Below are 48,959 nucleotides of genomic sequence, written 5' to 3'. Positions count from 1 at the left end.
ATAGTTTCAAGTAAGAAGTAATAGCCATGATAAGGCTACATAGTTTCAAGTAAGAAGTAATAGCCATGATAAGGCTATATAGTGTCAAGTAAGAAGTAATAGCCATGATAAGGCTACATAGTTTCAAATAAGAGTTTATAGCCCCGATAAAGCTATATAGTTTCAAATAAGAGTTTATAGCCGTAATAAGGCTATGCAGTTTCAAATAAGAGCTTATAGCCATGATAAGGCTATGTAGTTTCAAATAAGAGCTTATAGCCATGATAAGGCTATGTAGTTTCAAATAAGAGCTTATAGCCGTGATAAGGCTATGTAGTTTCAAATAAGAGCTTATAGCCGTGATAAGGCTATATAGTTTCAAGTAAGAAGTAATAGCCGCGATAAGGCTACATAGTTTCAAGTAAGAAATAATAGCCGTGATAAGGCTATATAGTGTCAAGTAAGAAGTAATAGCCGCGATAAGACTATATAGTGTCAAATAAGAGTTTATAGCCCTGAGAAGGCTAAGTAGTTTTAAATAAGAAGCAGCTGGGGGATTGAAGTTTTGACTTAGAGTAACAAGTTATCTAGGCGTTAAGCAAAAAATCAGTGTGTTTAACTAATTTACTTTTAAAAATTGAAATTGTATTGTAAAGTAGTGATTTTATAAATAGAAGCAGTTTTATATAATTAAAGACAAGTAAAGAGGATTTAAATGATCAAAAATAAAAGGAGTAAAAACCAACTATTGTTCTGATTATTCAGATAACATTTCGACTTAAAGGTTATGCGGTTTTTCATCTAAATGGGAAAAATAAACGCATTTTGATTCAGTCATTCGTTTAAAGTGAACTTCCATCAGTGGGATTCTTATAGCCTGCGAATTGTGGGATGAAAAATGGACTAAGAATTTAATCTTAGTCCATTTCTTATTTTATATCCATTTTGTATGGAATGTACCTTCTTTATCTACTCGTTTATACGTATGCGCTCCGAAATAATCGCGCTGCGCTTGTAACAAGTTTGCAGGTAGTTTGGCAGTACGATAGCTGTCATAATAAGAAATTGCTGCTGAAAATGCAGGTATCGGAATGCCCTGTTGTACCGCCATTGAAATAATTTGGCGTAATCCACCTTGATATGACTCTACAATTTCTTTAAAGTATGGATCAAGTAAAAGATTCGGTAGTTCAGTGTTTGTTTCATAAGCCTCTTTAATGTTCTGTAAAAAGGCAGCACGGATAATACATCCGCCTCTCCAAAGCATAGAAATGCTGCCAAAATCAAGGTTCCAATCATATTCCTCAGAAGCTGCCTTCAATTGCGTGAATCCTTGTGCATAAGAACAAATTTTACTCATATATAAAGCTTGGCGCACTGCTTCAATTAATTCAGCTTTTTCAACTCCAATTGCTGTTTTATCTTTAGGGCCAGATAAAACTTTACTTGCGTTCACACGCTCTTCTTTTAAAGCAGAAATGCAACGTGCAAATACAGATTCCGTGATAATAGGCAGAGAGATACCTAAATCAAGTGCGCTTTGGCTTGTCCATTTCCCTGTACCCTTTTGTCCTGCAGTATCAAGAATAACATCCACTAATGGCTTACCAGTTTCTTCATCTTTCTTCTTGAAGATATCGGCTGTAATCTCAATTAGATAGCTATTCAGTTCACCTTTATTCCATTCAGCAAATATTTCATGGAACTCTTCTGCAGTCAAATCAAGTGTTTGTTTCAAGAAGAAATATGCTTCACAAATTAATTGCATATCTCCATACTCAATACCGTTGTGAACCATCTTTACATAGTGTCCTGCCCCATTAGGTCCGATATAAGAACAGCAAGGCTCGTTATTCACTTTTGCAGAGATGTTTTCAAGCATATCCTTTACTTTTTCGTATGCATCCTTCTGCCCGCCTGGCATAATAGATGGTCCCTTCAATGCACCCTCTTCGCCACCTGACACACCTGCCCCGATGAAATTGATTCCTTCTTCGGCAAGACGTTTGTTTCGGCGAATTGTATCGACAAAGTATGTATTACCACCGTCAATTAAAATATCACCTTTATCTAGGTGAGGGACTAGAGAATCAATCGCCTTATCTGTAATTTCCCCTGCATTAACCATTAATAAAATCTTCCTAGGTGATTCAAGTGAGTTAACAAACTCTTCAACTATATGAGTACCGACTAAGTTTTTACCACGGTTTTCCTCAATGATTTCATCAACTTTTTCCTTTGAAATATCATATAGGGCAACAGAATACCCTTTGCTCTCAAAGTTAAGTGCGAGGCTTTTTCCCATAACGCCCACACCAACAATTCCAATTTGTAACTTTTCCATATTCCATCGTTCCTTTCCATGTATGTTACTCTGTATTATAGTATATATACCTAAAATATCACTTAAATCAAATAATCAATCTTTTTCATTTCAATAGGCTCCGCCAGTATTCGTACATAAGGTTATAGGGACACGGCACATCACTATCAAGTTAAAAAATAAAGAGAAATTGTCATCCTTATTAATCAGTCATGAAAAATAACCGGTTAATTATGAAAAATCACATTAAACAGCTTCCGTATCCCTTTTACTGTTTAGAAAGATCTATACAAATAAACTTAGTAATAAGGTAAACCCTAATCCGGCTACAGAAACGATAGTCTCAAGTAAAGTCCATGTTGCAAATGTTTCTTTCATACTTAAACCAAAGTACTCTTTAAACATCCAGAAACCAGCATCGTTCACGTGTGAAGCAATTAAACTACCAGCCCCTGTTGCAAGGACAACTAAAGCAAGGTTAACATCAGATTGACCTAACATCGGAATCACTAAACCGACAGTTGTTAATGCAGCAACCGTAGCAGACCCTAATGAAATACGTAAAATGGCAGCGATAATCCATGCGAGCAAGATCGGTGACAATGAAGTTCCTTTGAATAATTCGGCTACATAGTTACCAACGCCGCCATCAATTAATACTTGTTTGAAAGCGCCGCCTCCACCAATAATTAAGAGCATCATCCCAATATTCGAGATCGCTGTTGTACAAGATTCCATCACGTTTTTGATTGGAATATTTCTTGCCAATCCCATTGTATAGATCGCAACTAGTAAGGATATCAACATGGCAGTATCCGCATTCCCAATAAACTCAATCGTTGCTAGTAAACTATTATCTTTGAATCCCATTGTTTTTTGCAGCAAAGTAATAATTGTAGCGACTGCCATTAAAAGAACAGGCAGTAAAGCGGTAAAAACACTGATTCCAAAGCCAGGAGTTTCTTCAAGTTTAAATACTTTCTGCTCACCTAAAGATTTGATATTACCGGTTTTTGTGAACGCATCAGGTACTAGTTTTTTTGCAAGTTTAGTAAATACAGGTCCAGCTAACACAACCGTTGGAACCGCTATCATAAAACCGTAAAGTAATACTTCACCGATGTTTGCATGCAATTCACCAGCGATAGCAGTTGGTCCTGGGTGTGGCGGTAAAAATCCGTGTGTTACAGATAAAGCTGCTGCCATCGAAATACCGAGATATAAGATAGAAACTTTTAACTCTCTTGAAATCGCAAATACAATTGGAATTAATAATACTAATCCTACTTCAAAAAATAATGCAATCCCGATAATAAATGAGGCAGTCACAACAGCCCATTGAATGTTCTTTTCACCAAACTTTTTCACAAGGGTCATGGCAATGCGTTGTGCGCCCCCAGAATCTGAAAGCAACTTACCTAACATCGCACCAAGTCCAAAAACGAGTGCTAAATGACCAAGTGTTCCCCCTAATCCCGCTTCAATGGTTTTAAAAATTTTTTCTGGCGGCATTCCAAGTGCTAAAGCAACCCCGACGGATACAATGATTAATGAAATAAAGGTATTTAATTTAAAGCGCATAATCAGTAAAAGTAATGCTAAAATCCCAATTGCTACAATGACTAATGGCATCGTAGTTCCCCCCTAATCTTAGCTGTATTTGTATTTATCCCGCTATTCGTGGGCAGTAAGGCCCCCCACCTCGATATTTAAATAGAAGCGAGGCGTGGGGATTACTGATGAAAGTTTTACTTTATTAAATTTCTTTGATAATTTGCAATTCGTGTATAATCATCTTCTAGCGCCCTTGATAGGTTAATAAATATCGGCAGTAATTGTCTGTATTCTTTTGTTGCTTCTTCTTTCGGTGTATGTTTGTAGGTACTCCCAACCATTTCGGAAACGATTTCAAAAGAATCAATTTTTCCTGTGGCATAGAGACCTAATATACATGCACCTAGACAAGAGCTTTCATAGCTCTTTGGAACAACGACTTCAGATGCGAAAATATCGGACATCATCTGTCGCCAAACGTCAGACCTTGCGAAGCCGCCTGTTGCTTGAATACGGGTTACAGGACCATCCATGCATTCGGTTAATGCTAAAAATACAGTGTATAAATTATATATAACGCCTTCTAAAGCTGCACGAATCATATGTTCCTTCTTATGTGACATCGTTAAACCGAAGAAGGATCCACGTACATCTGGATTCCATAATGGTGCACGTTCCCCTGCGAGGTATGGATGGAATAATAATCCGTCTGCACCAGGTCTCACACGTTCAGCTATTTTAGTTAATACATCGTATGGATCAATTCCTAGTCTTTTCGCAGTTTCGACTTCTGATGAAGCAAGTTCATCACGAATCCAACGAAGGACCATTCCTCCATTGTTTACAGGTCCACCAATTACCCAATGCTTTTCAGTTAAGGCATAACAAAATATTCTTCCTTTTTTATCTGTTTGTGGCTTGTCAATGATGGTCCGAATAGCACCACTTGTTCCAATTGTGACAGCAATCTCACCTTTTCGAATTGCATTCACACCTAGATTAGAAAGCACCCCATCACTGGCACCAATGACAAACGGTGTTTGTGAATCGATACCAATCTTTTGGGCTAAATCTGGATTGCAGTTGCTGAATATTTGGGTGGTTGGTACGAGTTCAGATAATTGAGCTGATGTTATACCAGCAATTTTTAAAGCCTCCTCATCCCAATCTAGCGTTTTTAAGTTCATCATACCCATGCACGAGGCAATGGAATGATCAACAACATATTGATCAAAGAATTGTTTGAAGATATATTCTTTGATTCCAATATATTTTTTCGTTCTAATAGCAATTTCCGGATGGGCATTCACAATCCATGTAATTTTACTTAATGGTGACATTGGGTGAATAGGTGTTCCTGTTCGTCTATAAACTTCATGGCCATTCAGTTCATCTTTGATTTTATGTGCCCATGCCTCACTACGATTATCTGCCCAAGTGATACAAGGTGTCAGCGGCTGATCATTTTCATCCATAGCAATGACACTATGCATAGCACTGCTAAATGAAATAAACGATGGTTTTTTATCTGAATGCTGTTTCGTTATATTTGATATCGCTTGTAAAACAGCTTGGAAAATCTCTTCTGGATCTTGTTCCGCTGTGGATATATCCGGTGTGCGAAGTGGATAACCAATATTCTCGGTTTGGATGACTTCGCCTTTTTCAGTAAATAAAACTGCTTTCGTACTTGTTGTACCGATATCTATACCTAACATATAGCTACTCATGTCCTTGCTCTACTCCTTTAGATAACATTTGTTGTGACATCCAGAAATCTTCAACTTTCCCTTGAACATCATCAAAATTTTGATGTAAGGCCTTAATCATGAGGGCTCGATCTTTTGATTCGATTGCTTTTATATAAAGCTCATGATTTTTTATAATCCGTTCAAAGTCTTCGTACTTTTCCTTGAAACGAGTACGCATTGATAAAAGGATTAAGCTTTCCATAACAGGCTTTAAATTATTCCAAATCATCAGGATGTAGGAATGCTCAATGGTTCGAATAATCGTTTCATGGAATAAGAGATCTTGATAAGAAAATTCATCAGAATCATGATATTTAATGGCGATTTTCATCATTTCCATTATTTTATTTAGTTCTCTTACTAAATCATTTGTGTCCATCTTTACAAGTCGCTCAAAGATAAACGTTTCTATAAGTAAACGAACATCATATATTTCTTCGATTTCTTTCTCGGTTAAACCAATGACAACTGCACCCATTCTTTCTAAGCGAATAATATTTTCAGAAGCTAGTACTTTTAATGCTTCACGGACGGGTGACCGACTTACAGAAAAATCGGCAGCTAATTTATTTTCCGACAGGATGGTACCGCTTTCAATTTCACCTGCAATAATGCGCATTCTCAGTTCGCTCGCAACACGATCACCTGTAGAAGCTTTTGAAAGCCATTTTTCAGGATAAAGAAATTCCATTGATTTCGCCATAAATTCACCTCATGTTAATCAAGTATACTTGTATACAAGTATTATAACTCGGATTTTTAATTATGCAAGCGCTTTTATTGTTTGCTTTAGTTCTTTTAGAGGAAAGCTCCATAATTATTAAGCTAACAAATCGAGTCGCCCCAAAAACTATTATTGTTGATGAAGAAGATTTAGGGAATGGAAAGCTGAAGAATACGATATCCAAGGACTTACATCAACATATTTACCACCCGGGTTTACAACTTGTTGAATCAAAAATATAGATGTTAAAAATGTAACAGTAACTGAATTTGAGCATTAAAAACTTTCAAAAATTGAAATTGTATTGTAAAGTAATGATTTTACAAATAGAAGCAGTTTTATATAATTAAAGACAAGTAAAGAGAATTTAAATGATTCACAGTAAAACGTGTAAAAAAACAACGGTTATGTAGATTATTCAGACAACATTTCAACTTAAAGGTTATATAGCCATCATATAGCTATGACGTTTCACATTTTTAAGATTCAAATTATATTTGTAATTAACATTGTTAGGAGGTATTTAAATATGGAGAAAGTGTTAGCATTGTTTAGTGATGCCCTCCTACTTGCTGCTCCAATTTATGAAGAAAATAAGCAGTTATGGGCCAAATGGAATAAATATTATAAAGAAGTACAAGAGAATCACGATAAATTAGTAACATCAGCTAATATATCCCCTTCCTTTTCGACACTTGTTTCTTGGTTAGGTCAGAAACAAGAGCAAGGAATATCGTTATTAAACATTTATGCCAATCTGAATAAATATAAAATTGAAATTCAAAATGTACTAGATAAGATCATTGAACAAGAATTCGGAGAAAAAGTTGAAGCAGTTGAATCAAATCAAATTTCAATTTTTGAAGATAGTCAGGTAACAGAACATATAGAAGATATATCGGATGATTACTATCCTGTAACCAATGACGCAATGTACTATCAATTACGTGATGGAATAGCAAAAAATCATTTTGAGGAAGATGAAGCAGTAGCAAAACCGGTACTGCCATTAGAAACAAAAAATTCAAGCGGAGTTGCACAACTATCTTCACATAAGGATGAGGATTTGAGATTAGTGAATACAAACGAAGCAGAAAGATGGTCTATATTGGTTGATGGAGTCATTAGTAATATGGATGATCTTACAGCAGACTGTTTGGATACCATTACAATACAATGGTTAAATCAAGCTAAATCTCCAGACGAATTCATAGATTTTAGTTATGAAAACGTATTGGAATTGTGTAATATGCCAAAGGCATCTGCAAATGGTGTAGAGTATTATCGCGCAGAAGATAAGATAAAAATAGCACAACGTATAGCAGCTTTAGCTAGTATCTTTATTTATTTGAATGATGATAATGAAGTTGTAGTACTGAACGATCAAGCAGAAACTGGGCAACAATTCGAAGTAAAACGTGAAGTAATCAAAAGGCTATTCGTACTCGATTCTGTAGTGTTATGGAGAGATAAGAATACTAATGAATATATGGGAATAGAATCCTGTAAGATTAAACCAGGTAGTTTCTTATCAGGCTATTTGTATGGCTCTAATAGTACAACTGCTTTATTATCGAAAAAAGCACTAGAGTATAATAGCTATAGACATAAGTTTCACAAACGTTTAATACGTTATTTATCATGGCAGTGGAGAATCCGTCAGCAATACAGTACTTTAAAAAGACCATACTCCATTGGTGGAGAAAAAGGTCTACTATCTGTAATGGGTATTACAACTACAAAGGGTCGCCCAACTCGAATTCGTGAACAACTAGAAAATGTTTTAATTGATTTAGAAAAAGAAAATGTAATTTCACATTGGGCGTATGCAGAGGAATTGGATGAAACAAAGATAGGAGAACGCAATTGGTTTAAGAATTACTATGAAAAGTTAGGAATCATTATCTTACCACCAAAAGAATTGATGAATAATATAGATAGTATGGTGAAGAAAAAAACAATAGATATGCAAGAGAAGCAGGAAGAACCTTATACTGCAGATACAGTAAAACAAACTACTATAGGATTAGAGGAAATGATTCGGGAAAAAATTATGCATCAGCATATGCATCAAAATAAAACAATGCGTGAAATAGCAGATGAAATAGGTTTATCCCCTGCTACGCTATCAAGATTCTGTAATAACAAAATGAAGCGTATTTCAAAAAGTGTTAATGAAAAGCTAAACAAGTGGTATGAAAGACAAATGATTATAGAGTCTATGTAAAAAGAAGCAGATACCTTTAAATGGAGAGGTACCTGCTTCTTTTTAGTTTGTTCATATTCTGCTTTTGCTTTGAAATAAACTTTGTTCACAATATGTTTCACTAATTATTCTCAAGAACGTCGTGTAACCTCTCAGCAAACTCTTTATAATGCACTGTGTTGTATCCCGTATGGTGTCCGGGAAACTTAGCAAACTCTGTTCCGAGTTGTTTTGCTAAGTTGACTGCGCAATGGTAAGGAAAAAATTCTTGTGAAACACTTCCGCCGGCTGGAAGTACTTGTATCAATACAGACTTTAATGGTGTCTTTAATGCATCGATATTTAAAGTATAGCTGAGAATTCCCGGGATTTCATACTCAGTGAAATACGTCGAATTATCGAGTAACCGCTTTGTTAGTACATCTTTCGATGATCTGAAATTGGTATCATCAATATTTGACAATAACTTCATAACCTCACTTCGATGATTTTTCTTAAGGTCTTCCATGAATTTTATAGCCTGATTCAACTCATTTTCAGTTAAAAGTTGTAATAAAACTGGTTCGTGTGAGATTAGTAACTGTATCTGCTCAGGATGGCGTATGCACAGATCAAGTCCGATGACAGCGCCAGAACTACTTCCGAATACATAAGCTGGTTCATCGGTCAGATTGGCTAGCAGTCGGTGAGCGTCTTCACTATGTGTGTTCACATGAAAATCCTCAGTCTTATTCGCGAGATTGCTACGGGAATGACCACGACGATCGTAAGTAACAACTGTATACCAATTAGCAAGATGGTCGGCGATACTATGGAACTTGTCGGCATCACCACCCCCACCATGGATCAAAAGAAGGATTGGACCTGAGCCACGCACCTCATAGTAGATGCTCGCTCCATGTACTTGCAATTTTCCGGTTTTTACTATACCCATTTGTACATTCTTCCTTTCTTCTGTCATCTCCCTTAACATTACATGATTGGCGAATGACATAAAATGCAGGAAATGACTAAGAAACAAATTCGCCATATGAAAAAGTAATTAGCATCATTTCACCGGTGCTTCCTTTTTATTTAAAGTAGACAATTTTTGGTCGTTTCAATGGAGAGGTGATATTCATCAGCTATTTGATTAATAGTTCTACAGTTTTTAGATTCTACTTTAATAGAAACATTTCTTTCATCAATCAGCTTTCTTGTTCTAGAGCGTGTACCCGTCTCTGATGAAAGGTTTAGGAATACATATTGTTTATCCTTTTCGCTATAAAAACACCTATTTAGATAGAACCATATCCTATGGAATAATACGGTATAACTGTATTCAAAACGGTACGACTTTATTTTAATTCCATATCTGCCTGTATTAATTCATAAACGTGCTAGTTTGCTCGGTGGATATCATGTGTACTTTTGCACATAATAAGATTGGCAAATGTTAAAGTCAGGAGGGTTTGTATGCAACATAATAAAAAAGATATAGAAAAGTCTGGTTCTATTATGAAACCAAATTTTGCAGAAACTGATCCGCAAAAAGTGAAACAAGAAATTCAAAATGATGTAAGAAAAGGCCAAGGAGCAATGACTTCCCGAGAAGCAGGTGCAATGCGGGATTGAGAAACCACTCCTTATCTGCTTTTGTTTCTTAAAAAATCGTTTTTACTTTCATATAAAGTGTAAAATGACAATAACGTTATTTAATTTTAATATCTAAAACACGTATAACCCCTTTCTGACTTTAAGAAGGGGTTAAAATAAAGTCTTTTAATTTTTGATGTGAAATACTTTACTACACTTAAAAATACAACAATAAAGTTGTTTAAATCTAAGTGTTATTGTACAAACGTGCTCTATTCTAAAATAGTCCTTTACTATTACCTCGTGAAACCCTTTTCACTTTTCTTGTTCTTTTCGTCTCCAGAGTAGTAGCAGAATTTCGAACAGTTGGGGTAAGCATAACATAATTCGAGATAGCTGCCACTGCATAAATAATCGCTATCCTCCACAGTGCAACTTACCAAGCCTCGGTGAACTGTGAAGTTACGTCTTTCTAGTCGAACCCAGAACATCTAAATAATGCTGATTATACATAATCCCTAAAATGTTCCCAAAGGGATCGACCACGGAAGCAGTAATAAACCCCTCGCCGCGCTCTGTGGGTGCCTCGTATTCTTTCGCTCCCATAGACAGCAGATTTTTGAAAGTTGCTGTTACATTATCGACGTGCCAGTACACTACAGCACCGGCCGGTCCGGTCGCTGAACCATCTGGCGCATAGCGGCTATCAATCAGCCCCAGCTCGTGCTGGTAATCGCCAAGGCGAAACTCGGTATATCCTGGACGTTCGAAGTAAGGTTCGATGCCCAACAGCTCGGCGTACCACTTCTTTGCCGCTGCTAGATCATCCGTCCAAAAACTGACTGTGGTTAATCCTCGTAATGTCTGTGTGTCACTCATAATCGATTTCCTCCTTAATGTTGAGTAGTACGTCCCGATGCTATAATACATAACAGCTTCTGAATTAACTTCGATTTACTTATGAATATTCCTTTCTATTATTCAAGAAAATGACCCTTTAACCGAATAAAATGACTGACATTTTTAAACACCTTTATTGTAAATGTAACAATTTTATTTGTAATTAAACAATTGTATTATTACTTAACATAAAGTTTATTTCACGTAAGTATCCCCATTAGAAATAATCTATATTTTGTTTGACTTTTTTAAAAAGAAGTTTAACTTGCCATGATATAAACAATTCCAAAATTGTCTATTGTAGTCATCATCATTTATTAATATGTTAGTATCAAACTCCACTAATTTGTTCTTTAATTCATAAAAAGTGTTCATTAGATCATGACTTATATAGTGTTCTTGCTCTATTAGTTGAACCCAATGCTTTTTAAAGTAATTGAAGCAGCAATACATTTTTTCTATAGAAGAATTAACAAAATATCTTTCTACTCTTTCCGTAATTTCATGTTCTAGCTCATATATTTCTCCTGTGGGTTGGTAGATAGTAATTAGATTACCTGAATCCATATTACTCCCAATAACAAGGTATGGTTTAAACTTCTCTAAACTCGCTAAAAACGCTTCTGTATATTCTTTATCCAATATCGATAAAGAAAAATCATTTTGTTTTGTCCATTCCACTACATCTAAAAGAAAACCATTTGAATATGTGTAAAATTCTACATTGAGACATTCGAATTCATTTCCTTTAATTTGATGATTAAGTAAAAAGTGCATACTATCCATGGGCAAACGTAATTTGGTTATTTTCAATGTCATTCCTCTAACCCTTATTATGTAATCCATTTTCTGTTTCTTCACAAACTTAATTAAATTTTAGTATAAAGAAATGGTCTCCTTGGGGAAAGTTACATATGAAATAATAAAAAGGTATGAGTTTACGACCCACACCTTTTTACCAGTAGAAATATTCGTTATATGCTTAATGTATCAATCATGATCAATGTCACCTTCGATATATTGACTGAGTTTATCCTTAATTGCCGCACTTTCTGGAGTTACTTCTGCTACTTTACGATTGTGAAGACGAGAGCCACCTTCCATTTCATCTAAAGGTAATGTATTTTCATCATCTTGAGGAACAGTAGCAGCCATTTGTTGTAACCATTGTATTGTTAAGTTAGATGTTGTATTTTTACCATTGATTTCTGCATTTCGCTGAATTGCCTGTTCCTGCTGATTATGGGTTACAGTCGATGTGTAAGCAGGCTCTCTATATTGTGGTGTATGCTTCGCCCTTGGCACTTCTATTGGAGTTTCAGTAATAACTGGTGCTTTGTTGTTAAGTTCAATAGGTTCTCTATGTTTACTTGTATCTGGTACATTTTCTTTTTGAACATCGATTACTTCATTAATTTTTGCGGGTTCTGTTGTAGTAGAAGTAGCAATTGATGCTGTAGTGCTTTCCTTTTCTAGCTTAGGAGCAGAATTTCTTGAGTAATCTTGCACAGACTGATTATTTGTTAACTCACCTTCCCTGTCAGTATCATCGTCATTATTATAAAAATCGTAAGTATCAGGATTTAACGTTTGTAACCAACCATCTATTGCAGTAGGCGCTGTTTTAGGCGTACTCAAATCCTCAATTACAGTTTCTTCACTATCAACATCTGTATCTGTGACATAATCATCATATTTAATTTCCGCATTCAATGACTCTTCACGAATTTTTAGCCAATAAGCAGCTGCTTCTGCATCAACTTGAATCTTAGCTGTTTTAAACTCAGCGGCAGGAACAAAGTTTGCGTTTACTTGTATTCCTCCTTGAGGAGCATTATCTTTTACAATTTTAGCAGCACACTGGAATGCTTTTTGAATCAAGATATCATTTTCAGAAAGAATGGGTACCTCTGTTTTCGAATAAGAGTAGGATGTTCTAAGTGTACTTTGTGTTTTTGTTTCTGCTGTTACCATATCAATTTCTTGATCACCTTCACGTGCCTCATAAATTGTTTTCGTACCCATTAGCTTACTAAACAATTTAGCGTCTTCATTTGTAACATCACCATAAACAAGTTTATTACGAAATGTGCCTAACAGGATATCCATAAATCTTGGGCCATGTTCAATTGCTAATTGACTAATTGTTTGTGCAATAACAATTAAAGGTGCTTTATATTTACGTGATTGAGCAGGAAAACTTTTAAATGCTTTATAAATGTAATCCGCAAACTCATCGACTAAAACAGGATGGTAAGGAGATACGTTAGGCTTACGACGGAAAACAGCATTCTGCACGGCATATAAACATAATTTACCGAATACATCAGATAGATCAGAAAGTTCCCCTTTTGCTGTATTGATTAAAAGAATTCCTCCAAATTCCAGGTGTTTCTCAAAATCAAAATCCGATGGGCCACATAAAACACGTCGGAGCAGAGGTTGAGCAGAAATATCATTTAATGTGTTTCGTAAACCGCGAACAAAGGTTTCTTGTTTATCAATTATCTTTGGTTGACCATAGTATTTCCCTTCAGTATGATAAACAACTTCCCCTCCCCCACGACCACCAGAAATTTCAGGAACATAATTTAAATCAAACCATTCATCTACCTGTTTCATTATGCGCCAATGGTTTCGTTCATCTCTATCTGGAATAGATTCAATATCATTTGGAAGTCGTTCTTTTAATTTGAGATGCATCTCAAAAACGAGATTAGCATTATTATACATATCAATTAAATGCTCAAATCTGGCTTCAAATTTAGAATCATGGAGTTTTAACAAATAAATATGTTGTTTAAGATGGGAACGCTCAGACTGAACGAAGAACGGATTTCCTGCTCCATTATCAGAGAGACCCGTTAATACTGAACATAACATCTCAGCAACTTTATCAACTGGACCACGTACAAAATTTATTGAAGGGGTATCAGGATTTGTTGGGTCTAAATAGAAAATAACACTTGCGGGAATTTTGTGTGCTAATACCAATTTATATACTTTTTCGCAGAAGTCATTAGATGGCTCGATAACTGTAAGACCATTAACCTGCGTTCCTTTTACATCCTCTGAATGATAATCTTTTCTTGCATAAAAGGTTTTAAAGTTATTAATCATGGAAGCCATATAGTCAAGAATTTGATTGGCAATTGGCAAACCTAGTGCAGCTGATTTCCCTGTACCAATGTTACCGATGATCATTATATTAAGCGTTAAAGACTTGCCCTGTATAACTGCCATTTCCCGTGTAGCACTGTTAGGACCAAGAAAGATATCGGGTTCTGGCAATTTTGATGGATTTTTTTCAGTGAAAAATCTGTGTAATGAAGTAGCAAGTTTTCGTTGACGATCATCATTCAAAAAGGAAAGCATCCAACCAGGTATTTTAAATACGTATTCCCATTTTCCGAATTCATCTAAAAGCTCTTTTTTATGTTCATAAAAAATCTTAAAGAGCCATAAGAGTACGAGAATAATAATAATTACAGGTATTGCAAATACAAGGTGCATGATATTACTAAAATTTGAAAGTATAGTATCCTCTAATCCTTTGTCATTTAGTGAAACTTCTCCAGCTTTCGAATTTAAGAATGGAATAAATATTTTAGCTAATGGAACACTAAACGCCCATAAGTACTGGGCAACTATACCAATTAACATCATCGAGAATATAAACCATCTACGCTTTATCTCCTGATAGGTCTTAACCTTTGTTGATAGTTGCCAAGTATAAATTAAAATCCAAAAGCTAAAAAAGGTTTCAAGGTAATAATTAGTTTCAAACGGATTACCGAAGATACTTAAAGTAGGTAATGGAACGCCCATTTGTATTGACCAGAAAGAAGCGTATTTATATATTCCTCTAAAAGCAAAATACCAAGCTAGCAGAAGTAGTAATGTTATAACATAGTAAGATGAGCGGGCTGCTAAACGATATTTCCAGCTTTTTGTAATATCGATTGTAACTGTATAGGAATTTTTTTTGCTCTTTCCGGCTTTTGGATCCTCCCCATTACCTGGTGCATTATTGAGTTCAGCATTCTTTTGAACTGCATTCTCCAAATTCTTGTTTCACCCTCTCTTTTAACGAATAAAAAGCAGCGGTGAAATTAAGCAATTCAGCAGAAGTAGCCAATAATATATTCTCTGGTGCTATGGAATTGTGATACAAATCAGTAAAAATGGCTTGCTGCCCATGCTCTAATTCGTCCGCTTCATATATCCCCAATATTTTAATTGGGTTTAGTGTTCGGTGTTGATTTTGCATGGCCAACAATCTTGATAATTGTTGTAATTTAAAGTGTGTGTTAACCTCCCCTACCTTAAGTATTGTTAATATACAAACTATTTCTAAGTAATCTAAAGATTTTTTTTCTTCATCAGATGTTTTTTTTCGTAATACCAAAATGTCATCTGTTAGCTCAAGTAGTTTAGAATGCTGAACCCCTTTTGCTTGCATTTCATTTTTATTAGATATCCACTCTACCGAATAAGGGAAAGAAGAATTTATGTTTAAACGTTCAGTGATTTTTTTGATTAGGTGACTTTTGCTTAAACTATTAGTTTCGCGAATTTCTTGAAGAATATTATTTACTACAAGTGCAGAACTACCCATATTGCATACGTAAACATTTAGGTTGTTTACCACACTTAAACGTGGAATATTACCAAAAGCTTTTTTTAAATTGGTAACACGTGTGGTCCGTTTTTTGTAAGTAGAAATGGTATGGTAGGAGTCATCAATAATAGAAAATAACACGTAATATTGCTTAGATGGGTTAGCAGCAGCAATATCGAGATATTTTTTTAATTTATTTTCTAAAAACGGAATGTTTTCTGATCCTGTATCAACTTCAATATTGATAATAGAATTGTTACAAGTAATAACCCAATCAGGAATTAGTAATGGGTTTCCCTTTGAGTCAGGATAAAATTCTTTAGATGGACGAAATGAATATACAAGTTGAGGCAGATCTGGTAGGAAAGAAACGGGTTGAAGTTCGAGCTGAAACACTTCACGGTATTCTTCATCTTCATATAAATAGTAGACATCTTTTGAATCGGAATACATTAGGTTGGGCAAATGCAAGTTTTGCTTTACGATTTGACTTAGCGGAAAGAGATAATCTCCATTACCACCTACAATTGCACCAGTATGTTCATTGTTTGATTCTGCTTTAAGTAAATTTAAAACAAATTGCGTAATTGCTATATTGTGTTCATATTGCCTCTTAGTAACAAATGAGGTACTACAATCAGAAATCAATTTTAATCTATATAATATTTCAGCTCCTTTTAAAGAGATAGAAACGAAATCCAGTGTAAAGCCTCGCTTTTTTCTCACGCTTATATTTTCCTTTTTTAGTAATTTCATTTTTGCCCATTTAGTTAACTTTGATGAAAAAGTAGTGCGACTTATAGGCCCCCCACTTATCAATTCATAAAATTTACGTAATTGAATTTGAGAAACTGTTCGCTGTTCATATAAAAATAAAACTGTAAAAATATCAGAACGATTAAAATAAACTCCACGATCATTTTCTCCGACGATATATTTAACTGCATGATTAAATGATTTTTTCAATTTTAAACACTCCCCTGATATGGAAATAAAATACGGAAACTTGCATAAAATCGATTGCAACTATCGAAAATTCAACCTAGACTGATTGGGTAAATAAAACATTAGAGAACATAAAAATGTTTTAAAAATATTTTAACTGAAATTTACAAAAAAACAACTCGTTACCCATCAAGACTCTGGATTTAAAAACACGTAATACATCTTCATGTATGTGTTATAAAAATCAAATGTAATAAGGATCTACTTACTATTAGAGTTCGTCATATATCCTTCGACATAAATAAAAAGACATGTGACGAAGCTAAAAGATAAAAGTAGAGTTCGTCATATGTATTACGTCATATCTGAGTAGAGTCCTCAAAATACATAAAATACAGAGTGAATATATTTTTGAATGGATGAAATTCAATATTGAAATGAATGTTAAAAATTTTTTAGATGTAACTGTTTATCAGGAGGAAAAATCACATCATAAAAGAAATAAGTAAATAATTATAATAAAGTAAATGAAAATTTTGTATATTTCGTATTTTGCATGTTACAATCTGATTTAAGGGGTGAAAAAATGCGGAATTGGAACACAGAATATGGGTTAATAAAAAAGATTATACAAAGTGAATTTGAAACAGACTTTTTTTATAACAAGGTGATCAATACATTAAAAAATGAATATGAGATAATTCCATTACAGTTTGCTGCTTTAGATCCTTATAAAATCTACAATACTTCACAAGTTAGTAGAATATTGCGACTAAAACCTAATAAATTAAGGTATTTAATTAACAGATACGGTGAATACATCCAATTAATAAAAAAAGGAACTAAATATATTATTTCATTTAAAGCTGTATACAAGATTTATTTAGTACATCTATTTTTAACAAAGAAATTAATTAGTTTATCTGAGTTTAATCGCTTTATGGCTTTACATGTGAGTTATAGTGATTATATTGATATGAAATTGACAAGTTATACTGACAAGTTTGTAGAACTTAATTTCAGAGAAAAACAAATGAATGAAAATGAATCACAATTTTATGTGTTATTTCTGCAAATCTCAGAAATAACTGCGGAATTAATAAAAGAAATAACGAAATATAACATGACATTGACATCCCCTTTCCTTTCTGTAGACAACCAACAGAAAAATGAGTTATTGAAAAAGAAGCAGGATCATAAAAATCTGTTTAATAAACTAAGTATTTTATATAAAACTATATAGTTAAAAGAGTAATACTTAAGAAGTATTACTCTTTTTTTATAGGGTTATATACACGTTTTATTGATAAGTCTTTCATATAAGACCTTTAAATAGGGCGTATAATAATTCGTGGTAATATTATATTGACATAAAATTAATATAAAAGCATATAAACCCTTTAATAATAAGTGTTTGTCTACACGTCTTATATGTAGTTCGTATATATAAGGTGTATAAATTCAATGACCATGATAATAGTACGTTATTTTAGAAGTATTATATATTGGAATTATAATTCTAGATAAAAATATACATAAATACTGCACTCATATTTATTGTTTAATAGTTATTGTTAGTTATATGAAACCTGATATTAACATGTTTTATTTACTGCTTATATGAACGACTTTCATGTACGTCTTATATATTTGATGTTGATATATAGGGCGTTATTTCGATTTTACATTTTATAAATATTATATAAGTCTTGTATATAGCAACTTAATATAAGACTTATATATAATGACTTGATATACGTCTTACAATGATGTAATATGTTTTTAGGAATAATTAACCAACGTTTTAAGGGGGGGACAACTTGAACGAGGTATTAAGTGAAAAATATAAACAAAACAAATTCACTGAAGAAGTTGTGGAAATGTTTGCAGACATTATTGAAGAAGACGAAATACTCTACAATGTATTTCATTACATAGGATCTCAAGTAAACAAACAATACCAAGAGACAAAGTATATGAGAGGAATCTCAATAAATGAAATAGTAGAAAGTGTTGTTATTGATAGGAGAGTAAAAAAACCTAAGGGTAAATCCTATTCATTAGAACTTGAAAGGACTAACATTTCAAGAAGATCGGCAGAAGGTAGTGTTGCTACTTTAGCTTCAATGTCATTAATAACAGAAAAAATTATGCATCCGTATAAGTTTTTAATTTCAACTATTAGGGGACAACAAGTATTAGTTGAATTAGGGAAACGTAAAAAAAGTAATGAGAATAAGGGAGAGATAAAATAATGGCAAAAAACTTTCTAAAAAACGAAGTAGCAGTGAAAATGACTATGGTTGGTTTTGGTCAAGCTGGAACTAGAATGGTAGATAAGTTTGCTGAGTATAAGCATACAGACGGTACAGCAGTTTATAATTGCCTAGCATTGAATAGTAATGATGGGGATTTAGCTGAACTGAAAAATGTGCCGAAAAGTAACCAAGTTTCACTAAAATTAGGTGGTTTAGGTAAGAATCCTGAGCGTGCTGTAAAGGTTTTAGAATCTAATGAAGAAGCTAAAGATAAACTAAAAGAATTTATAACGGAACGCGTTAGACCAACTGATGAATTAGTACTATTTTTTGCAGGTTTAGGCGGTGGTACAGGTACATCTACAATTATTCAAGCAATTGAAGAATTCTCCGCTTTTCATAATAAACCTGTAATTGCTGAAGAACTTAAAAGTATGGCAATGAAAATTCCTAGAGAAGAATTAATAAAAAATCAACAAAAGTATGCAAGAATTGCTTTCAATAATGCTATTGAGCGTAAAGATTTCATTAAAATGGGTATTGTAGTTACACTTCCAGTTAGGGCGGATGGGCCTGATGTACTAAGACAGGTGAATAAATTTTCACAAGAAATTTGGAAGTTAGCTAATGATCCAGCGAAAGGCGTTGCATTTGTTGTATTTGCAGATAACCAACACTTCTATGATGAGTTTAAGGGATTAAACGAAAATGAGAAAAAAGGCATTGGAAACTCACGAGACTATGCAAACCAACGCATTGGAGATATTATTCATGAGTTAAATACAGCTGCAAATGGTTCAGGAACATCAGTAATTCTAGATTCTCAGGACTTTAAACGAATTTTACTAGAAAGAACAGGCTGTTTAGTAATTAATAAGGTTTCACGTAATATGAATCAAATTGAAAACAGTAAAGAAATTGTAGATATGTTCTCAGAATCATTGAAAGGAAGTTCATTCCATCACCCTATTGACCTGATGAAGACAAATGAAAATGGAGATTTAGAGGCATCAAAGGTACATCATTTTGGGATGTTAGCAATTTTAGATGAACAGAAGAATATTGATGATTCATTTATGGATGATGCAAAAGTAGAAGTGACAAATAAACTACCAATCAATGGAACTGTTTTTAATGGTTATTTAGTCAGTAAAAATGACTTTATGGGCAGCGTGTATACTTTCTATAAGACAGATGCACTACCATCACGATTATCTAAAGGATTAGTTGAAGAATATAATGAATTTAAAGAAAAACAAAGCCAAATCCAATATACAAAGTCTCAAATTAATACAATTGAAGCGCAAGACTTTGATGATGATTTCAATATTAATTTTGGTGATTACTTTGAATTAGAACCAGTAAAAAATGAAGAACCACAAGCGCAAAATGATGAAGAATTAGCAGCATTTATGGATCCAGATAAGATGTTTGGATCAAAATAAAAAATAAGCCTGGGATTTTCCAGGCTTATTTTTCTGTTTTCATTACACTTTTCATATATTCAATCATGTTCTCATCAATATAGTTTTCTATAAAAAGTTGTTTTCTTGCAAGATCTTCCTCTTTTTTAAACCAGCCAACTTTTTTAATACGAGTTTCTTCTGGTTGTGCACTCCACTCTCTTTCAGCTTGTTTTCTTAACTCTGTACGTGCTCTATGTTGAATTATCATATTATCTAGTCTTTCTTGTCTTTGGCGCTCTTTTAACATTTCAGGGTCTTCTGGTTCAGGTAGCACCGCACGTATAGCATCTTCAAACTTTCCTTGATACTCTAATTCAATGTTTTGTAAATGCATTTGAATCTTTTGCTCTACTATTTTCTCAATAGTCGCTGCAGCTTCCTGCATGTTTAATGGAGTTGAGACTTCACTAGTTTGATTTTCTGGAGAAACTGGTCTTAGTTCGAACTGATGTGGTAAAAGCTCAATAATTGCATCTAGCGACCACTTTTCATCCCTCTTTAGCTTAATAAATAAAGCTATATCTAAATCCAGTGTGTTATATAGCTTTTCATTTGTATTATTGGTTCTTAATGTTCCGTGTAACCCCTTTTCCTCTAGGGTATTGAACCAATTGTACACAGTGTTATGATGTCGGCCTACTAGTTTTGAAAACTCTGTTATTCGCCAAGCTTTTTCAAAAGCATCTTCATGACTAGAGTTTGTATTATTTGACTCCATATGTTCATTTGTATTTTTGTTATCTTGTTCAATCATCGTTATACCTCCTTGAAATATAATGGCCACAATAAAATGGAATTAACATATAAAGCGAGATTAACATGTTAAGTGTTTTTTCGATAATATAAACCCAAATCCCTTTATTGATTGACATTCACATGAAATGTATCATTAATATGTAAAGTATCACTTGTTAACATAAAGTTGATAAATAAAGGGTTTGGAATTAACTATTGTTAATATCTTGTTAATAATTCGTTAGTTGTTAATGATTATTGTTGCTATGAAATTAACAAATTAGTCTACAATATATTAATGATAAGAAAATATTAGTGATTTGTAAATAAATTATGAGGATATAGTATTAAACTTAAAGACTTAAAGGCTAAAAAGTATGTATAAATGTAAAGCGAAAAGCCGATACTAATAATAAATAAAGGCCTATATTTATTATAATTTAAGATACTTGGTAGTAGAAAGCTAAGAACTGTATAGTTAATTGGTTTCAGCAGGTCTTTAGAATGCACATGAAGGTTATTATAGGTTATTGAATTACTGTTAATATGGTTTAATATAAACTCGCTTTTTCTAGAGTGCACCGCCCTTTACAAGTGATCTCTATATAATCAAAATTGATTCATACAATTGGTACTTTTAAATCGAAAGTAATAAAAAGCAATTTATTGTTTTTAGCCACTATCAAAATGCTTTCAAGAATGATATCTTCTCCGGTTTATCCAGTGGATTTAGCTATAGAAAAAAGCCTTTTAATAAATGTAGAACTTAAAACTCTATTTGTATGTACATTCTCAATTTTAGAATTAATAATTGTTAATGTCATGTTAATATGTATTGGTGATAGTTGACATGACGCTATCATTAATTAATAACTAGCCCTATCAACATGTCAATCTCAGGTTATATATCAATGATAAATGAAGAGAAAACTATTAATTTTTCTGTGTTACTAATAAGAAACTATCAATTGTATGGAGTTCTTGTTGATCTCTGGCTACAATTAGAGTTCTTTTAGGGTGTTTTCTTTTTTTAATAGAAATCTGTGGTGGTAGATAAATTTTTAACTAATGCGGATCTTGAAAAAAACGAAAGTTGCTTCTATGACCATTTCAACTAACTAATTGCTAATGTCATATCGATGTTAAAGACAAATTGTTAATATGACATTAACAATAAAAAGAGCATTTTCTCTCTATGATTGACTTTTAGACTATACGTCAATGATAAACAAGGTGTGAAACCCATTGAATTGCTGTTGTCATTTATTATAGTGATTAAATTTCAACTATTTTTTGATAGTGTGAAAACATCTTATTGGATAGATTATTACTAGATTCGCTTCGAGCAAACCGCCACAGCAGAAAATTTCCATCAATATAGATTTTGAAATCTCGAAAGTTATAAACATTCCTTCTTTTTGATACCGAATTGTTAATGTTATATCAATATCAATTAGAATAATATTGATAACAAAAGAAAACAAGCGCTCAACATGTCAATCTCAGATTATATATCAATGATAAATGAAGAGAAAACTGTTGTGGTAGATAAATTTATAATAAATACAGATTTCGAAGACTCGAGACCTGTATTTATGCGTATTTCAACTACTTAATTGTCAATGTTATATCAATGTTAAATCCAAATTATTGATATGAGATTAACAATACAGACTGTATTCCTTTATATGTGCTGTTTTTTAATTATATGTAAATGATAAATAATGGGTAAAAATCATTGAATTGCTGTCAGCATTTATTACTCGATTAAATCTTTAACTATGTTTTGATAGTGTCGAAACATTTTTTTAGGATAGATCGTTACTAGATTTGCTTCAAGAAAACTACCACATAAGAAAAATTTCAGCCAATATAGATTTTGAAATCTCGAAAGTTATAAACATTCCTTCTTTTTGAAGCCAAATTGTTAATGTTATGTCAATATTAATCAGAATGATATTGATAACAAGAGAAAACAATCACTCAACATGTTAATCTCAGTTAACATGTTAATAACAAATGAGAGATTAAAAATCAGTTATCTTTCCATTGGTATCAACATGAGATTGATAGTTTCGTGTTGTTTCTTTTGTATATCTTACTAGCATTGAAACATTTTCAATGCTAGTTTATTAATTAACTTACTTCCGTGCAATCTGTTGCAATGAACCAATATTCAACTAATATAGACCTTGAAGTTTAGATAGGTGCAAATATTTTTGAAAAGTGTCCGTTTGTTAATGTTATGTTAATGTTAATTGATGAATACTAGCGATAAAGTTGGTGCGCTTTATTTGACATGTTAATCTCGGTTGATATGTCAATGTCAAATGTGGGTGAGATGTATTGAATTTCTGTTGGTATCAACATGAGATTGATAACTATATGACTGTTTTATAGTTCATGTTCTAAAGTGTTTTTAAGTAGAACTAATTAATTTTGAACAAAATATAATGTTATGATGTTTGTTTACATGGAATTGATTATGGTTAACAATAATGCGCTTAATAGCGAATTTAATTGGTTAGTAGAGAGTATATTTTACCAAAAAAGGTAAGTAGAAAAATATTAGTGAACGCCTCATAAGGGGAACGCTTATAGCTTGGTAAATATAGATTACTAAAATAGTATCTAATTCCGAAGAATTTCGCGCTTCAAAATGTCCCAAAGGGGTTAAGTAGTGAGATGCCCATGTGTAATTATAGTGTGGAGTTAAATAATTTTAGAAGATCATTTGATTAAATAAAGAATTTTTAGTATATTCTTATTATATCTTGTTAAACTTTTTATTTTCAAGTGATTACATAAAGCCCTTCGGGTTACGGATTAAATTACACGTTTGTGTGGTATTTAACCTCCGTATTCCAAAGGGCTTTTTTATTTGATTAAGGGAAAAGGGGATATGTGATGTCAATTGAAAAGTTAGCAGCAAGTAGAATATTAAGACCAGTGAGAAGCATGAATAAGGGGAGTAATGAGAGATGGTTTGAATATTATAGAACAACATGCCCTATATGTGGTAAGCAAGGATGGTGCATGGTTAATGATTCTGAAACCAAAATAATATGTGGACGAATTTCATCAGAAACAGTATTCGGGGAAGCAGGCTATTTACATATAGTAGCTGAAGATCAAAAAAGGGGATATGGTTTTTCTCAAGATCAGATGATTAAGGAACATAGGAAGAAAAATGATTATACCCTTGATATTATGTACACTTTATTTCTAGAATCCTTAGACGTGCGAGATGAACATATTAAAATGTTAAGGGGATCGAAACGTAGGATTACAAGGGAGGTAATAAATATTAGAAATTACAAAAGTTTTCCTATTAAACCTTGGGATACTACGAAAGAGTTAATAAAAAAAGTAGGAGGGAAAACAAGCTATATTGTTGGAATTCCAGGATTTTATGCAAAAGAAACGAAGGATGGAAGATATTTCACGTTTACAGGAAGGAGAGATTCTTTATTAATACCGCAGAGAAATATATATAATCAGATATGCGGTTTTCAATGTAGAATTGATGATCCTGAATATATGACAGTTGTAAAAAATCATAAACCAAGCTTTAAGGCAGAAGTTATTGAGCAACCCAATACTATAGAGGTGACCTATAAAATCAATGGGAAGATAGAGTCTATATTTAAAGGTAAAGTCGATGTTAAAGAATGGTATGAAATTAATTATGAGAGTGAAAAATTAGGTGAAGTACAATTAAAGTTAGAAAGTAAATATATTTGGATCAGCTCAGGTGGGAGATTTCATGGAACAGGAGTTGGGAACCCGTTGCCAATACATGTAGCAGTACCTAGTCGAGAGCTGAAAAATTGGGAACGTGGAGAATTAATAAAAAAGGATAATGTATGGATTTCAGAAGGGAGTTTAAAGTCTGATATTGCTGCAGAAAACTTAGACGAGCTATTAACAAATGAGGAAAAATTAATGTATGGTACCACAGTCGTATCAATACCTGGGGTTAAAGTATGGAGAATATTAATTGAACCATTAAAAAAAATGGGAGTTAAACAGGCAACTTTCGCTTTAGATATGGATATGATTACAAATTCAGATGTTCAGCGGTCGTTATTAGAATGTGCACAAACGCTTTATCAAGAAGGAATAAGTATTAATTATGCAAGTTGGGATATTAATCTTGGAAAGGGGCTAGATGATTTACTATTAAACGATTATATTCCAGCAATAGAGAAAGTGAGATAAACGCTATTGTATAATTACAAGAAAGTCGTGGACTATACAAGAAAGTTGTGGACTTTACAACAAAGTTATGGACTTTACAACAAAGTTGTATATTAATGGATACAATGGCTCTACAAATTATATAGATAAAAGGCATGGCTATTTTAAACCATGCTTTTTTATTTTTATGTATTAAATATAATAAATCAATTTTTTTTGATTTATCAATTGCAAAATGACAGTGATGTGTGTATATTGAAAGTATCAAAAAAAATTGATGAAAGGAAATTACTATGAAAGAAATAAAATTATACAATCATTTAACTCCTCAATCCTTTGAAAAATATGAAAAAAAGTTCAAAGCATTGGCAGATCAAAAAAGGTTACACATCTTGTATGAATTGTGCCAACGTGGAGAAACTTGTGTATGTGATTTAACGGGTGTTCTTGAATTACCACAATCAAAACTTTCGTATCATTTAAAGCTTTTACTTGATGCAAATCTTATTACAAAAGAAACAAAAGGAACATGGAGTTACTATAACATTAATAAAGAAGAAGTAGATGCACTATTATCTGAACAATTATGCTGTATATTTCGTCCTATGTCATAATTTTGGTTGGGGCGAAAGAGCATTTTAATATATTTTAAATCAATTTTTCTTGATTAATATAACTTTTTGATAAGTGATTAAATTGAACAATAATTATAGCCTTTAAATCAATTTTTTTTGATTTAAAGAATCCAATTAAGGAACTACACTTACAAATTTAGATAAAATAAGGAGGATTTTTTCATGAAACCTATTCAACTTTCATTCAAAGTACAAGAGTGCTGCGGAACGGAAAATCAAACATTACAAAACAATACTGATATGCAGGGATTAAAACAGTTACCAGTTGCCATTATTGGGGGAGGTCCTGTAGGTTTAGCTGCAGCTGCACATTTAGCAAAACATGGTGAATCATTTATCTTATTAGAAGCTGGGGAAAATATAGGTTCAAACATCCTTACATGGGGCCATGTGCGGTTATTCTCACCTTGGCAATATAACATAGATAAAGCAGCTCTAGCTCTTCTTGAACAACATGGCTGGGAATCACCTGACATAAACGCATTACCAACAGGAAGAGAAATTGTAGAACAATACTTACAACCGCTTGCGAATCTTCCAGAAATTAAACCATTTATCCATTTGAATACTAAAGTACTATCTATAGGTAAGAAAGATACAGATAAAATGAAAACAACGAATCGTGAAAAAATGCCATTCATGATCTATACAGAAAAAGAAGGTGTACTTCAAGTTTATGAAGCTAGAGCGATATTAGATGCTTCCGGTACGTGGGGAAATCCAAATCCGGCAAATTCTAATGGTATCTGGTTGAAAGAAGAGCAATCCCTTAACGAGCATATTTTTTATGGTATTCCAGATATATTAGGAAATGAACAAAAGCGATATGCCAATAAGCATGTAGCTGTCGTTGGAAGTGGTCATTCTGCAATCAATGCTTTATTGGAGTTGGCAAAATTAAAGGAATCCTATCCAGGGACTAAGATTGTATGGATTATGAGAAAGCAACGTGTGGAAGAAGCATACGGGGGAGAGGAAAAAGATGCTCTTGAAGCACGCGGAACCTTAGGTACCCGCATTCATCAATTGGTTGATGAAGGAATCGTGGAAGTAATGACACCATATAAAATTCAATACGTAGTTAGTACAAAAAATGGAATGGACATTGTAGGTCATCAAGATGAAAAAGAAATAAAAATTACTGATATCCAAGAGATGATTGTAAATACAGGGAATCGTCCTAACTTATCTATGATAAGTGAAATACGTACATCTATTGATACTGCTACTGAAAGTGTAGGGGCTTTAGCACCACTAATCGATCCTAACCTTCATAGTTGTGGCACTGTTCGCCCCCATGGTGAAAAAGAGCTTCGGCACCGAGAGAAAGGTTTCTATATTGTAGGTTCAAAAAGTTATGGAAGAGCGCCTACTTTCCTTATGGCGACAGGCTATGAACAAGTTAGATCTATAGTTGCTTACCTTACTGGTGATTATGAGGCAGCTGAAAAAGTAGAACTTGATTTGCCAGAGACTGGTGTTTGTAGTGTGAATTTAAAGCCTAATAAAGTAGATGATTCATGTTGTGGTAAGGAGAATAACTGTAAGGAGGAGTAATTTATATTACTCCTCCTTACAGAATGATTAAGTTTGAAAGGAGAACACAATGAAATGGTTATTAATCATGCGGGTAATTTAAAGAAAGACTATTTTGTATCCTATATAAGATTAATAATGAATGCCCACCAATGTAATGTTGAAAATGCAAAGGATTATGTTTTTCAAAGTATGTTCAGACTCGAAAAAAACAGTTTAGGAAAGAAAACTTATCAGAGTTTCCTTGAAGCGTATCGAGAATTAAAAGAATCTAATTAAATAAGTAAATCAAAGGTGGGATAATGATGAAAGAAATATTAGATTCCATTGTAATTGGAGGAGGGCAAGCTGGTCTTGCGTCTGGTTATCACCTTCAAAAAAAAGGATTACAGTTTTTAATATTAGAAGCGAGTGAGCGAACAGCTGGGTCTTGGCCTTACTATTATGACAGTCTGAAATTGTTTTCTCCCGCACGTTTTTCATCGTTACCTGGAATGCAATTCCCAGGGCATCCTAATGATTATCCCACGAGGAACGAAGTGATTGATTACTTGCAAAATTATGTGGACAATTTTCAGCTACCAGTTATGTTAAATCAGCGAGTAGAATCTATAGAAAAAGAAGATGGAATATTTAAAGTTCAAACAGTCTCTGGAAAGACATTTTTGACTAGAACTATTATAAATGCAACTGGTTCTTTCCACAGTCCGTTTAATCCGATAATAAAGGATCAAGAGGAATTCAAGGGGAATATTATACATTCCGCTATGTATCGGAGTCCGAATCATTATATGAATCAAAGAGTAGTGGTGGTGGGGCGGAGAAATTCAGCTGTCCAAATTGCACTTGAACTGGCCGATGTAAGTAAAGTATCTTTAGCTGTACGAAAGCCTGTTCAACTCATGAAACAAAAAGTGTGGGGGAAGGATTTACATTTTTGGCTTAAGGTATTAGGCGTAGATACCTTTCCGTTTTGGCGATTTGGAAAAACAGCACCGAGTTCAGGTGGAGTCATCGATTTAGGTGATTACAAGGAACGATTAGCTAGGGGGAATCCAGATCAAAGGTCTATGTTTACATCTTTTTACACTGATGGTGTAGTTTGGCCTGATGGGAAGAAGGAGCCAATCGATACGGTCATTTTTGCAACGGGCTATCATCCTAATCTCTCTTACTTCAGTGCTATTGGAGCACTGGACTCGGAAGGAAAACCCTTACAAATAGCTGGTGTAAGTACAGAAGTCCAAGGGGTTTATTATGTTGGCTTAGAAGGTCAGCGCTCGTTTTCTTCTGCGACATTAAGGGGAGTTGGATCAGATGCTAAATTTGTTGTGAGAAAGCTAATAAGCTACTTAAAGATATGAGGTGAATAAGGGGGAGATAAGTATGGAGATTAGAAAAGCAATTGAACAAGATGCACAAGAAATTATGACTATTTATAATGAGGGTATCGAGGACCGTATTGCGACTTTAGAGACAGAAATAAAAACAGATACATATGTGATGGAATGGCTATTCCAACGAGAAAAAAGATATTCGGTAATTGTTATTGAAGAGAATTCTAAAATTGTCGGTTGGGCTTCTATTAATCCATATAGTCATCGATGCGCTTATCGAGGTGTAGGGGAGCTATCTATATACATAAAGAGAGAGTATCGTGGAAAAGGTTTGGGACAGAAGTTACTTTTAGCTTTAGAAAAGACCGGACAGCAAAATGAATTCTATAAATTTGTTTTGTTTACTTTTTCTTTTAATAATCTAGGGCAAGGCTTATATCGTAAAATGGGTTATCGTGAAGTAGGAGTGTTTGAAAAGCAGGGTGTAATGGACGGAGAACATGTTGATGTAATGATCATGGAAAAATTGTTATCTGCAGAATAAATAAAACTGTATCTGAAATTTAAATGGTAAAGGTATTTACACATTAGATGAGTTTGTGAATACCTTTATACCGCAATTATTTACATATACCTCGAATCCTTAAGTATAGTTCAAATAAGTAAATACTTATTAGAATTAGTAGGGGATTTATAAACTTTATCACCCTTTATATAGACATATAATTATTTACTTATGATATGATTTTAAAAAATACCTAAGAATTATCTATTAAAAAATGGGGGGATAGGATTGTTAGATCAATTGCTAATTGTAGGTATATATCTTTTGATAATTTACATGTGTTCATATGTTACGCTCGAATATCGGAAAAATAAAATTAGTAAGCAACATTTTCTGATATGGTTGATATTTATCTTTTTAACAGGACCTATAGGATTTATCGTTTATATCTTTTGGGATAAGAAAAAGAGTACAAATTTTAAATAAGGAAATCGAATGTAAAGATTCTGTAAAGATGAGAGTTTTTAGTTGAACATATAAGCAAATAGTTATATACTTATTTCGAAAGTGAGAATAAAGTAACTTGAAGGAATAATACGTTTTGTTTTTACACAACATATAAGCATATGCTTATGTAATTATAACGAGGTAGGTGTAGATATGGAAAAAACAGTTGTAGAAGTAACAAGAGCATCCCAATTACTGAAATTATTAGGAGATAAAACAAGATTAACAATTGTATCAATCCTTAAACAACGTGAATGCTGTGTATGTGAACTTCTTGAAGTATTTGATATGAGTCAACCTTCTATCAGTCAGCATCTTCGAAAGTTGAAGGATTTAGGTTTAGTGCAAGAAGAGCGTAGAGGTCAGTGGATTTATTATTCTTTAAATCAAGCAAGTGATTTATACACGCTTTTAGAAGATATTTTAGCACATATACCAGACCAAACAGAGAAAATTAAACAAATTGTGGAGAGCAATCCTACACTCCGGTGTGGTTGTTAATAAATAGTTAGAAAGGGAAGTGAGAAGGATGAGCAACACGGGGAAAAAACGTCTATCTTTCCTAGATCGATATCTAACCCTTTGGATTTTTCTCGCAATGGCAGTAGGGATTGGAGTTGGATATCTATCACCTGGATTCGTTGATGGAATGAATAGTCTGCAGGTAGGAACAACTTCTATACCACTTGCGATTGGCTTAATTTTAATGATGTACCCACCGCTTGCAAAAGTACGCTACGAAGAGATGGGGCGCGTTTTTAAAGATGTAAAAGTATTGGTATTATCACTGGTACAAAACTGGATTATTGGACCTGTTTTAATGTTTGCTTTGGCCGTTATATTCTTACCAGATAAGCCAGAATATATGGTGGGCTTAATCATGATAGGTTTAGCTCGTTGTATTGCGATGGTTATCGTATGGAATGACTTAGCGAAAGGTGATACAGAATATGCGGCAGGATTAGTAGCATTTAACTCTGTATTCCAAATGTTATTTTTCTCAGTATATGCTTATGTGTTTGTAACAGTTATTCCAGAATGGTTAGGAATTGAAGGTGCTGTTGTAGATATAACAATGGCAGAGGTTGCAAAATCAGTGTTTATATATTTAGGAATTCCATTCATCGCAGGAATGCTAACACGCTTAATTTTTGTGAAAACGAAAGGACGAGAATGGTATGAAAAAGTATTCATTCCAAAGATTAGTCCAATTACTTTAATCGCATTACTATTTACAATCATTGTGATGTTCTCTCTAAAAGGAGAAGTGATTGTTAGCGTACCATTTGATGTTGTACGTATTGCAATTCCGTTACTCATTTATTTTGTAATCATGTTCTTTGTCTCTTTCTTTATGGGCAAAAAGATTGGTGCAAGTTACGGTGTATCAACAACATTAGCGTTTACAGCTGGAAGTAATAACTTTGAATTAGCGATTGCAGTAGCTGTAGGTGTATTTGGAATTCAGTCAGGTGCAGCGTTTGCAGCAGTTATCGGACCTTTAGTCGAGGTTCCAGTTATGATAGCTCTTGTAAATGTAGCACTTTGGTTCCAGCGTAAATACTTTCAAACACAATAATAATAAACATTCATAATAAAGGTGGAATTATCATGGAAAACAAGAAAACGATTTACTTTTTATGCACAGGAAACTCATGTCGTAGCCAAATGGCAGAAGCTTGGGGTAAAAAATATTTAGGTGACAAATGGAATGTACTTTCTGCTGGTATTGAGGCACACGGAGTAAATCCGAATGCAATTAAAGCAATGAAAGAAGTAGACATTGATATTACGGACCAAACATCGGATATCATCGATCGTGACATTTTAGATAAAGCAGATCTAGTTGTAACACTTTGCGGTCACGCAAATGATGTATGTCCGACAACACCACCACATGTAAAACGAGTTCACTGGGGATTTGATGATCCAGCTGGTCAAGAGTGGTCTGTATTCCAAAAAGTTCGCGATGAGATTGGTGGACGTATTAAAAAGTTTGCTGAAACAGGAGAATAATTGAAAACAAAATAAGCCGAGAATCTTCTCGGCTTATTTTATAAAGAAGGGGAGAAATCAGAGATGAAAAAGATTGAAATTTTTGATCCTGCGATGTGTTGTTCTACTGGAGTGTGTGGACCAAGTGTTGATCCAGAGTTAATCCGTATTTCAGTTGCTGTTAACAACTTAAAGAATAAAGGAATTGATGTGACTCGTTATAATTTGGCAAGTGAACCAGATGCATTTGCTAATAATGTTGTTATTAGTCAACTATTAACAGATAAAGGACCAGACGTGTTGCCTGTAACTTTGGTAGATGGAAAAGTAGTGAAAGAAAAAAGTCACCTGACAAATGAAGAACTTACACAATTAACGGATATAACAGTAGAAGAGTTGAGTCAAAAGCCAGTCGTACGTTTAAAGTTAAACGTGAAAAAATAAAGAAAGAAGTGAAAGGCAATGACAAACTTATATAACCCAAACACAATAGCATTCACACCATTTTTGTTCTTTACTGGTAAAGGCGGAGTAGGAAAAACATCTACTGCATGTGCAACAGCTATTACGTTAGCTGATATGGGGAAACAAGTTTTATTAATAAGTACTGACCCAGCTTCTAATTTACAAGATGTGTTCGAAATAGAACTTACGAATAAACCGAAAGAAATTCCAAGTGTTCCAAATCTACAAGTAGCAAACTTAGATCCTGAAACAGCAGCACATGAATATAAAGAACGTGTTGTTGGTCCATACCGTGGAAAGCTCCCTGATGCTGTTATTGCAACGATGGAAGAGCAATTATCTGGAGCTTGCACAGTAGAAATGGCCGCATTTGATGAATTTTCTACGTTACTTACAAATAGAGAATTAACATCGAAATTCGATCACATTATTTTTGATACAGCACCAACAGGTCATACGTTACGTCTTCTTCAACTTCCTACGGCTTGGAGTGGTTTCCTGGAAGAAAGTACTCATGGGGCTTCTTGTTTAGGACCACTAGCAGGACTTGGTGATAAGAAAGAGTTATATAGTCAAACAGTTCAGGCACTATCTAATCCGAACCAAACGATGTTATTGCTTGTCACACGACCAGATAGTTCTCCATTACAAGAAGCGGAACGAGCAGCACAGGAATTAAAAGAAATTGGTGTTAGTAATCAATTTCTACTTGTAAATGGTATCTTGAAAGACTATGTACAAAATGATGATGTCTCAAATGCGCTGTTTAAGAGACAATCAAGTGCTTTAGAAAACATGGCAGAAGAATTAAAGAATCTTCCTACTTATGAAATTCCATTAGTACCGTTTAATGTTACTGGGATAGAGAATATGAGAAAACTGGTTCAACCAATGGAAAATCTCTCAATTTCGGATGAAGAAGCAAATACCGTCTCTATTCCTTCACTTCAGACATTGATTACTAATCTTTCAGAATCAGGAAAACGAGTAATTTTTACAATGGGAAAAGGTGGTGTCGGAAAGACTACGGTAGCTTCAGCAATTGCAGTTGGTCTGGCTGAAAAAGGACACCATGTACACTTAACTACAACTGATCCTGCAGCACATATTGATTATGTCATGCATGGAGAACAAGGGAATATTACGATAAGTCGAATTGATCCAAAAGTAGAAGTTGAAAACTATCGTAAGGAAGTCATAGAGCAAGCAAAAGATACAGTTGATGAAGAAGGTTTAGCGTATCTTGAAGAGGACCTACGTTCTCCTTGTACGGAAGAGATTGCAGTTTTTCGCGCTTTGGCCGATATTGTTGAAAGAGCTAATGATGAAATTGTAGTAATTGATACAGCACCAACAGGTCATACATTATTGCTACTAGATGCAGCACAAACATATCATAAGGAAATTGCACGTTCTACGGGTGAAGTACCACAGTCTGTGAAAAACTTATTACCACGTTTGCGTAATCCAGAAGAAACAAGCGTTGTAATTGTAACACTTGCAGAAGCGACACCAGTTCATGAAGCAAGCCGTCTACAAGGAGACTTAAAACGTGCGGATATTAATCCGAAATGGTGGGTTATCAATCAAAGTTTTTATGCAACACATACAAGCGATTCCGTGTTAAGAGGAAGGGCGCAGTCTGAAGTACAATGGATTCAAGCGGTGCAAAGGGAATCACAAAATAACTGTGTTATCATCCCTTGGCAATCGGATGATATTGTGGGATATGAGAAGCTTAAAGCTTTAGTGAAATAAAACATTTTTAATTAGTTACTATGAAGGGGAGAAATGAAAATGAATATTACAGATAAAGCAAAAGAGTTTATTGAAACTGCTATGAAAGAAAATGGTGTTACAACATTACGTTTTACATTTGATGGTGCTGGATGCTGTGGTCCTAGTTACGGTATTAATTTAGGCGAAGCAGAAGAAAATGATGTCACAGAAACAGTAAATGGTATTCAAGTTGCTATGGATCCAAAGGTTGTAGAATTAGTAAATACATTGACACTAGACTATGTAGAAGACCAACAAGGTGCAGGCCTTGTTATCAGTGGCGGATCTAACTGCTGCTAAATAATAATTGAAGGAGACTAACAAACATGACTAACTATCACGAACTCGTAAAAGGAAAAGTATATATTGGTGGAGTGGACGCTATACAAGACGCAGTAAAAAAACATGGGATTACAGAGGTGTTTGATTTACGTGCTGGAGGAGAGGAACCAGAAGGGTTTCCGGCTGGAACAAAACGTCATGCTTATCCAATCGTAGAAGGTGTAGAAGGGCAAGATGATTCAGTAAGAAATGCAATTGCAGCGATCAAGGAAGCTGTTGAACAAGATAAAAAAGTATTTTTCCATTGTTCTGGTGGACGCAATCGTACAGGTACAGTTGCAACGGGATTATTATTAGAATTAGGGCATGCTTCTAATGTGGAAGATGCAGAACAACAAGCAAAAATGGTTCGTTCTATTATTTCTATAAAACCAGAATTAAAACAAGTATTGCATAATTTATATCAAAATAAAGAAGTGAAATAGATACCTTTTTATAAGGTATCTTTTTTTATAAGTGCATGTATCGTATGCATAATAATGTCCAATACTGGGAATGATAACGAATTTTAGAGGGGGATGAGGATGGCAAAGCGTAATAATGAATGGACAGAGAGAAAAATAGAGAAGTATATAAAAGAAGGAAGAGGACAAGGAGAATTAAGTAATTATAAACCCTGGTTAACAATACAAAATGTATCTTCAAGAGGAAATAGTAATCGATTAAAGGGATGGAAAACAAATAGGGGGCATGAATTTTTATCTGATTTAGAAGAGAAATATTTTTTTACGCAAGAATGGAGAAAAGAAGTTATAGATATTCGTGAACAATTCCCTTTGAATAGAGAATTAACACATAAAATCTCAGAAGAGAAAGGGATTAATCATCCTATCTGTAAGAATACACAAACATTAGTTGTATTAACTACAGATTTTTTTCTTACGATTCGAAGTGGTGAAAAAATTAAATATATTGCTAGAACTGTAAAACCTAGCAATGAATTAGAAGATAGAAGAACGATTGAAAAATTTGAAGTTGAAAGAGAGTATTGGGCGAGAAAGGGAATTAGTTGGGGGATTGTGACAGAGAAAGATATTCCTATAGAGTTATCTGAAAATATATCTTGGGTATATGAACATTATTATTTAGAAGACATTAAGAATGTAACATTGGTCAAGGTATTTTTAAAGTATTTAATGAATTTTCAACAAGCTGATAAGAATCTTATTAGCCTTTGTAATGAATTTGATGAAAAATACAATTTAGATGTAGGTTCATCAATCAATTATTTTAAATACCTAGTAGCAAGAAAGGTCATTTCCGTAGATATGAGAGAAAAGAAGTTAAATCCAAACAGTTTATGTGTACAAGAAATAACTTTCAATCAAGGAGAAGGTGATAAATGTGATTACGCTATCAGTTAATGAAACATTTAAAGCAATTGATGACGAAAAAATATACAGAGTATTATGGATTGATGAGGGCAATATCATAGCATATTTGATTGATATATTTGATGAGAAGGCTCTCCCTTTTGCCGATACAATCAAGAATATCTATATGAGTTTTGTAAGTGAAAAATATAAAAAAGTCGAGACTCATGAATTATTTCCAGTTATAAATCATGAAGAATTGAAAGAAAACGACATTATTATTAGAGATAAAGCATGGAGTATTATAAAAGATTTAGTAACTCTGGAACCTAGTATTTATAAAAGAAATGAGAGAGGAAGACTAATTAATCCAGCAAAAGAAAAATTTGGTTGTTCTAAACAAACAGTATATAAATATTTAAGGAATTATTGGCAAAGAGGGAAAGTAAGAGATAGCTTAATTCCGGATTATAGAAATTGTGGTAACAAAGGACAGGATAAAAATTGGGGAGAACAAAAAACTGGTCGACCAAGAACAAGAAATAGTACAGGTATTAATGTTACCAAAGAGATAAAAGAAGTTTTTAAGAAGGCAGTTCAATATTATTATTTTACAAGCCCAGAGAATACACTGGTTTATACGTATAAGATGATGATTAGAGATGCTTTTCAGGCTGATGTTCGTTATAAAGACGGTACTAAATATATTGTAATTGAGAATGAAGATAGCATCCCTACATATCGACAATTTTATTATTGGTTTAATAAGGAGTACGGAGTAGAAGAAGTTATTACTGCGAAGTATGGCCGGAAAGAGTTTGAAAGAAATCATAGAGCTATTTTAGGCTCATCTTCTTTTGAGGTTCGAGGACCAGGATCTAGTTATCAAATTGATGCAACAGTTGCTAATGTATATATAACATCTCGGTATAATTCTGATTGGGTAGTAAAGAGACCAATTATTTATTTTGTGGTAGATGTATTTACACATATGATTACAGGTTTTTATGTTGGATTAGAAGGTCCTTCATGGGTTGGGATGATGATGGCATTATTTAATGCAACTGTTAATAAAAAAGAGTTTTGTGAGAGCTACGGTATCCATATTACAAATGAGTGTTGGCCAGCTGCACATTTACCAAAGGAGATTATAGGAGATCGTGGAGAGCTAGAAGGATATAATGTAAATCACTTAAGAGATGCATTAGGTATAAAGGTCAAAAATAATCCAGCTTTTCGTCCAGATTGGAAAGGGATTGTAGAAAAATTATTTGATACATCACAAGAAAAGATACGTCCTTTTTTGCCAGGGTATGTGTCAAAGGATTGGGGGAAACGTGGTGCAAAAGATCCTCGTTTAGAGGCAAAGCTAGATATTGAACAATACACAAAAGTTATCCTTCATTTTATTCTTCATTATAATAAAAATTTTTATATGAAAGATTATATACGTGATGAAAATATGATAGCAAATAACATAAAACCAACTCCAATTGAATTATGGAGTTGGGGAGTGAAAAACAATGGTGGATTATTAAGGATAGATGATCCAGATAAAATAAAATTCTATTTGATGCCAAGAGGACATGCAACGGTAACAGCAAAAGGCATTAAATTTGAAAAGATGCTATACAGTTGTGAAACAGCAATTCAAAAATCTTGGTTTGCTACAGCAAGGACAGAAAAAAGCTGGAAGGTAGATATCTCTTATGATCCTCGAAATATGAATAATATCTATATTCATACAAAAGATGAGCAGATTTTTGAAACATGCTATTTATTAAAGCATCAAGAGAGGTATCAAAATAAAACTTTAGATGAAATTAGACAATTGCATACGCTAGAAAGCAAAAGTTTCAAAAGTGAGGAACATACGTTATTACAAAGAGAGATAAACTTTTTTGATAGCATTCAATCAATTGTTGAGGAAGCAGTTAAGGAAGTAAATCAAAAACAAACAAAGAATTTATCAAAGGCCGAGAAGATTAAAGATATTAAACAAAATACCAAGTTGGAAAGAAAAGTAAGAAGAGTAGAAGAAGTATTTAAGCTTGAAAATGATGACAAGCAAGCTTTGATAGAAGATACGCCTAAAGAGAAAAAAGAAGAGAAATTTGAACGAAAGTCAGTAAAAGAGTTATTTAATAGGACAAGGAGGAAAAAATAGTGAGTGATAATTTAAGAGAAGTTCAGTTGGATAATGGAACATATGCCTTATTAGCCCATTATCAGACTCAGGAATTAGTTGAATATCAAGGAAATCCTTTAATAGAAGCTTTACCTAGTATCTTGTCATACGGGGAAGCTTTTGAACAATTGAGTTTTCTTCCAAATTATCATGAAAAAGAAAGAAATCTATCAGATCATCATCGTTATCATGCCTTATTACGTTTAACCCGTTTTTTTCAACCAATTGGTCAAACACTCGATTTAGAAAGAAGATTCTCACGGTTTTTACGCTATGGTTATGTAAATCGTAATCCCCTTCAAAAACAACATGTTCAAATTTTAAATGAATTACATCATAAACTAGTAAATAATGAAGAGTTCGGTTTGTCAGCAGACATAAGGGCGACTGCATCTAGTTTTACGTTGATGGGATTCTCCGGGATTGGAAAGTCAACAGCTATTGAGCGAATACTTTCGTTATATCCTCAACTAATTATCCATCGACATCCGCTTAATACAATTCAGGTTGTTTGGTTAAAGTTAAATTGCCCCCACGATGGATCTTTAAAATCCTTGTGTCAAAGTTTTTTTGAAAAAATAGATCAATTAATTGGAACAAATTATCTTGAAAGGTATGGAAAAACCTCTAATTCAATAAGTTCTATGGTAACTAGAATGGGACAAATCTCACGATTGCATTGTGTAGGAGCGCTAATAATTGATGAAATTCAGCATCTCTTAGCTACAAAAGGAGTCGCATCAGAGAAGATGATGAATTTTTTCGTTACCCTCATTAATGAAATAGGAATTCCGGTTATGCTGATTGGAACTATGAGAGCAAGAACACTTTTACAAAAGGATTTTAGGCAGGCACGTAGAGGAAGTGGGCAAGGCGATATGATTTGGCAACAAATAAACAATAAAGAAGATTGGGAAGTTTTAATTACAAGTATGTGGGATTATCAATGGACAAAGAAATATGTAGAACTTGACCGAGACTTAATAGATATAATCTACGAAGAAAGCCAAGGTATAGTAGATATAGCGGTAAAGCTGTTTGTATTAGCTCAGGGAAGAGCTATTGAAACGGGAATAGAGAAAATTTCAGTAGAACTAATTAAAAAAGTTAATAAGGAAGATTTAAAGCTTGTGCAACCTATGTTGAAAGCTCTTAAATCGGGTCTTGAAGCAGAGATAGCACAATATGAAGATATAATACCCCTAGATATACAAGATTATATGTTGAATAAGATGCCAGTAATTGATATGAAGGCAAAAATTCAAGCTAAGAAAGAAAAAATTGCAAAAGAGCGTCTGAAAATAGAACCAACAAAGTTAGAAAAAATTATTCTTTCACTTATAAATTTAGATGTTAATGAAAGAGACGCGGAACAGGCTGCAAAATATGTATTAGGAAAATTCCCTAGTTTCAATATTGCAGATTTAATGAAAGAAGCATTACGTTATATTGGGGAAAGAGAAAACAAAAGAAAAAAAATAAAAACCGAAGCAGTAGATGAAAATGTACTACAACTTATTATTAATAATGGTAGAAAGACAAAAATATCTGCGTATGAAGCCTTGAATACTGAGGGATACATCAAAAGTTCATTAGAAGATTATTGTTTTAATGATTAAGATTTTCGAAGAAACACGCAATTAAATGAGGGTTTTCATAAAGGAGATAGAAGATGCTTAAGTATTTTCCTAAACCATATGAAGAGGAGCTATTTTACAGCATAGTAGCTAGGTATCATTTTCATGGTACAGATATATTCAAAGAAAACACTATGAAGGATTTATTTAAAAGTACGGTAATGTTTTTAGGAATTGAATCAATCTCCCACCATATAAAACATTTGGTGGATAAGGTAAAGCTATTTTCAGATTCGTACACTACAGATTATTTTTTAGATAAACATACGATGTTGCCTTTTGTTAAAGCATTTAAAACGAAAAATTGGTATGAAAATATATTAACAAAATTAAACGATGAGGAAGTAATAAAATTCAATTATGCATTGTATAGTTCCAAAAAAGGAGATGTGAAATCTAAAGAGCATCTTTACTATTGTGCAGAGTGTTTAAAAGAGCAGTATCAACTTTACGGTGAAGGATATTGGAACAGATTAAATCAAATACCAGGGGTATTTGTATGTATTAAACATCAGGTTCCATTAATCAAGCATCCTGTTAATATTGTTAAAATAAAAAATCACAATTTTATTTATCCCAATCCAAAGAATAAACATAGTCATGAAGTATATTATGGAACTAAGCTTATGGGTGAATTAATAAGCATTGCTCAAGATATAGATTATTTACTACACAAAGATTTTTCGTCTTTTTCAAAAGAATATTATCTTGAGAAATACGAAACACTTTTGAAGGTTAATGGAATTGGGTATCCGATGTTGAAAAGACATAGGCGATTAAGTGAATTACTTCAAGACCATTACTCACAAACACTATTAGAAATGTTGAATTCATCATTTCTAATAGATGATAGAACATCGTGGATTAAATATGTTTTAGGAGAAAGTGGGATATATGCCTGTCACCCCATTAGGCACATTTTAGTTATGCGATGTTTATGCGGAACTGCAAAAAACTTTTTTGAAAAAGAATATGCGTATGAACCTTTTGGAAAAGGACCTTGGATTTGTATGAACCCTTTAGCTGATCATTATTTACAAAAATGTGTAGAGAAAGTAGAAGTTAGCGTTCACGGTTTAAATCGAGAAGTTCAAGGAGATTTTGTGTGTAGTTGTGGGTTTGTTTATCGGCTTAGGGAGTGGGAACAAAACCCCTTAGCAGTTCCGTATTTCAATAACAGGATTATGCAAAAAGGACATGTTTGGGAGCGAGAATTTAACAAACTTTTATCTAATCAATTAACACAGAAAGAAATAGCCTTGCGAACGAATTTTTCAACAAATACAATACGAAAAATATTGAATGATAGAGAAAACATAACGATAAATATATCAAAGCAAGAAAAATTAGTGATAGAGCAGAGAAAGAAAACATTACAATATAAACAAGAATGGGTAAAACTTCGAAATGAATATCCTAATTATACACGAGCAAGTTTGAATATCCTAAATAGAGCCGCGTATGCCTGGTTAAATAAATATGATAAAAGTTGGCTAGAAGAACATTCGCCTTCTTCAGTTTCAGGTAAGAATATGAGCAAGAGAAACGCAGGCGATTATCATACGGAAGATCTAGCCTATGTAGAGGAAGCTAAAAAAATTATTCATGATTGGGAAAAGTATGAAGAAATTAGAGGGAAACTAATTAGAAAAACGTATGCGGCAATTAGTACAATATTAGCTTCATATAATAAGCTTGCAGTTAAACAAAACTACCCTTTATTGGTGGGGTATATTTCTACTCTTGAGGAATCCGTACAAGATTTTCAAAAGAGAAGGGTTAGACACCAATTAGATACAAGGTTTAAAGGGAAAGTCGTTACTTTATCGGAGATGATAGATAGTGCTGGGGTAAAAGTGGCTATCAAAAATGGTGTAGGAAATATAAAGGAATACGTAGAAAAATTAGTTAGAGATCACAATAATGAGAATTTTATACTACAGGAAGAAAAACATGGTATGAACAAGTAGTACAGAACTATCTTGTACTTTAAGGTAAATTTAAATATGAATTATTGTCTCGTTAGTCTAGAACTATCTTGTAATAATAAGAAAGAATGCCTATCTGTAATGGGCATTCTTTTTATTTATAGTTTAGAACTTTGTTGTAATAAGACAGCTATTTTGATTAAAATAAGTTAAAAAACATATTAATAGGGGATACAAATGATTAATTACTTTTGTATACCATAACTAGAATGAGTGGTTTTTATAAAATTGAAATTTCTATGTTGATTATACAAAAATTACATATGAGATTCGAGGAAATATAAATTTGGAAGCTTTAAAGGTAAATTTATTTTTTACTCTTTCTAAACGGATGTTTTGTATAGAAGAATACAAAACATCCATTATTTTATACGTGTTCTTGATAGTCATCAGGGTTTAAATTGTATATAAACCTTGATGATTATCAAGATTTATATAAATATAATTAGTTTAATCATAAGGAGATGATGGATATTTTAATATCTCAGTAATCTTTTAAATTTTCGGAATAATTTGTTTTACATTTTGTTATAATCCTATATCATATACATACAGGATAAATTTGGAAGAGTTTTAAGGTGAAGTTTCGTATCTATGTAATATCGATAGTAGTTTTAAATGACTAAATAATACTATTCATGTATACGAGGTGAAACAAATGGGGAGACGAGTAAGCGAGAAGAAAACAAAAGAGCAGTTTTTATATGAAAGAAGAAGACAATTAGAAATAATGGAAGGTATTAGTAGCATCTGCAAAGGATGCGATATTTATATAGAATTGAGAAAAACAAAAGCACATAAAGAAGTTGCCAATACATGCGCAAGGAATTGTAAGTTGATTAGTAACGTACAAAAGGAGACAAAGATGTTTTTAGAAACAATTCGATAAAATGAGAAGGGAGGGAAGTAACAGTTGAAATAAATCTATAAAACTTTATAAAAGACCCTCTAATTATTATAAAGTTTAAGTAATAATAATTAGAGAGGTGATATAGATGAAGTACTATTCCATAGGTGAATTTGCTAATTTAATAGGAAAGACAACTCAAACGTTAAGAAACTGGGATAAACAAAATGTTTTTAAACCACATCACGTAACGGATAGGGGTTATCGATATTACTCACAAGAACAACTTAATCACTTTTTGGGTATTAAAGGTGAAATGCAGTTAAACAAAATAGTGATAGGATACTGTAGAGTTAGCTCTCATAAACAGAAAGATGATTTGGAAAGACAAATTGATAACGTAAAAACGTATATGTTTGCTAAAGGCTATCAATTTGAAATCATCACTGATATAGGAAGTGGGATTAGCTATAATAAAAAGGGATTAAATGAACTAATTGATAAGGTCACTAATTCGGAAGTAGAAAAAATTGTTATTCTATATAAAGATCGGTTAATTCGATTCGGGTATGAATTAATCGAAAACCTATGTAATAAATATGGAACGACTATTGAGGTCATTGACCATACAAAAAAGACCGAGAAACAAGAATTAGTAGAAGATTTAATTCAGATTGTCACTGTTTTCAGCTGTAGATTGCAAGGCAAAAGAGCCAATAAAGCCAAGAAGATGATTAAGGAGTTGATGAAAAATGATACTTGCGAGGAAAGTAAGAATAAGACCAAATAAAGAACAAGAACATCAACTTTGGAAATCCGTTGGAACAGCCCGATGGGCTTATAATTGGACATTAGGTAAACAAGAAGAAAATCACAAGCACGGTGGTAAATTTCTATCTGACGGCCTCCTTCGTAAAGAATTAACCGTTCTGAAACAAACAGAAGAATATGTATGGCTATACGAAGTATCCAATAACATTACAAAGCAAGCGATCAAAGATGCTTGTGAAGCATATAAGCGATTCTTCAAGGGGCTGGCTAATAAACCATGTTTCAAAAGCAGAAGAAAATCCAAGCCGTCTTTTTACAACGATAATGTGAAATTGAAAGTTCGAAATAACGAAGTGTTGATTGAAAAAGTTGGATGGATGAAAATTTCAGAATCATTACCAGTCGATGTAAAGTATAAGAATCCACGTATTCATTTCGACGGAAAGTATTGGTATTTGTCCGTTGGCGTAGAAAACGAATGTCCCAAAATAGAATTAACAGATGTCTCACTAGGTATTGATGTTGGTGTGAAGGAACTGGCTGTTTGCTCGGATGGAGAGAAAAAGAAAAATATCAACAAAACACAAACAGTAAAAAAGGTAGAGAAACGACTTCGTAGGTTGCAACGTCAAGTTTCTCGCAAATATGAAATAAATAAGGAGGGAAACCGTTTCATCAAAACCGGCAACATTATAAAAGTCAAAAAGAAAATACAACACTTGCATAGAAGGTTGACCAATATCAGAACAAATTATCTTCATCAAGTCACGAAAGATATCGTGAAAACCAAGCCATATCGAATCGTGATGGAAACCTTGAACATCAAAGGAATGATGAAGAATAAGCACTTGTCTAAAGCTATTGCAAAACAATGTTTATATGAGCTTAAGCGACAAATTCAATATAAAAGCGAAAAATACGGTATTGAATTTATTGAAGCTGATAAATGGTATCCATCTTCTAAGATGTGTTCAAGTTGTGGGAGCATCAAGAAAGATCTAAAGCTGTCTGATCGCATATACAAATGTGCTTGTAGTCATGTCATAGATCGGGATTTGAATGCAGCCATCAACTTGTCACGTTATGAATTAGCCAATTAACACCTAAACGTTATGGCTAATATGTAGGATGCGTTGTATCCGAATTTACGCCCTCGGAGAGTTATATCAAACGGTAGTAGCTTTGGCAAAACCGGACTCGTAGAACAGGGAAATAAACAAACTTTATAGACTTTTATAAGGTTTTGGCAACGGAATAGGTATGAATCAATCATATAGCAGCTTGAATCGCGATGAGTCATTAAATAAAACTATAACACAAGATTCTAATGCAAGAAGTATTAAGCCAATGGCTTATCCAGAAGGAAACACTTTTGAAATTAAGGAAATAGGAAATTATAAGGTACTATCAAAACAGGAAAGTTTAAAATTATTTCAGCGGTACAAACATGGTGAAAAGGATCTACGTGATTATTTATTTCATGTGAATGTAGGACTAGTATTATCTATTGCAAGAAAGTACAAAAACAAGCACCCTGATATAGAGTTTGATGATCTGGTTCAAGAAGGAAATGAGGGAATGTTACGAGCAATGGAAGATTTTAATCCGGCTTTAGGCTATTGCTTTTCCACATACGCTTTTTGGTGGATACAAAAAAGTATGTTAGGAATTATATGTAAAAAAAAGTCTGGGCCTTTTAAAATACCTAATTATGTGAATCAATTTAATTTAAAATATGTCGAGTTAGAAGATAAATATTTACAAATGTATAACAGAACCCCTACGGTGGAGGAAGTTGTAAAAGAGTTAGATGTAACAAGCGAAACAGTCATTAGGCACAACGTATATTATAAGCGAGCTACTACTATGACTTTGGATATAGATACAATAAATGAAGATATAGGTATGTCGAAGCCATTCTATGATGATAATTCAGCAATTCCTTTAATAAATGAGATAGTAATTGAAGACTTAAATTACGAGATATGGTTAATATTTGATGAAGTATTAAACCCAAAACAAAAGATGGTACTAAATCTATGTTTTGGTCTTTTAGATGGTAAAGTGTATTTGCATAAAGAAATTGCAAAAGCACTTATGATAACAACTGAAAGAGTGTCACAAATAAAGGAAGAAGCAATTAAAAAATTGAAGAAATGTGACTATAAAGATGAGATTTTTAATCTACTACATGAAAAGTTGAAAGTTATGGATGAACTTAATATGGCGTGAAAATATATACTCGTATATATCTGAATATTTAGTGCGACGAGTGTATTGCATCTTTTTCTATCTAAAAGTTGGAAACAAATTGATGTATTAAGGGGATAACATGTACTATAACCTCAATAGATGTAAAATAAAAAGAAGGATAAATGGGTGCAACCTGTTTATCCTTTTTTTATTTATTATGCTTTAAAAAATAATATTACCTTTATTTTTCCTTAGTTTTTCTATAGAAATATCTCATGATTAATTATGAAGGATAAATAATTTAATTACTCTCATTAATGAGGTACCAATAGAAAGGAGGCCATTGTTGTTATATGCAAAATAATAGAAAAAGAAACGTAATTAAGGAAAGGATTAGACAAGAAAAAGAACGACGAGAACGATTATTAGCTGAGGAAGAAGAACAATATGAGGATATTCATGAGAATCAAGTAAGTGAGAAATTCCAACAAGAGCATTTGGAACAACAGTTGAAACAAAGTGAAAATAGAGAAGAAAGTGTAGTTTTAAATACACCTAAAAATGAAGCTTCAAATAGTAATCCGGCTCTTGATTGGATTACGACAATTCAAAAACAGTCAAGCACTTCGGAAAGCAATTTTAATAAAGAACAACCAGAAGTAGAAGAAGGTAGAAAAGCAGAGGAAGAAGCAAGGAAACGTAAAGAAGCGGAAGCACGTAGAAAAGCAGAGGAAGAAGCGAGGGAACGTGAAGAAGCGGAAGCACGTAGAAAAGCAGAGGAAGAAGCGAGGAAACGTAAAGAAGCGGAAGCACGTAGAATGGCAGAAGAAGAAGCAAGGGAACGTGAAGAAGCGGAAGCACGTAGAAAAGCAGAGGAAGAAGCGAGGAAACGTGAAGAAGCGGAGGCACGTAGAAAGGCAGAGGAAGAAGCAAGGAAAAGTGAAGAAGCGGAAGCGCGTAGAAAGGCGGAAGAAGAAGCAAGGAAACAGGCTGAAGCACGACGGAAAGAAGAAGAGAAAAAACTTGAAGAAGTAAGAAAAAGAAGATTAGAGGAAGAAAAGAGAATAGAAGAACAAAAGAGACAAAAAATAGTTGTGGTTAAAAGAGAACCAGAAAGTGATGAAATTAATTTAAATAAGAAAAGAAATCTACCAAATGAAACTAGATTTAAACAAGAAGAGAAAGAAGTAATCGATAAAAAAGGAATCTTAAATAATATGAAAAAATATAAGTACGCTATTATAGGAATCGCATCGATTGTTTTATTAATATTAGCAGGTTTTGCCTTTAGCAATTTGAAGAATTCACAGGCTGCATCTGCAAATAATGTAAATAGTTTAGAAGTTAACGCGAATCTAATAAATGGATTAAGGTTATCTGCAGTTCAAAAATATCAAGATGCTGCCTTGGAATTTGATAAAGTGGATTATAAAAAGTTAGGAAAAGAAGATAAAAAGGCAGTTTTATTTACTTATCTTTTAAGCGGTAAAGCACAAAAGGCTATTGACTTAGAGCAAGATTTTGCAGAATCAGTAGTTTCATATTATATAGCTGTAGATAATTTGAAAAAAGTAAAAGAACTCAAAACAAAAAATCCACTAATTCATTTTGAAATTGCAGCATTAGATGACAGACATGAAGAAGTTATTAAATTAAAAGACCATGTTCCACTAGATGGCAGAAGAGAAGGAATTATTGTTAATAGTTATTTGAAATTAAATAAATCTGAGGAAGCTAAAAAGTTTGCTCAAAAGGTTGGAAATAAAGATTTACTTGAAAAAATTAATAATTCTGCACCTAATAGCTCTGCTACCTCTGTAGCAACTATTAGTGCAGGTTAAGTAATGGGGAGGAATTGATTGTGCCATTAGATTATTCGAAAATTTTTAAGAAAGTTTTACTTGCTACTACTGCTACTACCCTAAGTGTTGGGGTAGTTTCAGGCTGCTCGCTGTTTACTTCGGAAAAAAAGAGCACCAAAACAGCATCAGTATCTAAAAAGAAAAAAGATACGGAAAAAGAAAAGAAGAAAGATGAGAAAAAAGATGAAAGTAAGGATGCAACAACTGAGAATTTAAATACTAATGATTTTGATGAAATCATTGATAATGCAAAACGTAGCTCAGATCAAAATTTAGCCGGAATCATTGAAAATAACAAAACCAAAAAGAAATTTGATGATTTAACGGATTCAATTGCGATCGCGGCTATAAATTCAGATAGAAATCTAGCATCAGTTATTGACAGTGATAAATCAAATAATCGTTTTTCAGATTTAAATACTTCAATAGCATCAGCAACAAACAATCCTTCTGTCTCGGATAATAAGGGTAGTAAGAACTTTGTATTTGGTGGCGATCTAAATATCAATGATGGAGTGGCTAGTGCAGATAATTTAATACCTCCAATTAATAATGATAAAAAGCCAACAACTTCTGGAGACTCTAGTGGCGGAGGAGATACAAAACCGCCAACAAGCGGCGATGGTAATAATGGCGGAGGAGATACAAATCCACCAACAGGCGGCAATGGTAACGATGGTGGAGGAAATACAAACCCACCAACAGGCGGCGATGGTAACGACGGTGGAGGAGGTACAAACCCACCAACAGGCGGCGATGGTAACGATGGTGGTACAACAAAACCAGAGAAACCTGAAAAAGATACAGTGGCACCAGTAATTACAGCAAAACAAGGTGTGACAGTATATGTCGGTGATAGTCTAAGTGCAGACGATTTAGTAGAAGTAAAAGATAATAAAGATCCAAATCCAGTAGTGACAGTAGGAGCGTATGATACAAGTAAGGCAGGGGAAATTCAAGTAGCAGTAATGGCAACAGATGCATCAGGAAATCGCTCAAGTACAACAGTAACCATTAACGTAGTAGAAAAAGAAGAGGAAAAAGATACGGAAGCACCAATAATTACAGCGAAGCAAGGTGTGACAGTACATGTAGGAGATAGTCTAACTGCAGGAGACTTAGTAGAGATAAGTGATAATAAAGATCCGAATCCAGTAGTAACAGTGGGAGATTACGATACAAGTAAGGCGGGAGAAATTCAAGTAACAGTAACGGCAACAGATGCATCAGGAAATCGCTCAAGTACAACAGTAACTGTTAACGTAGTAGAAAAGGAAGAGGAAAAAGATACAGAAGCACCAGTAATTACAGCAAAACAGAGTGTAACTGTACATGTAGGAGATAGCTTAAATGCAGGTGATTTAGTAGAAGTAAGTGATAATAAAGATCCGAATCCAGTAGTAACAGTAGGAGCGTATGATACAAGTAAGGCAGGGGAAATTCAAGTAACAGTAACGGCAACAGATGTATCAGGAAATCGCTCAAGTACAACAGTAACGGTGAAAGTAGTAGAAAAAGAAGAAGAGAAGGATACAGAAGCACCAGTACTTACAGCGAAGCAAGGTGTGATAGTACATGTCGGGGATAGCTTAAATGCAGGTGATTTAGTAGAAGTAAAAGATAATAAAGATCCAAACCCAGTAGTAACAGTAGGTGCATATGATACAAGTAAGCCAGGCACAATATCAGTTCAAGTAACGGCAACTGATATTGCGGGTAACAGCTCAACTGTAACGGTAACAGTAAAAGTAGTAGAAAAAGAAGAAGAGAAGGATACAGAAGCACCAGTACTTACAGCGAAGCAAGGTGTGATAGTACATGT

38 protein-coding genes and 1 pseudogene are annotated in these 48,959 nt (G+C 33.5%); 28 read left to right on the top strand and 11 right to left on the bottom strand.

Annotated elements, in window-relative coordinates; translation table 11 throughout:
• Positions 1-913: 913 nt before the first annotated feature.
• From gndA to gntR, 4 genes are all read right to left on the bottom strand, one after another.
• Positions 914-2,323, bottom strand: a complete 1,410-nt coding sequence (gene gndA / locus JDS95_RS26415; RefSeq protein ID WP_098010089.1) for an NADP-dependent phosphogluconate dehydrogenase — start codon at positions 2,321-2,323, stop codon at positions 914-916.
• 264 nt (positions 2,324-2,587) lie between these two features.
• The gene (gene gntP, locus JDS95_RS26410; protein WP_001131717.1) at positions 2,588-3,934 is read right to left on the bottom strand and encodes a gluconate permease GntP; all 1,347 of its coding nucleotides are present in this window, start codon (positions 3,932-3,934) and stop codon (positions 2,588-2,590) included.
• 116 nt (positions 3,935-4,050) lie between these two features.
• Positions 4,051-5,586, bottom strand: coding sequence for a gluconokinase (gntK, locus tag JDS95_RS26405; RefSeq protein ID WP_000100536.1), 1,536 nt, complete (start codon positions 5,584-5,586; stop codon positions 4,051-4,053).
• Positions 5,579-6,310: a gluconate operon transcriptional repressor GntR gene (gene gntR / locus JDS95_RS26400; protein ID WP_001130026.1), complete on the bottom strand. Its 732-nt coding sequence runs from the start codon at positions 6,308-6,310 to the stop codon at positions 5,579-5,581. Before gntR ends, gntK begins: the two co-directional genes overlap by 8 nt.
• Positions 6,311-6,860: 550 nt before the next feature.
• Between gntR and JDS95_RS26395 the strand changes: the two genes are divergently transcribed.
• On the top strand, positions 6,861-8,558 hold the full coding sequence (locus tag JDS95_RS26395; RefSeq protein WP_098016207.1) for a helix-turn-helix domain-containing protein: 1,698 nt from the start codon (positions 6,861-6,863) through the stop codon (positions 8,556-8,558).
• A 100-nt stretch (positions 8,559-8,658) separates the two neighbouring features.
• On the opposite strand, the gene JDS95_RS26390 is transcribed toward JDS95_RS26395, so the two are convergent.
• Together JDS95_RS26390 and JDS95_RS31925 are read right to left on the bottom strand one after the other, a co-directional pair.
• Entirely contained in the window at positions 8,659-9,567 is a 909-nt protein-coding gene (locus JDS95_RS26390; protein WP_001284900.1) for an alpha/beta fold hydrolase, read from the bottom strand.
• Between the two features lie 44 nt (positions 9,568-9,611).
• A pseudogene (locus JDS95_RS31925) lies at positions 9,612-9,752 on the bottom strand (hypothetical protein); the annotation flags it as partial.
• 240 nt (positions 9,753-9,992) lie between these two features.
• On the opposite strand from JDS95_RS31925, the gene JDS95_RS26385 reads away from it, so the two are divergent.
• Entirely contained in the window at positions 9,993-10,151 is a 159-nt protein-coding gene (locus JDS95_RS26385) for a hypothetical protein (RefSeq protein ID WP_001164456.1), read from the top strand.
• 423 nt (positions 10,152-10,574) lie between these two features.
• Here the strand turns inward: JDS95_RS26385 and JDS95_RS26380 are convergent, their stop codons facing one another.
• The 4 genes from JDS95_RS26380 to JDS95_RS26365 all read right to left on the bottom strand — a co-directional run bounded on the left by JDS95_RS26380 (position 10,575) and on the right by JDS95_RS26365 (position 16,599).
• The gene (locus JDS95_RS26380; RefSeq protein ID WP_001285713.1) at positions 10,575-10,991 is read right to left on the bottom strand and encodes a VOC family protein; all 417 of its coding nucleotides are present in this window, start codon (positions 10,989-10,991) and stop codon (positions 10,575-10,577) included.
• Between the two features lie 249 nt (positions 10,992-11,240).
• Positions 11,241-11,831, bottom strand: a complete 591-nt coding sequence (locus JDS95_RS26375; protein ID WP_098016208.1) for a hypothetical protein — start codon at positions 11,829-11,831, stop codon at positions 11,241-11,243.
• Positions 11,832-12,002: 171 nt separating this feature from the next.
• Positions 12,003-15,077 (bottom strand): type IV secretory system conjugative DNA transfer family protein, encoded by a 3,075-nt coding sequence (locus JDS95_RS26370; RefSeq protein ID WP_098016206.1) that lies wholly within the window; start codon positions 15,075-15,077, stop codon positions 12,003-12,005.
• Positions 15,049-16,599, bottom strand: coding sequence for a replication-relaxation family protein (locus JDS95_RS26365; protein ID WP_098016205.1), 1,551 nt, complete (start codon positions 16,597-16,599; stop codon positions 15,049-15,051). Before JDS95_RS26365 ends, JDS95_RS26370 begins: the two co-directional genes overlap by 29 nt.
• A gap of 535 nt (positions 16,600-17,134) precedes the next feature.
• On the opposite strand from JDS95_RS26365, the gene JDS95_RS26360 reads away from it, so the two are divergent.
• The 3 genes from JDS95_RS26360 (at position 17,135) to JDS95_RS26350 (ending at position 20,281) form a co-directional block, all read left to right on the top strand.
• The gene (locus JDS95_RS26360; protein WP_085451170.1) at positions 17,135-17,821 is read left to right on the top strand and encodes a hypothetical protein; all 687 of its coding nucleotides are present in this window, start codon (positions 17,135-17,137) and stop codon (positions 17,819-17,821) included.
• Between the two features lie 577 nt (positions 17,822-18,398).
• Complete coding sequence (locus JDS95_RS26355) at positions 18,399-18,833, top strand: hypothetical protein (protein ID WP_001006720.1); 435 nt, start codon at positions 18,399-18,401, stop codon at positions 18,831-18,833.
• Positions 18,833-20,281: an FtsZ/tubulin family protein gene (locus JDS95_RS26350; RefSeq protein ID WP_001097026.1), complete on the top strand. Its 1,449-nt coding sequence runs from the start codon at positions 18,833-18,835 to the stop codon at positions 20,279-20,281. The genes JDS95_RS26355 and JDS95_RS26350 overlap by 1 nt, the downstream gene beginning before the upstream one ends.
• A 25-nt stretch (positions 20,282-20,306) precedes the next feature.
• On the opposite strand, the gene JDS95_RS26345 is transcribed toward JDS95_RS26350, so the two are convergent.
• Positions 20,307-21,056: a terminase gpP N-terminus-related DNA-binding protein gene (locus JDS95_RS26345; protein WP_000572413.1), complete on the bottom strand. Its 750-nt coding sequence runs from the start codon at positions 21,054-21,056 to the stop codon at positions 20,307-20,309.
• A 2,888-nt stretch (positions 21,057-23,944) separates the two neighbouring features.
• Between JDS95_RS26345 and JDS95_RS26340 the strand changes: the two genes are divergently transcribed.
• The 23 genes from JDS95_RS26340 to JDS95_RS26230 form a co-directional block, all read left to right on the top strand.
• A complete protein-coding gene (locus JDS95_RS26340) occupies positions 23,945-25,258 on the top strand; it encodes a DUF3854 domain-containing protein (protein ID WP_000021188.1) in 1,314 nt (437 codons plus the stop codon).
• Between the two features lie 272 nt (positions 25,259-25,530).
• Positions 25,531-25,851: an ArsR/SmtB family transcription factor gene (locus JDS95_RS26335; protein ID WP_000658766.1), complete on the top strand. Its 321-nt coding sequence runs from the start codon at positions 25,531-25,533 to the stop codon at positions 25,849-25,851.
• A gap of 183 nt (positions 25,852-26,034) precedes the next feature.
• Entirely contained in the window at positions 26,035-27,429 is a 1,395-nt protein-coding gene (locus JDS95_RS26330) for an FAD-dependent oxidoreductase (RefSeq protein ID WP_199690882.1), read from the top strand.
• A 54-nt stretch (positions 27,430-27,483) separates the two neighbouring features.
• Complete coding sequence (locus tag JDS95_RS26325) at positions 27,484-27,687, top strand: hypothetical protein (protein WP_000236376.1); 204 nt, start codon at positions 27,484-27,486, stop codon at positions 27,685-27,687.
• A 26-nt stretch (positions 27,688-27,713) separates the two neighbouring features.
• Positions 27,714-28,772: a flavin-containing monooxygenase gene (locus JDS95_RS26320; protein ID WP_199690881.1), complete on the top strand. Its 1,059-nt coding sequence runs from the start codon at positions 27,714-27,716 to the stop codon at positions 28,770-28,772.
• A 22-nt stretch (positions 28,773-28,794) separates the two neighbouring features.
• On the top strand, positions 28,795-29,289 hold the full coding sequence (locus JDS95_RS26315; protein ID WP_199690880.1) for an arsinothricin resistance N-acetyltransferase ArsN1 family A: 495 nt from the start codon (positions 28,795-28,797) through the stop codon (positions 29,287-29,289).
• 621 nt (positions 29,290-29,910) lie between these two features.
• Complete coding sequence (locus JDS95_RS26310; protein ID WP_000416311.1) at positions 29,911-30,258, top strand: ArsR/SmtB family transcription factor; 348 nt, start codon at positions 29,911-29,913, stop codon at positions 30,256-30,258.
• A gap of 28 nt (positions 30,259-30,286) precedes the next feature.
• Entirely contained in the window at positions 30,287-31,336 is a 1,050-nt protein-coding gene (gene arsB, locus JDS95_RS26305) for an ACR3 family arsenite efflux transporter (RefSeq protein WP_000072357.1), read from the top strand.
• A 32-nt stretch (positions 31,337-31,368) separates the two neighbouring features.
• Positions 31,369-31,773, top strand: coding sequence for an arsenate reductase (thioredoxin) (gene arsC / locus JDS95_RS26300; protein ID WP_000428326.1), 405 nt, complete (start codon positions 31,369-31,371; stop codon positions 31,771-31,773).
• Positions 31,774-31,836: 63 nt separating this feature from the next.
• Positions 31,837-32,196 carry an arsenite efflux transporter metallochaperone ArsD gene (gene arsD, locus JDS95_RS26295; RefSeq protein WP_000717836.1) on the top strand — a complete coding sequence of 120 codons (360 nt, stop codon included), beginning with the start codon at positions 31,837-31,839 and terminating at the stop codon, positions 32,194-32,196.
• 18 nt (positions 32,197-32,214) lie between these two features.
• The gene (arsA, locus tag JDS95_RS26290) at positions 32,215-33,975 is read left to right on the top strand and encodes an arsenical pump-driving ATPase (protein WP_000183542.1); all 1,761 of its coding nucleotides are present in this window, start codon (positions 32,215-32,217) and stop codon (positions 33,973-33,975) included.
• A 39-nt stretch (positions 33,976-34,014) separates the two neighbouring features.
• On the top strand, positions 34,015-34,296 hold the full coding sequence (locus JDS95_RS26285) for a HesB/IscA family protein (protein WP_001027744.1): 282 nt from the start codon (positions 34,015-34,017) through the stop codon (positions 34,294-34,296).
• A 26-nt stretch (positions 34,297-34,322) separates the two neighbouring features.
• A complete protein-coding gene (locus JDS95_RS26280; RefSeq protein WP_199690879.1) occupies positions 34,323-34,763 on the top strand; it encodes a protein-tyrosine phosphatase family protein in 441 nt (146 codons plus the stop codon).
• Positions 34,764-34,862: 99 nt separating this feature from the next.
• On the top strand, positions 34,863-35,702 hold the full coding sequence (locus JDS95_RS26275; protein WP_199690878.1) for a TnsA endonuclease N-terminal domain-containing protein: 840 nt from the start codon (positions 34,863-34,865) through the stop codon (positions 35,700-35,702).
• Positions 35,683-37,818, top strand: a complete 2,136-nt coding sequence (locus JDS95_RS26270) for a Mu transposase C-terminal domain-containing protein (protein ID WP_199690877.1) — start codon at positions 35,683-35,685, stop codon at positions 37,816-37,818. Before JDS95_RS26275 ends, JDS95_RS26270 begins: the two co-directional genes overlap by 20 nt.
• Positions 37,818-39,458 carry an ATP-binding protein gene (locus JDS95_RS26265; RefSeq protein WP_199690876.1) on the top strand — a complete coding sequence of 547 codons (1,641 nt, stop codon included), beginning with the start codon at positions 37,818-37,820 and terminating at the stop codon, positions 39,456-39,458. Before JDS95_RS26270 ends, JDS95_RS26265 begins: the two co-directional genes overlap by 1 nt.
• 53 nt (positions 39,459-39,511) lie before the next feature.
• Entirely contained in the window at positions 39,512-41,446 is a 1,935-nt protein-coding gene (locus JDS95_RS26260) for a TnsD family Tn7-like transposition protein (protein ID WP_199690875.1), read from the top strand.
• Positions 41,447-42,122: 676 nt separating this feature from the next.
• Entirely contained in the window at positions 42,123-42,353 is a 231-nt protein-coding gene (locus JDS95_RS26255; RefSeq protein WP_000533697.1) for a hypothetical protein, read from the top strand.
• A 106-nt stretch (positions 42,354-42,459) separates the two neighbouring features.
• A complete protein-coding gene (locus JDS95_RS26250) occupies positions 42,460-43,101 on the top strand; it encodes an IS607 family transposase (RefSeq protein ID WP_085451172.1) in 642 nt (213 codons plus the stop codon).
• Positions 43,064-44,182 carry an RNA-guided endonuclease InsQ/TnpB family protein gene (locus JDS95_RS26245; protein ID WP_000599429.1) on the top strand — a complete coding sequence of 373 codons (1,119 nt, stop codon included), beginning with the start codon at positions 43,064-43,066 and terminating at the stop codon, positions 44,180-44,182. Before JDS95_RS26250 ends, JDS95_RS26245 begins: the two co-directional genes overlap by 38 nt.
• 160 nt (positions 44,183-44,342) lie before the next feature.
• Positions 44,343-45,314, top strand: a complete 972-nt coding sequence (locus tag JDS95_RS26240; RefSeq protein ID WP_002046616.1) for a sigma-70 family RNA polymerase sigma factor — start codon at positions 44,343-44,345, stop codon at positions 45,312-45,314.
• A gap of 314 nt (positions 45,315-45,628) precedes the next feature.
• Positions 45,629-47,116 carry a hypothetical protein gene (locus JDS95_RS31300; RefSeq protein ID WP_052943524.1) on the top strand — a complete coding sequence of 496 codons (1,488 nt, stop codon included), beginning with the start codon at positions 45,629-45,631 and terminating at the stop codon, positions 47,114-47,116.
• 20 nt (positions 47,117-47,136) lie between these two features.
• Positions 47,137-48,959 (top strand): adhesin (locus tag JDS95_RS26230; RefSeq protein ID WP_199690874.1); only part of this gene is annotated, 1,823 nt, incomplete at its 3' end.

Origin of the sequence: Bacillus cereus group sp. N24 (assembly GCF_016483345.1) — a bacterium.
Classification (GTDB): domain Bacteria; phylum Bacillota; class Bacilli; order Bacillales; family Bacillaceae_G; genus Bacillus_A; species Bacillus_A toyonensis.
This window is presented reverse-complemented; position numbering and strand designations above follow the sequence as displayed.

What these genes read in the sequence shown, in the direction of transcription:
- gntP (WP_001131717.1), bottom strand. Translation starts at nt 3,934, where the DNA reads ATGCCATTAGTCATTGTAGCAATTGGGATTTTAGCATTACTTTTACTG.
- JDS95_RS26350 (WP_001097026.1), top strand. Translation starts at nt 18,833, where the DNA reads ATGGCAAAAAACTTTCTAAAAAACGAAGTAGCAGTGAAAATGACTATG.
- JDS95_RS26240 (WP_002046616.1), top strand. Translation starts at nt 44,343, where the DNA reads ATGAATCAATCATATAGCAGCTTGAATCGCGATGAGTCATTAAATAAA.
- JDS95_RS26260 (WP_199690875.1), top strand. Translation starts at nt 39,512, where the DNA reads ATGCTTAAGTATTTTCCTAAACCATATGAAGAGGAGCTATTTTACAGC.
- JDS95_RS26315 (WP_199690880.1), top strand. Translation starts at nt 28,795, where the DNA reads ATGGAGATTAGAAAAGCAATTGAACAAGATGCACAAGAAATTATGACT.
- JDS95_RS26285 (WP_001027744.1), top strand. Translation starts at nt 34,015, where the DNA reads ATGAATATTACAGATAAAGCAAAAGAGTTTATTGAAACTGCTATGAAA.
- arsC (WP_000428326.1), top strand. Translation starts at nt 31,369, where the DNA reads ATGGAAAACAAGAAAACGATTTACTTTTTATGCACAGGAAACTCATGT.
- JDS95_RS26360 (WP_085451170.1), top strand. Translation starts at nt 17,135, where the DNA reads ATGTTACAATCTGATTTAAGGGGTGAAAAAATGCGGAATTGGAACACA.
- JDS95_RS26325 (WP_000236376.1), top strand. Translation starts at nt 27,484, where the DNA reads ATGGTTATTAATCATGCGGGTAATTTAAAGAAAGACTATTTTGTATCC.
- JDS95_RS26245 (WP_000599429.1), top strand. Translation starts at nt 43,064, where the DNA reads ATGATACTTGCGAGGAAAGTAAGAATAAGACCAAATAAAGAACAAGAA.
- arsA (WP_000183542.1), top strand. Translation starts at nt 32,215, where the DNA reads ATGACAAACTTATATAACCCAAACACAATAGCATTCACACCATTTTTG.
- JDS95_RS26375 (WP_098016208.1), bottom strand. Translation starts at nt 11,831, where the DNA reads ATGACATTGAAAATAACCAAATTACGTTTGCCCATGGATAGTATGCAC.
- JDS95_RS26395 (WP_098016207.1), top strand. Translation starts at nt 6,861, where the DNA reads ATGGAGAAAGTGTTAGCATTGTTTAGTGATGCCCTCCTACTTGCTGCT.
- JDS95_RS31300 (WP_052943524.1), top strand. Translation starts at nt 45,629, where the DNA reads ATGCAAAATAATAGAAAAAGAAACGTAATTAAGGAAAGGATTAGACAA.
- JDS95_RS26250 (WP_085451172.1), top strand. Translation starts at nt 42,460, where the DNA reads ATGAAGTACTATTCCATAGGTGAATTTGCTAATTTAATAGGAAAGACA.
- JDS95_RS26330 (WP_199690882.1), top strand. Translation starts at nt 26,035, where the DNA reads ATGAAACCTATTCAACTTTCATTCAAAGTACAAGAGTGCTGCGGAACG.
- gntK (WP_000100536.1), bottom strand. Translation starts at nt 5,586, where the DNA reads ATGAGTAGCTATATGTTAGGTATAGATATCGGTACAACAAGTACGAAA.
- arsD (WP_000717836.1), top strand. Translation starts at nt 31,837, where the DNA reads ATGAAAAAGATTGAAATTTTTGATCCTGCGATGTGTTGTTCTACTGGA.
- JDS95_RS26320 (WP_199690881.1), top strand. Translation starts at nt 27,714, where the DNA reads ATGAAAGAAATATTAGATTCCATTGTAATTGGAGGAGGGCAAGCTGGT.
- JDS95_RS26275 (WP_199690878.1), top strand. Translation starts at nt 34,863, where the DNA reads ATGGCAAAGCGTAATAATGAATGGACAGAGAGAAAAATAGAGAAGTAT.
- JDS95_RS26380 (WP_001285713.1), bottom strand. Translation starts at nt 10,991, where the DNA reads ATGAGTGACACACAGACATTACGAGGATTAACCACAGTCAGTTTTTGG.
- JDS95_RS26345 (WP_000572413.1), bottom strand. Translation starts at nt 21,056, where the DNA reads ATGATTGAACAAGATAACAAAAATACAAATGAACATATGGAGTCAAAT.
- gndA (WP_098010089.1), bottom strand. Translation starts at nt 2,323, where the DNA reads ATGGAAAAGTTACAAATTGGAATTGTTGGTGTGGGCGTTATGGGAAAA.
- JDS95_RS26255 (WP_000533697.1), top strand. Translation starts at nt 42,123, where the DNA reads ATGGGGAGACGAGTAAGCGAGAAGAAAACAAAAGAGCAGTTTTTATAT.
- JDS95_RS26310 (WP_000416311.1), top strand. Translation starts at nt 29,911, where the DNA reads ATGGAAAAAACAGTTGTAGAAGTAACAAGAGCATCCCAATTACTGAAA.
- JDS95_RS26340 (WP_000021188.1), top strand. Translation starts at nt 23,945, where the DNA reads ATGTCAATTGAAAAGTTAGCAGCAAGTAGAATATTAAGACCAGTGAGA.
- JDS95_RS26390 (WP_001284900.1), bottom strand. Translation starts at nt 9,567, where the DNA reads ATGGCGAATTTGTTTCTTAGTCATTTCCTGCATTTTATGTCATTCGCC.
- JDS95_RS26335 (WP_000658766.1), top strand. Translation starts at nt 25,531, where the DNA reads ATGAAAGAAATAAAATTATACAATCATTTAACTCCTCAATCCTTTGAA.
- JDS95_RS26385 (WP_001164456.1), top strand. Translation starts at nt 9,993, where the DNA reads ATGCAACATAATAAAAAAGATATAGAAAAGTCTGGTTCTATTATGAAA.
- JDS95_RS26280 (WP_199690879.1), top strand. Translation starts at nt 34,323, where the DNA reads ATGACTAACTATCACGAACTCGTAAAAGGAAAAGTATATATTGGTGGA.
- gntR (WP_001130026.1), bottom strand. Translation starts at nt 6,310, where the DNA reads ATGGCGAAATCAATGGAATTTCTTTATCCTGAAAAATGGCTTTCAAAA.
- arsB (WP_000072357.1), top strand. Translation starts at nt 30,287, where the DNA reads ATGAGCAACACGGGGAAAAAACGTCTATCTTTCCTAGATCGATATCTA.